This window comes from Micromonospora sp. NPDC126480 (assembly GCF_040302465.1).
GTDB lineage: Bacteria > Actinomycetota > Actinomycetes > Mycobacteriales > Micromonosporaceae > Micromonospora.
Genome location: NZ_JBEORU010000026.1, coordinates 1 through 57,671 on the forward strand (window position 1 = coordinate 1; position 57,671 = coordinate 57,671).

Below are 57,671 nucleotides of genomic sequence, written 5' to 3' on the forward strand. Positions count from 1 at the left end.
GCCGAAGCCCACGCGGTCCTACTCGATCGTCCACGTGATGTAACCACCCCGAGCCCCGCATCATTCCGCCGACCGGGTGCCCCCGACCACACCCCAAACCCGGCATACCTCGCTAACAACGCCCCGCCGCCGGGTGCGTTCGTTGAACGGATGATGGCGTGCTGGGCCGTGGCGACCCAGGGAACCGGCAGAGCATCAACTGATCACGACCCCGTTCGCCCGTGGTGCTCACCCGCCCCGGTGTCGGGAACGGGCCGGTTGGGTACCTGGGACGACTGTCGTCTGGGTCACGGGCGGAATCGTCCGGCGTCCCGGTCGGTTGCGCCGGTTGCGGCGGGTCGAGCGGGGCTTCCGGGCGTTGTCGGGGCGTACGGCTAGGCTCGCTGCGGCGCGCCGCTTCCCGGCCGATGCCCGCCGTCCGCGGCACCACACCGCCGAGACCTGGGAGTACGACCAGTTGACCGCAGAGCCTGAGACCCTGTACGGGGCCGACGACCTCACGCACCTCGAGGGGCTGGACGCTGTCCGCAAGCGTCCGGGCATGTACATCGGCTCGACCGACAGCCGTGGCGTGGGTCACCTCGTCAACGAGATCCTCGACAACTCCACCGACGAGGGAGTTGCCGGCCACGCGACGTCGGTAGAGGTCACGCTGCACGCCGACGGCTCGGTCCAGGTCGACGACGACGGCCGGGGCATCCCCACGGACGTGCACGCGAAGTCCGGCATCTCCGGCGTCGAGCTGGTGCTGACCCGGCTGCACGCCGGCGGCAAGTTCGGCGGCTCGGGCTACAAGACCTCCGGCGGCCTGCACGGCGTGGGCGCCTCGGCGGTCAACGCGCTCTCCCGCCGGTTCGACGTCACGGTCCGCCGCGGCGGCAAGGTCCACTCGATGTCGTTCCGGCACGGCGTGCCGGGCATCTTCGACGGCGACGGGCCGGACGCCCCCTTCACCCCCGGCCCCGGTCTCCAGGTGATCGGCGCGATGAAGCGCCGGGAGCGCACCGGCACCTCGATCCGTTACTGGCACGACCCGCGCTACTTCGAGACCGGCGCCGCGTTGGACGTCGAGGCGGTGCGGCTGAAGCTTCGCAACACCGCCTTCCTGGTGCCCGGCGTCCGCTACCTGCTGCGTGACCACACCGGCGCGGAGGCGGCGGAGGAGCGGTTCCACTTCCCCAACGGCCTGACCGACATGGTGGAGTTCCTGGCGCCGGCCGGCGACCGTCCGGTCTCCGGCATGCTGATGGTGACCGGCGAGGGGACGTACCGGGAGAACGCGGCCGACGCCAACGGCGTCATGCAGGCCAACGTGCAGCGTCGCGCCGAGGTGGAGGTGGCCTTCCGCTGGGGCACCGGCTATGAGCGCACGGTGGAGTGCTTCACCAACACGATCCGCAACGCGCACGGCGGCACCCACCGCAAGGGCTTCGAGCGGGCGCTGGCGCGTACGCTCGCCGACGCCGCCCGCAACGCCCGCGGCCTGCTGAAGGCCAAGGAGGACGCGCCCACCCTGGAGGACATCCTCGAGGGCATGACCGCCGTGGTGCACGTGCGGATCCCGGAGCCGCAGTTCACCTCGCAGACGAAGGACGAGCTGTCCACCGCCGGCATCACCAAGGTGCTCCAGGGCCTGGTCGAGCAGCATCTCAAGGCCTGGCTGGAGGACCGGAGGACAAAGGCCGAGGCGCGGACGGTCCTGCAGAAGATCGTCGACGCGGCGCGGGTCCGGCTCACGCAGAAGCAGCAGAAGGACGCGGCCCGGCGCAAGACCGCCCTGGAGGGCGCGTCGATGCCGGCGAAGCTTGTCGACTGCCGGTCGACCGGTGTGGAGCGCAGTGAGCTGTTCATCGTCGAGGGGGACAGCGCACTGGGGACGAGCCGGATGGCGCGCTCGTCGGAGTACCAGGCGCTGCTGCCGATCCGCGGCAAGATCCTCAACGTGCAGAAGGCGAATCTCCAGCAGGTGCTCGACAACGCCGAGTGCGCGGCGATCGTGCAGGTGCTGGGCGCCGGCTCGGGTCGCACGTTCGACCTGTCCGCCCTGCGGTACGGCCGCGTCCTCATCATGGCCGACGCCGACGTGGACGGCGCGCACATCCGCACCCTGCTGATCACGCTCTTCGCCCGCTACATGCGGCCGCTGATCGAGGCCGGCCGGCTGTACGCGGCGATGCCGCCCCTGCACAAGATCACCACCAAGGGGCGGAACCCGCAGACCATCTACACGTACACGCAGGCGGAGATGGAGACGACGGTCCGCAGGCTGGAGAAGGCCGGCAAGCAGGTCGTCACGCCGATCCCGCGGTTCAAGGGTCTCGGCGAGATGGACGCCGACGAGCTGTGGGAGACCACGATGAACCCGGCCACCCGGGCGGTCCGCCGGATCACCCTCGACGACGTCGAGGCGGCCGAGCAGATCCTGGAGCTGCTGATGGGGGAGAAGGTGGAGCCCCGCCGCAACTGGCTGATCGATTCCGCCGACCGGGTCGACCGCGAGGCGATCGACGCATGAGCCCACTGACCGCCCCGTACGGACAAGGACGCTGACGATGGCACGCCGCAAGGAAACGAAGGTCGACCTCTCCGTCTTCGACCAGGCCGGCGCGCGGGTCTTCGACAACCCGCTGGTCACCGAGGTCTCCGACTCCTACCTGGAGTACGCGTTCTCGGTCATCCACTCCCGCGCCCTGCCGGACGCGCGGGACGGGCTGAAGCCGGTGCACCGGCGCATCCTCTGGTCGATGTCCGAGTCCGGCCACCGCCCGGACCGGGGCCACGTGAAGTCGGCCCGTGTGGTCGGCGACGTGATGGGCAAGTACCATCCGCACGGCGACACGGCGATCTACGACACCCTGGTACGCCTCGCGCAGGACTTCTCGCTCAACGTTCCGCTCATCGACGGGCATGGGAACTTCGGAAGTCCGGACGACGGCCCGGCCGCGGCGCGCTACACCGAGTGCCGGCTGTCCCGCGAGGCGATGCTGCTCGTCGGTGAGCTGGGCGAGGACACCGTCGACCTGGAGCCGAACTACGACGGCTCGCTGACCCAGCCCACCGTGCTGCCGGCCGCCTTCCCCAACCTGCTGGTCAACGGCGCCTCCGGGATCGCGGTGGGCATGGCGACCAACATGATCCCGCACAACCTCGGCGAGGTGGTCTCCGCCGCCCGCTGGCTGATCAACCACCCGGACGCCACGCTGGACAAGCTGATGGAGTTCGTCCCGGGTCCCGACCTGCCGACCGGCGGGCTGCTGCTCGGGCTGGACGAGGTGCGGCGCGCGTACGAGACCGGCCGTGGCGTGGTCCGGATGCGCGCGAAGGTGGAGATCGGCCCGGTCGAGGGCAGCCGCGGCCGGCAGGCGATCACCGTCGTCGAGTTGCCGTACGGCGTCGGCGCGGAGAAGGTCATCGCCGCCGTCACCAACGAGGTCACGAAGACCAAGCGGCTCACCGGCATCGCTGATGTGAAGGACCTGACCGACCGGGAGAACGGCACCCGGCTGGTCATCGAGTGCAAGGTCGGGGTCAACCCGCAGGCGCTGCTGGCCGACCTCTACCGGCTCACCCCGCTGGAGCAGTCGTTCGGGGTCAACAACCTGGTGCTTGTCGACGGGCAGCCGCAGACGCTGGGGCTGAAGCCCCTGCTGGAGGTCTTCCTGTCCCACCGGTACGACGTGGTGACCCGGCGCAGCGCGTACCGCAGGCGCAAGCGCGAGGAGCGCCTGCACCTGGTCGACGGCCTGCTGATCGCGCTGCTCGACATCGACAAGGTCGTCAAGCTGATCCGGGCCAGCGAGGACGCGCAGGACGCCAAGGACGGCCTGATGCGGAGGTTCAAGCTCTCCGAGATCCAGGCGACGTACATCCTGGACACGCCCCTGCGCCGGCTGACGAAGTACGACCGGCTGGAGCTGGAGGCCGAGCAGGAGAAGCTGCGCGGCGAGATCGCCGAGCTGTCGAAGATCCTCGACGACCCGAAGGTGCTGCGGAAGGTCGTCTCCGACGAGCTGGCCGCCGTGGTGAAGCAGTTCGCCGCGCCGCGCCGCACCACGCTTGTCGACGGGGATCTCAAGGAGGTGCTGGCCGCGTCCGCGCCGGCCGGCCCGCTGGAGGTCGCCGACGACCCGTGCCAGGTGATCCTCTCGGCGACCGGCCTGGTCGCGCGCACCGCGGCCGAGTCGGAGGAGGCGGCCGAGGGGCGCCGGCGGCACGGTCGGGTCAAGCACGACGCGGTACGCGCCGTGGTCCATTCCACGGCCCGCGGCCGGGTCCTCCTGGTCACGAGCGCCGGCCGCGCCTTCAAGGTGGACGTGCTGCCGCTGCCGGTGCTGCCCGAGCAGTCCGGCACGGTCTCGCTGCGCGGCGGGATGTCCGCCGCCGAGCTGGTGCCGCTGGAGCCGGGGGAGACCGTGGTGGGTCTCGCGCCGCTCGGGCCGACCGCCGAGGGCTCACCCGGGCTGGCGTTGGGCACCCGGCAGGGCGTGGTCAAGGTCTGCGCTCCGGAGTGGCCGGTGCGATCCGACGAGTTCGAGGTGATCGGCCTGCGGGACGGCGACGAGGTGGTCGGGGCGACCTGGCTGACCGACGGCGCGGAGACCCTGGCGTTCGTCACGTCGGAGGCGTCGCTGCTGCGGTTCGCGGCGAAGCTGGTCCGTCCGCAAGGGCTGCGGGGCGGTGGCATGGCCGGTGTCAACCTGCCGGCCGGCGCGAGCGTGGTGTTCTTCGGCGCGGTCCGCACCGACGACCCGACCCACGGCGAGCCGATGGTGGTCACGTCGACCGGCGCCACGGTGAAGGTGACGCCGTTCGCGGCGTACCCGGCGAAGGGAAGGGCGACCGGCGGCGTGCGCGCCCAGCGCTTCCTGAAGGGTGAGACCGACGTGGTCGTCGCCTGGATCGGCCCGCGGCCGGTCGGGTCGACGGCGAACGGCGAGCCGGTGGAGCTGCCGGCGGCCGACCCGCGGCGCGACGGCAGCGGCTTCGCCGTGATGCTCGGCCCGACGGTGGTCGGCCACCAGGTGGAGCGCGACTGACGCAGCCACGGCGAAGGCGTGGTGGCGTCAGTCGGCCGTTCAGGTACGGGGTTCCGGGGTCGTGCCGCGGAGGCGGGCGATCAGGCGCATGCCGTGGTAGATCAGCAGGGCGGCGCCGGTGCCCAGGGCGATGCCGTTGAACGACAGGTCACCGGCCGTCAGGGTGTAGTTCGCGGCGCCGACGATGACGGCGACGGCGGCGGTCATCAGGTTGACCGGGTCGTGGAAGTCGACCCGGCTCTCGATCCAGATCCGGGCGCCCAGGACGGCGATCAGCCCGTACAGGGCGGTGGTGGCGCCGCCCAGCACACCCGCCGGGACGGTGAGGATCAGCGCACCGAACTTCGGGCTCAGGCCGAGCAGCACCGCCGCCGCACCGGCGATCCAGTACGCGGCCGTCGAGTAGACCCGGGTGGCCGCCATGACGCCGATGTTCTCCGCGTACGTGGTGGTGCCGGAGCCGCCGCCGGAGCCGGCGAGTACGGTGGCCAGGCCGTCACCCAGGAACGCCCGGCCCATGTCCTTGTCCAGGTTGCGGCCGGTCATCGCCGCCACCGCCTTGACGTGCCCGGCGTTCTCCGCGATCAGCACGAGGATCACCGGGATCACCAGCACCACGGCGCGCAGGCTGAAGCTCGGGGCGTGGAACTCCGGCAGGCCGACCCACGCCGCCTCGCGCAGCCCGTCGACGGCGTTCGGGTCGAGCTGACCGGTCGCGGCGGCCAGCGCCCAGCCGACGGCGACGCCGAGCAGGATGGACAGGCGGGCGAGGAAGCCCCGGAACGCGACGGTGGCGAGCAGGATCGCCACCAGGGTCACCACGGCGATCAGCGGCTGCGCCTTGACGCCGGTGCCGCTGCCGCCCCCGTCCCAGGCGACCGGGGCGAGGTTCAGGCCGATCAGGGCGACGATCGCGCCGGTGACGACGGGCGGCATCAGGGCGTCGATCCACCGGGCGCCGGCGACGTGCACGATCACGCCGACCAGGGCCAGCGCGGCGCCGGCCACGAGGATGCCGCCGAGGGCCGGCCCGATGTCCCCGCCGGCCTTCGCCGCCAGCACCGGCGCGATGAAGGCGAACGACGAGCCGAGGTACGACGGCAGCCGGTTGCCGGTGATCACCAGGAACAGCAGGGTGCCGAGCCCGGAGAAGAAGAGCGTGGTGGCCGGCGGGAAACCGGTGATCAGCGGCACCGTGAACGTGGCGCCGAACATGGCCACCACGTGCTGCACGCCGACGCCGAGGGTGCGCGGCCAGGACAACCGTTCGTCGGGGTGCACCACGTCGCCGGGGCGTACCGACCGGCCGTCGCCGTGGACCGACCAGGGCGACCAGCGCGGACGCGATTCGGTGGGGGACTGGGTCATGGTTTGCCCCTTCGCGATGGTGATGTGGGAGGGGCGGTGCGGACCCTGAGAGTTGTTTCTAACATGCGGGCGGAAGCTGCCGTCCGGCAGCCGAGGCTCTAGGATCGAATCCTCTGTCACCGTCGATGGCTCGCGTGCGCCGACAAGCACGTTCCAGCATGACTTTCTCTCCACTTCGCGGCGGAGTCGCCGGCGCGGCGTGAGCGCCGCCATCCGGGTCCGGCCGCCGCGCGAGCTGCGCGCCGCCCGTCGTTCCCGTCCGCACCGCTGCTGGGGTCACCTGCTCGCGGCGCCGCTCTGGCCGATGCACGGCGCGAACCTGGGTACGCTGCTGCGCACCTGCGACGCGGTCGGCGCCTGCCTGGCCGTGCCGCCGTTCCGGTGGGTGGACGACGCCGTGGCACGGGGGAACACGTTGCGCCGCCCCGGATGCGTGCACCGGGTCGGTGCGCCGCTGCGCTGGCTGGCGGCCGAACGGGCCGCCGGCACCAGGATCCTCGGCGTCGAACTCGCCGACGAGGCCGTCCGGCTCGGTGACCTGCCCGCCGCGCGGGGCCGGACGGTCGTCGTGCTCGGCCACGAGCGGACCGGCATCCCCCCGGAGGCGCTCGACCATCTCGACGCGGCGGTGGAGATTCCGATGGTCGGCAGCGGGCTGAGCCTCAACGTGGCCGTCGCCGGGTCCCTGGTCCTCTACAAGCTGGCCGGCCTGCTCTGAGCGGCTCAGGCCACGTTCGCCGGGCGGAACTGGACGCTGACCCGGGGACCGACTGGCCGGGCCGTCTTCGGGACGGCATGCTCCCAGGTGCGCTGGCAGGACCCGCCCATCACGACGAGGTCGCCGTGGCCCAGCGGGAAGCGGAGGCCGGTGCCGCCCCCGCGTGGACGCAGCAGCAGCGGTCGGGGCGAGCCGAAGGAGACGATGGCGACCATGGTGTCGACGTGGGCGCCCCGGCCGATGGTGTCGCCGTGCCAGGCGACGCTGTCCCGACCGTCGCGGTAGAGGCACATGCCGGCGGTGGCGAACGGCTCGCCCAACTCCGCCGCGTAGTGCCGCGTCAGCGCCTCGCGGGCGGCGGTCAGCACCGGGTGCGGCAGCGGCCGGTCCGCCGCGTACCAGCACAGCAGGCGGGGCACGTCGACCTCGGCGTCGTACATCGTGCGGCGCTCGGCGCGCCACGGCACCTCGTGCAGCAGCGTGTCGAGCACCTGGTCGGAGCCGCGCACCCAGCCGGGCAGGTGGTCGACCCAGGCGCCCCGGGTGAGCCGGTGCCGCGTGACCCGGCCGCGCAGCGGCCCGAGCGTCGGCCCGGCGTCGGCGACATCCAGCATCGACGGCTGGTAGGAGACGTCCGGCACGGCCCGAGCCTACCGCAGCGGTCGAACATGCGTACGACACGGTGGTCGGGCGCGGGTGGCGGTCACCGTCCCGGCGGGTAATGTCGCGGGGCGTGCCGAGCGGGCCGGCGAGGGCCGGCCACGACCCCTCAGGAGGAGACGCGCGTGCTGGTGCCCCCCACCGACCGCCCGGTCCGCGCGGCGGACTCCACCGTCATCGTTCCGGGCAACCGGCTGCCGTCGCTGACCGGGCTACGGTGGATCGCGGCGCTGCTGGTCTTCGGCTTCCACGCCGGCACGATGGGCATCGTCGCCGAGCCCGCCTACAAGGCGGTCGTGGACCGGGCGTTCACCCTCGGCCTCTCCGGCGTGCAGTTCTTCTTCATCCTCAGTGGATTCGTGCTGGTCTGGTCGTACCGGCCGGGTGAGGCGAAGCGCACCTTCCTGCGCCGGCGGATCGCCAAGATCTACCCGAACCACGTGGTGATGTTCGTGGCGGCGCTGCTTGTCGCGTACGCGTTCGCCGACCCGGTCAACCCGCGCGCCGCGCTGGAGAACCTGCTGCTGGTGCAGGCCTGGGACCCGACTCCCGGCGTGTTCTACAGCATCAACACGGTGAGCTGGTCGCTCTCCTGTGAGCTGTTCTTCTACGCCTGCCTGCCGTTCGCGCTGCCGCTGATCCGGCGGCTGCCGGCCGGCGCGCTGTGGGGCGTGGTCGTCGCGGTGCCGCTGCTCATCCTCGCGCTCTGGCCGGCGCAGGCCCTCGTGCCCGAGGAGAGCCGCTGGTGGTTCACCCAGATCTTCCCGCCGGTGCGCTCGCTGGAGTTCTGGATGGGCGTGGCCGCCGCCGAGCTGCTGCGCCGCGGCCGGTGGCGTGGCCCACGGCTGGGCCTGGCCACGGTGTTCTTCGTGGTGACCTGGGTGGTGGCCGGCGGCTGGATCCGGGCCGAACTGTGGGCGGCGCTGCTGTCGGCCGCGTACGTCCTGGTCATCGCCGCCGCCGCCGACGCGGACGTCGCCGGCCGGCGGACCCCGTGGCGCTCCCGGCCGATGGTCTGGCTCGGTGAGGTCTCGTTCGCGTTCTACCTGGTGCACGTCCTGGTCATGGTCAGCGTGCTGCGGCTGACCGGTCACTACGGGGTGGGCCTGGACGGTTGGTGGGGGCCGACGGCCGTGGTGGGCTTCCTCCTGGTCAACCTGCTGCTGGCGGCGCTGCTGCACCGCTGGGTGGAGACACCGATGATGCGCCGGCTCGGGCCGCGCCGCAGGCGGCCGGCGGCCGTGCCGGCGCCGCGCGCGGCCGAGCCCGACAACCCCAGGGTGTACGCGGGCGAGCGCGGCTGACCCTCCACGCTGACCGGTCCGGCGCGACACTCAGTGCGACACGCCCGTCACCGGTGCGGCGGGCCGGTGCCCGGCGGTAGCGTGGGACCGTGCTCCCCGTCGCCCTCACCTGTCCGTTGTGGTGGGTGGCGCGCTGGGCCTCCCGGCTGCTCGCCGGTCTCGCGCTGACCGCCGGTCTCACCGTCGGCGTCGCCGGTCCGGCTCACTCGGCGGAGGCCGCCGGCGCGACCGGAGCGATGATCGCCGTGGCCCCGGGGAACGCCCCCGCGTGGTTGAGCACCGACGGCGCGACCGGTGCCGGCGGAGCGGAGAACGCGTACGCGCGGTCCACCGTCGACGACGGGCCCTCCTGCCGTTCGGCGGCCCTCGTCCCGGTGACCGGCGTGCCGCACGGTGCCGCCCGGCCGGTCCCGGCGACCGGCACCGAGGCGGTGCCCCGACCGGCCCGGTCCGCCACCACCGCCGGCCCCCGAGCCCCACCCTTCGGGTAAGGAAGGGCCCCCTCTTAACGCCTGCGGTAGAGCAGGGGCCCCCTGTTAACACTCGCCGGGCCGGCCGAGATGCCCCGACCCCGGTCCGGCCGCGGCTGCACCCGTCGTTTCCCCGCCGTGCCGCCGGCCAGTCGCCGAGCGGTACGACTCCCGCCGTTTCCTCATGAGGTGTGCCGACATGACCACCGTCCTTCACGAGTTCCTCGTCGACGTACCCCGGGCGACCGCCATCTGGTCGGCGCTGCTTCTTCTCGCCCTGACCACGCTCACCGTCCTCGCGGCCCGGCCGGAGCCGGACCGGCCCGTCCCGGAGCCGCCACCGGCGGACGAGACCACCGACCTGCGCCGGTACGCCGAGGAGGTGGCGGTGGCGGCGGCCGGGGCGGCTCAGACGGCGCGACGGCGACGGGACGCCTGGCTGGCCGCCCAGGAGGAGGCCGACCGGGCCTGGCAGGCGTACGACGAGGCGGAAGGTGACGCCCGCCGGCTCGCCGCGGCGGCACCGCTGCCGCGACCGCGCACTCCCCGGACGCCCGCCGAGTACGCGTACCGCGAGCGCTGGCTGCACCACGCGGCGGTGGCCGCCCACTGGCGCGGTGACCTCACCGCCGAGCAGCTCCGGGACGTGTTCGGGCACCGGGGCGGGTGGGACCCCCGCCTGCACCCGGTCGACCAGGAGATCGCCTTGACGCGGGCCGTCCGGGACGGCAAGCTGGCCGCCTACCGCGCGGCCGCGGCCCGGGAGCGGGCCTCGTGGCGGGACGCCGAGGTGGCCGCCGAGGCGGCCCGGGCGCTCTCGGCCGAGGCGTACGCGGCGGCGGAACGGCTGCGGCCGGCGGTGTCGACGCGGTCCCGGCCGGTGACCGTCGGGCGCCGGGCCGTCGAGGTCCGGTGGCGGCCGGCGCGGGCGAGCTGACCGGCCGGTTATTTCCGTGACTCCGGTCACACGAATGTCGAACCGGTCAAGTTTCTCAGGTCGGCCGATTCTCGCGCGAGTGGCGGAAGAAAGTCGACGGCCTGTCCCGTTACCGACCGCACGCGCCGTCTTCGCCAGCCGTCCCCATTGAGTAGCGTCAGTGCGAAAGTGTCCGCAAAATTGCTTCCATGATCGATGTTTAGGCAGGTCACGACGGCTTGGCAGGCCCGTGAACCGGCCAGTAATGTCGGCGCGTCCGGTGCGGTACCCGATCGCAAGAGGCGACGCCGCATCGACCCGCTCAATCGCCGGAAGGCGAGCCGGGGACCCATTGCACCTGGGGTGAATCCGCGAGTCTCGCGGTAGGGCGCACTTCCCGCCCGAACCCGTCAGCTAACCCGGTAGGCGGTGTCGGAAGGAGTTCCAACTTCGTGCAGCACGAATCCGCCCCCCGGGCGTTCCGCCGCCTCCACGGCGTAGCGGTGCCCGCGCCCGTCCGGACTTCCGCCGGGCGCTGACCCACCGCCCACCGCCCGGTCCGACCGGGCGCGACCCCCTCGTGGCCACCCGCCGGCGGATTCTCTCCGCGCGGCCCCGCCCTGCGCCGCTTTCGGCCGGCACGGTGCGCCACCAGCCCCGACCGCCCGTGGAGGAAACCCGTGAAGCACCACCTCAAGCGACAGCTCCGCCGTCTCGTCTCCGAGCGCCCGTACCAGGTGGCCGCCGCGTCGGCCGCGGCGCTCGTGCTGGCGACCGGTGCGGGGGCCCTGGCCGCCGGCACCGAGGAGACCCCCGCCCCCGCCTCGGCCCAGACCGGCGTCGCGCTGGCTGAGCGGGGCGGCGACAGCCCCGCCTCGCGTGGCGAGGCCCGCGCCGTTGCGGTGGCCCCCAGCAGCGCCGCGCCGTCGAGCGCCGCGCCGTCCAGCGCCCCGGCCACCACGGCCGCCGCCGACCCGGACCTGACCAAGAAGCCGGCGGCACCGAAGCCACCGAAGTCCAAGACCCTGAAGTACGCCTACCAGGCGCAAATCAACTTCTACTACTGCGGTCCGGCCGCCGTCCGCAACGCGCTAAGCGCCGCCGGTATCGAGCGCTCGCAGGACCAGCTCGCCGGCCCGCTCGGCACCGACCAGTTCGGCACCGACTCGGCCGAGGACACCACCCGGGTGCTCAACGACACGGTCAAGGGGTCCCCGTACCGGACCCGCATGATCAAGGGCGGCGCCGCCACCCCGGCCCAGATGGACCAGCTCCAGGCCGACGTCGTCAAGGCCATCACCGACGGCCGCGGCGTGGTGGTCAACGTCGCCGGTAGCGCCACCGACACCGCCGGCGGCTGGCACTCGTTCCCCGGCGGCCACTACATCGCGGTGGTCGGCTACGACGACGAGGGCCGGCTGGTGCGGATCGCCGACTCGGCGAACCCCGCCGCCGGGTCGTACTGGATGACCACGATCGCGTTGGCGAACTGGGCCGCGACCCGCGGCTACTCCGCCTGACCCACCGCTCCACCACGACGGGCGCCGGTCCCCCTTTTCGGGGCCGGCGTCCGTTGTCGCTCCGGTGGCCGGACCCCGGACGCCGCGCGGCTTCGCGGCGGTGGCTCGTGTCACCGATCGGCTCGCTGTGGAACTGCCCGCACCGACGGGGCAGAGCGCTCGCGCCGGCCGCACGCCACTTCCCGTACGAGGACCAGGTAGATCTTGGACAGTTACCGTTCGCGACGAACGGTAACCGTCCAAGATCTCTATGAGTGGTCGGCTCCGCTTGAGGATGACGCTGGCGGGGCGGGAACGGGTGTTGGGCGTGGAACATCCGAGCACGCAGTTGTCGCGGTACAACCTTGACGCCGCGCTCCGGCTCCGGGACGAGAGCCAGTAGGGCGGTCGAGTGACCGGTCAGCCGAGCCCGGAGACCTTCGTGACGAAGGCCCGCCAGGCGGCGGGGGAGAAGGTCAGCGCGGGCCCGGTCGGGTCCGTGGAGTCGCGGACACCCACGACACCGGGCAGGTTGTCGGCGACCTCGACGCAGGCGCCGCCGTTTGTGGACGAGCGGGACGACTTCCGCCAGCGAGCGCCCGTCAGGTTGTCCATGTCTTCGCCGCTTCCTTGAGTACGTCGAGTGTCTGCCCGAGCGGGAGAGCTTCACCCCGGACTGAGTCCCAAGACAGTCCCAGGCTAGCAACCGGGTCGGGCTGCCCGGTGATCTGCGCTGCCAGTTGGTTGTCGACGTAACCGGCGCGTGAGCCATCCGGCAGGTCAGCCAGGATGAACGCCCCGGCGAGTCCTGAGTAGATGCCAGCGGACAACGGCACCACATGCAACTGAATATGGGGCTGTTCGGCGCAGGTCAGCAGGTGTTCCACCTGCTCGGCCATCACGTCGCCGCCTCCGCACGCCCGCCGGACGACCATCTCGTCCAGCACCACGAAGAGTTGTGGGGCCGGGTCCCGACCGAGGACGGACTGCCGCTCCAGCCGCGCGGCCACGCGCCGGTCGAGGTCCGCAGCCGGCACGCGGGCCGCGCGGAACGTCGCGCGAGCGTACGCCTCGGTCTGTAGCAGTCCCGGCACGAAGGAGTGCTCGTACCAGCGCAGCGCGGTCGCCTCCCGCTCGATTTGAATCCATTCACGTAGCCAGACCGGAGCGGCGTCCCCCTTGACCAACTCGTCCCAGAGCGTCGCGAAGTAGCCGCCGGTGTTCAACGCCTTGTCGACAGCGGTCAGGTAGGGCAGCGTCGGCGGTTTGGTCCCGGTCTCGATCGCGCTGACCTGCGAATCCGAGCAGAAGACCGACTCGCCGAGTTGAGCCTGGGTCAGCCCGGCGGCCGTGCGGCGTCGCCGCAGCTCACGAAGGAGGAACTCGGACGGCGAGATTCCCACGACTTCCACACCCTTCCACGGCTCTCCACACCACTCCGCGCCGGCCCGCATCAGGCCATCGCGCTCCGCGATCGAGTGGTGACTGTTCCGAGCCTAGGGGGCTCGCGTCCAGGGTGGAAGGACGAGCGGCGTGCGCCGGTAGCGGGACCCGAACCCGCCGGTCGCGCTGCCGGGGCCGCCCCTGTGACGTGTCGGGGCGGCCCCGTCCAACCCGCGAAGGGAGGTACCGCCGGTGACCATCGCCGTCGGCCGCACGATCCGGGTCCGGGAGGACGCCTACCGGTTCGGCACCGGGACCCTGACCCTGGCCATCACCGAGGTCCTCGGCACCCAGACCGTCGACGGCGTGGTCTGGGTGCAGCTCAAGGGCCGCGAGATCCGCCCGGATCGGTCGGTCGCTCCCCGGGAGCGGTACGCGGCGGTCCGGGTCGACGCCGTGACGGAGATAGAGCCGGTGCGGGTCCGGTGACCCGACGCCGCGCCGAACATGTCCCGTCCCGGCCGACCTGGCGGTGCCGGGCGTGCGGGATCGCGTGGCCGTGCTCACCGGCGAAGCTCCGGCTGCTGGGCGAGTACCGCCACGACCGGGCCGCCCTGCTGGTCTACCTGGCGACGCTCCAGGTCGAGGCCGCCGAGCAGCTCGCCGAGTTGGACGGGGGCACGCCACCGGACCGCCTGTTCGAGCGCTTCACCGCCTGGGCCCGCGCCCGGTAGGCGTCCCGGTCGGGCGCATCAGCCGGGTCGCCCGGATCCGGCGACCCGGCCGGGGCGTACTCAGGAAACCTGGTCCTTGACCTCGTCGTAGCCGACGGCGGCGGGCGCCTCGGTCGGCGCGTAGATCACGCGGATCACGCCGGTCGGGAACGTCTCCGTCGCCGTCACCGTCAGGTGGTACGCGGTGTCGCCCTCGTCGAACAACTTGCGGCCCCTACGTGCCGCCACCGGGTGCACCAGCAGGCGCAGCTCGTCGACCAGCCCCGCGGCGAGCAGCTGCTGCACCACGGAGATGGACCCGGGGATGAGGATGCCCCTGCTGCCGGCGTCGGCCTTGAGCGCGGCGACGGCATCGACCAGCTCGCCGCTGACCAGCTCCGAGTTGCGCCAGGAGAACTCCAGCGGCTGGCGCGAGACGACCACCTTGCGCATGTCGCCGAGCTGCTTGGCGAACGGGGCGTCCTCCCCGCCGGCCGCCTCGCGGTCGGGCCAGGCCCCGGCGAAGCTGTCGTAGGTCACACGGCCGATGAGCAGCACGTCAGCGGCGTCGTAGTCCTCGGTGACGGCACGGCCCATGTTCTCGTCGAAGTACGGGAAGTGCCAGTCGGGGTCGATCTCGGCGACGCCGTCGGCCGAGATGAACAGCGTGGAGATGACCTTCGCCATCGAGGTGGTCCTTTCCGGTCGGGTGGTGTAGTCGGCAGATGGACCGCGCCAGCATCCCAAACTCATCGGCCGGCTACGCCCCGGTTTCGATCAGGAATCGAGAAGTGCCCGGCATCCCGTCCGGCCTAGCCTTTCTTCCAGGTGGTCGGCAGCGCGCCGAGCCAGGGAACGTCGAAAGGCGGCGGGGAATGTCCGCGAAGAGTGCCAGGACCGAATCCGACGGCTTCAGCGCCGAGGAGCGCGCCGCGATGAAGGAGCGCGCCGCCGAGCTGCGCGCCGAGGGCAGGAAGGGCGCCAAGAAGGCCGACGGGCTTCAGGCGGTCCTCGACCGCATCGCGCAGATGACGCCGGAGGATCGTGCGCTCGCCGAGCGGGTGCATGTGGCGGTGACCGCCGCCGCCCCGCAGCTGGCGCCGAAGACGTGGTACGGGATGCCCGCGTACGCGAACGAGGACGGCAAGATCGTCGTCTTCTTCCAGGACGCGGGCAAGTTCAACTACCGGTACTCGACCCTGGGCTTCCAGGACACGGCCAACATCGACGACGGGGACATGTGGCCGGTGTCGTACGCACTCAAGACGTGGAGCCCGGAGGTGGAGAAGCGGGTGGTTGAGCTGGTCAAGGCCGCGGTCTTGTGACCGCTGCCCGCCGGCGCACGAGCGCCGGAGCGCCCGGAAGGCTTCGCGGATGTCGCCGGTGCGGGGAATGATGGCTGCATGCCCGACGTTGCCCAGCCGTCCCGGCCGGATCCGCGACCGGGGCGGATCCGGGTTCTGACGGTCAACCTGCTGTCGCCCGAGCACGCGGGCTGGGACCAGCGCCGGCGGGTCCTGCGGGCCGGGATCGCCGACCTCCGCCCGGACGTGGTGGCGCTGCAGGAGACGGTCTGGGGCAACGGGTACGACCAGGCTGCCGACCTGCTCGGGCCGGATTACCAGGTGGCACGACACTCCGCCAGGTCGGCCGACGGCGTCGGCGCCGCGCTGGCGAGCCGCTGGCCGCTCGGCGGCGTACACGAGGTCGACCTCCACGTCACGGCACGCACCGCCGGCCTGCCGTGGGCCGCGGCCGTCGTCGCCGAGGTGGTCGCCCCTGACCCGGTGGGCCCGTTCCTCTTCGTGCACCACAAGCCCAGCTGGGAGATCGGCTACGGGTTCGAGCGCGAGTCGCAGGCGGTGACGTGCGCCCGGTTCGTCGAGCGGCTGGTCGGCCAGCGCGACATCCACGTGGTGCTGGCCGGGGACTTCGACGACACCCCGGACTCGGCCAGCATCCGGTTCTGGACCGGCCGCCAGTCCCTGCAGGACATGAGCGTCGCCTACCGCGACGCCTGGAGCACGGTCCACCCGAGCGAACCGGGGCACACCTTCTCGCCGGATAATCCCCTGGTCCGCGCCGGCGAGATGGCCCTCGAACTCGGGCGCCGCATCGACTACATCATGGTCCGGTGCGGCGTCCACGGCCCGACCCTCGACGTGGTCGACTGCTTCCGTGCCTTCGACGAGCCGGTCGACGGGGTCTGGGGAAGCGACCACTTCGCGCTGGTCGCCGATCTCCAGGTACCGGCCAGGCCGCCCGGTTCGTGGGCCTGACCCGGGAGGCAGCGCGAGCCATGGCCACCTTCGTCGACGTCCGTCGCGCCCTCGCCGCCCTCGCCGACCCGCGCCGCGCCGAGGGCGTCAGCCGGTACCTGCAGATGTTCCCCGGCGGGTACGGCGAGGGCGACCGCGCCATCGGCGTACCCGTGCCGGAGCAGCGCCGGGTGGCCGGCCGCTACTGGCGTGACCTCCCGCTCGCCGACACGGCGACGCTGCTGGACAGCGACGTGCACGAGGAGCGGCTGACCGCGCTGTTCATCCTGGTGCGGAAGTTCGACCGGGGCGACGAGGACGAGCGGGGCCGGATCTTCCGCCTGGTCCTGGCCAACACCGGCCGCATCGACAACTGGGACCTGGTGGACTCGTGCGCGCCCTACATCGTCGGGCCCTGGCTGTCGGACAAGGACCGCGGCGTCCTGGACCGGCTGGCCGGGTCGAGCCTGGTGTGGGACCGGCGGATCGCCGTCATGGCGACGTTCGCGTTCATCAGGGCCGGTGACCACGACTGGACCTTCCGGCTCGCCGAACGGCTCCTGCACGACCCGCACGACCTCGTCCACAAGGCGGTGGGCTGGATGCTGCGCGAGGTGGGCAACCGGGACCGGGCCGCGGAGGAGGAGTTCCTGGCCCGGCACTACCGGGCCATGCCACGGGTCATGCTGCGGTACGCGATCGAGAAGTTCGAACCGCGACGCCGGAAGGAGTACCTGACGGGAGCGGTCTGAAACGGCCGGTGCTCGCCGGAGTCACGGCACGGTGGCACACTGCGCCCATGGTCGATGAATCGCGGGGTCCGGTCCTGTTGCTGCTGCACGGCATGGGTGCGACCGGCGAGGTGTGGCTGCCCTGGGCGCCGCTGCTGGAACGCCGGTGGGCCGGGCGCTGGCTGGCTCCGGACCTGGCCGGGCACGGCTGGTCGCCGCCGCTGCCGGCGTACTCCTTCGCCGCGCTGGCCGAGCGGCTCACCGCCACGCTGGGCCGCGACGACCGGCTCGTCGTGCTCGGGCACTCGCTCGGCGGTGTGGTCGGGATCGCGCTGGCCGCCCGGTCGGCCGGCCTGCCGGTCGACGCCGTCGTCGGGCTCGGCATCAAGGCCGTGTGGTCGCCGGCCGAGCTGGCGAAGGCGGCGGAGCTGGCCGCCCGCCCGGTGACCTGGTTCGCCACCCGGGACGAGGCGGCCCGGCGGTACCTGCGGGTGTCCGGTCTCGCCGGCCTCCTCGCCCCGGACCACCCCGTCGTGGACGGCGGGTTGCGGCAGGTCGACGGCCGTTGGCGGCTGGCCATGGACCCGGCCGCCTTCGCCGTCGGGGAGCCGGACCTGCCGGCCCTGCTGGCCGCGACCGACGCGCCGGTCCTGCTGGCCCGGGGCGAGCACGATCCGATGGTCTCCGACGCTCAGCTCAAGGAGCTGGCGGTACCGGTGGCGACCCTGCCGGGCCTCGGCCACAACGCGCACGTGGAGGACCCGGCAGCCGTCCTGGCGCTTGTCGACGAGTTCCGCTGAGCCTCCCCTGCCCCGGTAGGGCGGGGGGGTCAGGCGGTGGGGATCACCGGGGTGGCCTCGGCGGTACGCGGGGCCGGCACTGTGGCGTTCGCGTCCAGTTCCCGGCGGGCGGCGGCCAGGAAACCCTCGGCGTACGACTCGGCGGGGAAGTCGCCGAGGTAGCGCGTCCGCATGGCCCACCTGGTGTCGGCCAGCGGGTCCGCGCCGAGCAGCCGGTCCAGCACGTCGGCCACGTTGGACATGTCCCGCCGCAGCACGTAGCCGGACGCGGCGAGGGGGAAGTCCGCCGGGAACCGGTCCCCCGCGTCCACCATGTCGGTCACCGCGTACGGCTTGCTGGAGTAGAGGTAGTCGGAGATCACCCCGGACACGTCGGAGACCAGGGCGTCGGAGCGGTTCGCGCACTCGGTCAGGGTCAGCTCCCGGCTGGCGGCTGCGCCGAAGACGTGCGCGCGCCCGGTCCGGGCCCGGTCGGCGGCGAGCAGCTCGTGCAGTCGGGCCAGCTGCCGGGCCGAGGCCGGGTTCTGCGCGGTGTACGGGTGGGCGCGCAGGATCACCGTCACGCCCCGCTCCAGCAGGCCCCGCAGCAGCGTCTCGGCCACCGGCAGCGAGCAGTAGTTGGCGTCGGCGTTGTGGCCGGTCCAGGTCGGCGTGTAGAGGACGGTCGGCGCAGTGGCGGTCACCGGCCCCCGGCGTACCTCGATCCCCTCGACCTGCGGCCGGCCGACGATGACGAACTTCTCGGCGGGGATGTGGACGCCGGCGCGGGCGTACCGGTCGATCGCCGCCTGGCCGGCGACGAAGATCCGGTCGAAGATGCCGGACATCGGGTTCGCGCTGGGGGCCTTGTCGCTGTCGCCGTGGTGCAGCTGCACGTGGGTGAGCTGCGGGTAGCGGATGCAGTGGCTGTTCTTCGCGCCGTGGTTGACGTAGAAGGCGACGCGCAGGCCGGGCACCAGCGCCTCGTCCATCGCCTGCAGGGTGGGGCAGTAGACGACCGGGGCGGTGGTCGCCGCGGCGACGGTCGGCAACAGCTCCGGCTCGCGCACCATGACCAGGAACGGCCGGCCGAGCCGTTCGAGGTACGGCAGCCACATGGTGACCTGGTACTCGGAGCCGGGCGGCGCGGAGAAGTGGAGCAGAAACTCGGGGCGGTGCCGGCGCAGCGCCCGGGCCACCGGCCCGCCTCCGGCGGCCGGCCGGAACCGACGGCGGGCCAGGTCGAGCCCCACAGCACCCGCGGCGCCGCCGACCAGCAGGGTGGCGACCAGCGCCGTCCAGGCCGGCAGGGTCGCCGCGGCCGCCCCGGCGAGCAGGGCGAGCAGCACGAGCAGGGCGCCCGGCAGCTCGGCGGCGACCAGCGGGGTCCACCCGCGCACCGGCAGGTTGGCCGCGCGGATCTGGAGATTGCCCGCCTGGCGCAGCGGACCGACGAGCAGGGTCAGCCCCAGCAGCACCAGCGCGGTGGCCGCCAGGACGGGATCGAAGCCGGCGTCGAGGCGGCGCGCGTACGCGGTCAGGATGCCGGCCGCGAGCAGGACGGTCTCGGCGACGCCGTCGGCCTGCGGGCGGACCCGGCGCTCCCAGCCGGCCGCCGCGAGGGCGGCCACCGCGAGCCCGAGGCCCCAGCCGGTCGCCCCGGTCAGCGCGAGGACGACGAACGCCAGCACCGCCAGCCCGGTGGCGAGCCCTCGTGCGATCAGCTTCCGGACGAGGTCACCACGCATCGCGGCCCGCCCCCACCTGGTCGGCCCGGCGCCCGTCGTGCCGCGGTTCGGCCGGTGCCGGCACCACCGCCGGCTCCGCACCCTCGTCGCCGGAGCGGCGAACGTCGATCACCTGGCCGGTGAGCCCGGACAACAGCACATCCAGCGACGCCCGGGCCACCGTGTCCGCCGACAGCAGCGTGTGGGCCGGCTCCGCGCCGAAGGCACGGGTGCGCATCGGGGTGGCGGTCCGCTCGGGGTTGACGCAGTTGACCCGTACGCCGTCCTCCGCCCACTCGTCGGCGAGTGCCTGGGTGAGGTTGACCAGGGCCGCCTTGGTGGCCGAGTAGAGCGCGTACCGGGCCCGGCCGCGGGTGTACGAGCTGGAGGTGTAGAGCAGCAGTTGCCCGCGGGTCTGCCGCAGGTACGGCAGGGCCGCGCGGGCGACCGTCACCGGGCCGACGAAGTTGACCTGGAGCAGCCGGTCCATCGTCTCCGGGGCCATCTCGGCGAGCGCGCCCTTCTCCAGCAGCCCGGCGGTCACCACCACGTGGTCGACCCGGCCGGTGGCGTCGAAGGCCGTCTTGAGCGCCGCCTCGACGTGGTCGGCGCGCTCCACGTGGGTGCCGGTGGTCGAGCGGCTGAACGGGAAGACCCGCGCCCCGAAGCGCCGGGCCAGCTCGGTCAGCTCCTGCCCGATGCCGTAGCTGCCGCCGAACACGACGATCGTGCGGCCGGTCAGCTCCTCGGTGTAGCCCCGGTGGTCGGCCAGCCGGTGCGCCTTGGCGGCGGCGAGCTGGAACAGCTTGTCCGCGAGGTGCACGTCGACCGGATGGGTGACCTTGATGTTCTCGTCCGCGCCGTCGATCACCTTGATCGGCGTACCGGGCAGGTAGCGCAGGACCACGCCGCAGTCGTCGGTCGCGGCGAAGTCCGGGTCGCCCGCGGCCCGCCGGTACGCCTCCCGGATGGTGCCGGACCGGAACGCCTGCGGGGTCTGGCCCCGGCGTAGCCGGGAGCGCACCGGGATGTCGGTGATGCAGTCGTCCTCGTCGACCTGGATGATCGTGTCCGCCGAGGGGATCGCGACGTCGACCGCCGAGTAGGTCCAGAGGGCGTTCACGCACTCGCGGATGATCCGGCCGCTGAGCAGCGGTCGGACCGCGTCGTGGAAGAGGATGTTGCAGTCGCCGGGGCCGATCACGTCCAGTGCCAGGCGGGTGGTGGCGTTGCGGGTGTCGCCGCCCTCGACGATGGTGGTGACCTTGCGGAAGCCGGCCTGCTTGACGATCCGCTCGGCGTCGGGGACGTGCCCGGCCGCCATCATCACGATGATCTCGTCGATCTCCGCAGCGGCCTCGAACACCGCCAGGGTGTGCTCGATGATCGGCTTGCCGGCGACCTTGAGCAGTTGCTTGGGGATGCCGAGACCGAGCCGGGTGCCGGTGCCGCCGGCCAGGATCACCGCCACGGTACGGTTCGGCCGCCACGGCTGCGGACCGGCCGGTCCGGCGGCGGTCTGCTCGTGCGTCATCGCCGATCCTCACTGCTCTCTACGAGGTGTCGTCTGTCGTGCCGGTCGGCCGGGGCCGCCGGCCCCTGGTCCGGGCCGTCACCGGCTGGCCATGTACTCCTCGTAGGCCCTTGTCACCTCGTCGGTCCGGCCGTCCATCCGGATCTCGCCGGACTCCAGCCAGATGGAGCGCTCACAGGTGTCCCGGATCGAGCCGATCGAGTGGCTGACCAGGAAGACCGTACCCGCGTTGGAGCGCAACTGGCGGATCTTCTGCTCGCTGCGGCGGCGGAACCGGGTGTCACCGGTGGCCAGCGCCTCGTCGATCAGCAGAACGTCGTGCTCCTTCGCGGCGGAGATGGAGAACCGCAGCCGGGCCTGCATGCCGGAGGAGTACGTCCGCATCGGCAGGGAGGAGAAGTCACCTCGTTCGTTGATCCCGGAGAAGGACAGGATCTCCGGAACGGCCTTACGGGTCTGCTCGGGGCTCATGCCCATGGCGAGGCAGCCGAGTTGCGCGTTGCGCTCGCCCGACAGGTCGCCCAGCAACGCGGCGTTGACGCCCAGCAGTGAGGGCTGACCCTGGGTGTAGATCGCCCCCTGGTTGGGCGGCATGAGCCCGGCGATCGCCCGCAGCAGGGTGGACTTGCCGGAGCCGTTGCTGCCGATGAGGCCGATCGCCTCCCCCCGGTAGGCGGTGAAGCTCACGCCCTTGACCGCGTGCACCTTGCGCAGGGTCGGGCGCTGCTTCTGGCGTGTGACGATCCGCTTCAGGGCGGCGACCGGCGAGGAGGCGGGGCCGGTGCCGGCGCCGTACACCCGGTAGACCAGGTGGACGTCGTCCACGATGACGGTCGGGATCCGTTCGCCGTGGGCGCCGGTGGTGGCGTTCGCCGGGAGGGTGTTGGGGTCAGCCACGTCCGTACTCCTGCTCGCCTCGCCAAAAGTAGACAAACCCGACGGTGCCGACGACCGCCGCCCAGCCGATCGCCAGCAGCCAGAGTCGCGGTGCCGACGACGTGAGGGGGGCGTTCTCCAGCAGCGCGTGCCGGACCAACTCGATGTAGACCAGCAGCGGGTTCAGTTCGACCAGATTCGCCAGGGTCTTGGGGAGGTTCTGGGCGAAGAGCGCGACGCTGTACAGCACGCCGGATCCGTACATCCAGGTGCGCATGACGAACGGCATGACCTGCTTCAGGTCGGTCACCTTCGAGCCGAGCCGGCCCAGCAGCAGGGCCAACCCGATGTTGAAGATCGTCTGCAGGAACAGCGCCGGCGGCACCAGCAGCCACTCCGCGGTGATCGGCTCGCCGGTCACCAGGACGATGCCGATCAGCACCACCATGGCCGCCAGGAGGTGCCGGAACTGCGTCATCGTGATCGCGATGAGCAGGGCCGCCCGGGGGAAGTGCAGCGCCCGGATCAACCCCAGGTTGCCGACGATCGCCGACGTGCCGGCCGTCGCCACGCTCGAGGTGAAGACGAAGACGAAGAGCCCGACGCAGAGGTAGGCGATGAAGTTCGGGATGCCCCGGCTCGTGTTCAGGATCACGCCGAAGATCAGGTAGTACACCGCGGCGTTGGTCAGCGGTGTCAGCACCTGCCACAGCTGCCCCAGCCGGGCCTGGCCGAACGACGCGGTCACCTTCGCGTTGGCGTACGCCCGCATGAAGTGGCGGTAGGCCCACAGCCGCCGCAGGTAGGCGCCCAGGGTGGGCCGGGCGCCGGCGACGGTCAGGCCGTACCGGGCCGCGAGTTGTGCCCTGGTGAGGTCCGAGTCGGGGTCGGCCACCGCCGTGTTGGCCATGGTTTGGGCGCTCCGATCTTTGATGGGGATGGTGCTCGACGGGAGAGCGCGGGCACCGCTCGCAGGCGCCGGGGTCCGTCGCTGGCGTGGAAAGTAGTCGAAAACACGTCGGGACGCAACCGTACCGTCCCTGCGGTACATTGTCCCACGTGACGACCGAGAAGAGGCGTGCTCCGGCAGGCGCGGCGGTGCTCCGTGGCGAGATCACCACGGCCATCCGCCGTGCCGTCATGCAGGAACTCGCCGCGGTCGGGTACGGGCGGCTCTCCATCGAGGCGGTCGCCCGGCGGGCCGGGGTCGGCAAGACCGCGATCTACCGTCGGTGGAGCTCCAAGCTCGACCTCGTGCTGGAGGTGGTCTCGGCGGCGGCCGGGCGGCGGTTCCCGCTTCCCGACACCGGCGGCCTCCGGGGCGACCTGGAGATGGTGTTCCTGATCATGACGCGGGCGCTGGGGCATCCACTCGCCGCCCAGATCGTTCCCGACCTGCTGGCCGAGGCCGCCCGGAACCCGCAGATCGGGCAGACCCTGCAGCGGGTGCTGCGGGCCAACCAGCGGGACATCGGCGGCCAGGTGATCGGCCGGGCGATCGCCCGCGGCGAGTTGCCCCCGGACACCGACCTCGACCTCGCCGTCGACCTGATCGTCGGTCCGCTCTACTGGCGGCTCGCGGTCTCCCGGGCGCCGCTCGCGGCGGAGGATCTGCCGCGCCTGGCAACCGTGGTGGCCGCCGCGCTGGGGGTAGCATCCCAACCGGTCGTCCCGGACGAACCGGACGTCCAGGTGCCCGACGTGATCGTCAGCACCGACTCCGGTGGGCCGTGACCACCGGTTTCCGACCGGCCGTCCCGGTCACATCCCAACCCGTTAGCATCGCGTTCCGAACGGACTCCCTGTCGACAGGAGGAAGCCCATGTCTGGGCTGAACGGAGATTTCATCCCACCAGCGAAGCCGGTGATCGGCGAGGCCGAGATCGAAGCGGCCGTGCGGGTGCTGCGCAGCGGCCTCGTCGTGCAGGGTCCGGAGGTCAAGGCGTTTGAGGAGGAGTTCGGCGAGCTGGTCGCCGGCCGGCACTGCGTCGCGGTCAACTCCGGCACCTCCGCGCTTCAGCTCACGCTGATGGCGCTCGGCTTCGGCCCGGGCGACGAGATCATCGTCCCGTCGTTCTCCTTCGCCGCCAGCGCCAACGCCGTCCGGCTCGTCGGGGCCGAGCCGGTCTTCGTCGACATCGAGCCCGGCAGCTTCTGCCTGGATCCGGCGGCCGTGGCCGCCGCGGTCGGCCCGCGCACGGTCGCGATCATGCCGGTGCACCTGTACGGGCACCCCGCCGCCATGGACACGATCATGGCGATCGCCGAGAAGCACGGTCTCGCCGTGGTCGAGGACGCGGCGCAGGCGCACGGCGCCAGCCTGAACGGCAAGCCCGTGGGCGCCTTCGGCACGGCCGGCTGCTTCAGCTTCTACCCGACCAAGAACATGCACTCGCTCGAGGGCGGAATGGTCACGACCGGCGACGCCGGGCTCGCCCGTACCCTGCGGCTGCTGCGCAACCAGGGCATGGAGCAGCGGTACGCCAACGAGATCGTCGGTGCGAACATGCGGATGACCGACGTGGCGGCGGCGATCGGCCGCGTGCAGCTGCGCCAGCTTCCCGAGTGGACGGCGCAGCGCCAGGCGAACGCCAAGTTCCTCGACTCCAAGATCATCGGCATGGTGACGCCGCCGGTCGCCGACGGCGCGGTGCACGTCTACCACCAGTACACGGTCCGGGTCCGCGGCGACCGCGACGCCGCCCAGAAGCGGCTGACCGAGCTGGGCATCGGCAACGCGGTCTACTACCCGACGCCGATCCACCGGCTCAAGCCGTACCTGACCGAGGACGGCAAGCCCGGCCCGTGGGAGCTGCCGGAGACCGAGCGGGCCGCCGCCGAGGTGGTCTCGCTGCCGGTGCACCCGTCGCTGAGCCAGGCCGACCTGGAGCGCATCGCCGACGGCGCGAACCTGGCCGGAGGTGCCCGATGAGCAAGCTCCGTGCCGGCCTGATCGGCCTCGGCGCCATGGGCCGCAACCACGCCCGCGTCCTCTCCGGCCTCGACGGCGTCGAGCTGGTCGGCATCGTCGACCCGGCCGGTGACACCACCGGGACGCTGCGCGCCCCCGTCCTGCCCGACCTGGGCGAGCTGCTCAAGCTCGGCCTCGACTACGCCGTGGTCGCCTGCCCGACGGCCCTGCACGAGAAGATCGGTCTGGAGCTGGCGGCCAACGGCGTGTCCGCGCTGATCGAGAAGCCGCTGGCCCAGTCGGTCGAGGCGGCGACCCGACTCGTCGAGGCGTTCGAGGCCGCCGGCCTGGTGGCCGGTGTCGGCCACATCGAGCGGTACAACCCCGCCCTGCAGAACCTGCGCCTCCGCCTGGAGGCCGGTGAGCTCGGCGAGGTGTACCAGGTGGTCACCCGACGCCAGGGCCCGTTCCCGCACCGGATCGCCGACGTCGGCGTCGTCATGGACCTCGCCACCCACGACATCGACCTGACCAGCTGGGTCACCGGTCAGGAGTACACCTCGGTGGCGGCCCGCACGGTCTCCCGCAGCGGCCGGCTGCACGAGGACATGGTCGCCGTGGTCGGCCAGCTCGCCGACGGCACGATGGTCAACCACCTGGTCAACTGGCTGAGCCCGCTCAAGGAGCGGTCCACGGTCATCACCGGCGACAAGGGCTGCTTCGTCGCCGACACGCTCACCGCCGACCTGACCTTCTACGCCAACGCCGCCATCGACACGGAGTGGGAGGCGCTGCGCGCGTTCCGCGGCGTGGCGGAGGGTGACATGGTCCGGTACGCCATCCCGAAGCGCGAGCCGCTGCTGGTCGAGCACGAGCGGTTCCGGGACGCGGTGGAGGGCAAGGAGAGCGACATCGTCACGCTCCGGCAGGGCCTGCGGACCGTGCAGGTGGCCTCCGCGCTGCTCCAGTCGTCGGGCGACGGCAGCACGGTCGACGTGACGACGCGCTCCGGCTCGGACCGGGAGCAGGCGCGAGCCTGACCGGTCGCTGTCCTGTGGATCGCACGGCAGCGGCGGCCCCGGCGCTGCCGCTGCCCGCGACACCCCCTACCCCCGGAGGACCTAGCAGAATGCCACCCCGCGCTGTTCAACCCAGGCTCGCGGTGATCGTCGCCAACGGCATCACCGGCGACTCCCGGGTGCAGAAGATCGCCATCGCCGCGGCGCGTGACGGGTGGGACGTCACCCTGATCGGGGTCGGTGGGGATCGGATCAAGCGGACGAAGATGGGCCCGATCGAGGTGGTCCGGGTTCCCGTCCGCACCCACATGCGGCAACAGCTCACGCCGCACCCGCTCCGCCGCAAGGTCACCCAGTTCGGGATCGCCGACAAGCAGGCGCTGGCGCGGCGGCGCGCCGCGCACCAGGCGTGGGTGCGGCAGGTCACCGCGCGGATCGGATGGTTGCGCGGCGAGCAGGACGGGTCCAGCCTCCGGCGGATGCTGGCGCTGCCACCGAGCCGGGCGCTGGGAGCGGTGGTACGGGTCGGCCGTGCCGGCCATCGCCTGCGGGAGCGCGCGTTCGGTTGGGAGCAGGCTCAGCGGGACAAGGCCAAGCCGACCGGTGACTGGCGCCGGGACTGGCCGCACCTGCTGGACCTCGACCTCGCCGTCGGGCCGGTACTCGAGGCGTTGAAGCCGGACCTGATCCACGCCAACGACGTCACGATGATCAACACGGCGGCGCTCAGCGTCGCCCGGATGCGGGCTCGCGGCGACCGGGTGTCCTGGCTCTACGACGCCCACGAGTACGTGCCCGGCGTCGACTGGCCCAAGCCGGCCATGGACAGCGCGTTTCCCGCCGTGGAGCGGGCGTTCATCCGCCGGGCCGACGCGGTGGTGACGGTCTCGCCGGAGATCGCGGAGCGGCTGCGCCAGGACTACCAGCTGCCGGAGCCGCCGCTTGTCGTCCGCAACACGCCGATTCGCGAGTCGGTCGGCGCCGCCGCGGCCCCGCCGTCGGTCCGCGCGGCCTGCGGGCTCGGTCCGGAGATTCCGCTGCTCGTCTACTCGGGGTGGCTGTCGGCCGAGCGGGGCCTCGGTACGGCGGTCGACGCGCTGCCGCAGCTTCCCGACCATCACCTCGCGATCGTCTCCGGCCGCACCAGCACGGAACTCGAGCTTCTGCTGGCCCGCGCCGTGGAACTCGGGGTGCGGGAGCGGATCCACGTGGTGCCGTACGTCCCACAGCACGCGGTGCCGGACTACCTGTCCACGGCCGACCTCGGGCTGATCTGTTCGAAGCGCACCCTCAACTACGAACTCTCCCTGCCGACCAAGCTCGCCGAGTACCTCCACGCCGGCCTGCCGATCGTGGCCAGCGACGTCAAGACGCTCGGGGAGTACGTGTCACGGCACGGTGTGGGGGAGCTGTTCCGCGCCGACGAGGTGGCGACGTTCGTCGCGGCCGTCCAGCGGGCGACCGCGCGGCGCGCCGAGCTGGCGGCCAGCATCACCGAACCGATCCTGCGCGAGCTGTCCTGGGAGGAGCAGAGCGCCGGCCTGATGGCCCTGTACCGCCAGTTGACGGGGCTGGCGCCCGCGGCGCCGTCCGTCGAGGTCCCCTGGACGGTCGAGGAGTACGCCGCACCGGCGCCGGCGGAGACGGCCGACATCCCGGCCCTGGAGAAGTGGCGGCCGCTGGGGCAGACCCGGGTTCGGCTGGGTCTCGGGCCGGCCAACTACGCCGGGCAGGCCGCCGCGTTCGCGCAGGCGATCTGCCGGGACAACCCGGACGTCTCGGCGGAGGTGGTGATGCGCCGCGGCCCCGCCACCTTCCAGTACCCCGCCGACGTGTACGTGAACGTCGACCGGCTCGGGGAGGTCGCCGTTCAGGTCGAGCAGGTCGAGCGCGTGATCGGGCGGTACAGCCACCTCGTCGTCGACGCCTTCCTGCCGGTGTTCGGATTCCTCAACGGCGACAACATCCAGGGTGATCTGCCCGCCCTGCGGCGTGCCGGCATCAAGGTGGCCGTCCTGGCGCACGGCAGCGAGGTCCGGCACCCGCTCCGGCACCTGGAGCGGCATGAGTTCTCGCTGTTCCGCGACGCACCGGAGGGGACCGTCGAGCGTCTGACGGCCCGGGTGGAGCGCAACCACCGGATCGCGGCGGAGGCCGAGCTGCCGCTCTTCGTGACCACCCCGGACCTGCTGGAGGACCTTCCCGGCGCCACCTGGGTGCCGCAGGTGGTCGACGTGCGCGCATGGGCGAGCGACGAGCCGGTGATGCAGCGTCGCCGGCCGGTCGTGGTGCACGCCCCGTCCACCCGGTGGACCAAGGGCACCGACCGGATCCTGCCGGTCCTCTCGGAGCTGGATCAGCAGGGCGCCATCGAGCTGCGGCTGATCGAGAACACGCCGTGGGCCGAGGTCCGGGAACTCGTGCGGACCGCGGACATCGTCCTCGATCAGTTCGCCACCGGCGCCTACGGCACGTTCGCGGTGGAGGCGATGGCGGCCGGTCGACCGGTGCTGGCGTACCTCAACGAGAGCCTGCACCTGCGTTTCGGTGCGAATCCGCCGATCGTCAACGCCACCCCCGGCACCCTGCGGGAAGTGATCGAATCCCTGCTCGACGACCGCGAGCGAGCGGCCAAGATCGGTGCGGAGTCGGTCGCCTACGCCCGTGAGGTGCACGACGGACGCCGGACGGCTGCCGCCTTCGCCGACTTCCTGAAGTAGGCGCGGAGCCGCCATGGTGGGGCCTCCCCACCATGGCGGCTCCGTCAGCCGAGCGGCCCGTCGAGGTCGTAGGTGAGCCGTTTCGCGATCGACCGCCGCCGGGCCAGACGGGCGGCAACGGGTATCGACTGCGGATCGCAGATCACCACCACGTCGAAGGGCGTCTTCGCGAGCACGAGACGCCGCAGCAGCCGGTGTCGGTTGTCGCCCCGCAGCCGCTGGTAGGTGGGCAGAAAGAGGCGGGCGTGGAGCACGTCCGCGATCCGCCTCTCGTACGTCTCGCCGACCGCGCTGGACCATGACATCAGCGGAAGCCGACCGACCTTCCGGCAGAGCCGGCGGGGCAGGCCGTACAGCGTCTTTCTCGCGACCACCGCGGGCAGCGCCGCCGCTTCGAGGGTGGGAAGTTCGAGCACCTTCACCCGGCGGGAGAACCGCCTCGGGGTGGGCCAGACGGTGGGATCGCCGATGACGACGACGGCGCGACCGCCGTCGGAAGCGACCCGGGCCGCGTCCTGGATGACGATGCGCTGCCGGTCGCCGCCGAGCGCGAGGAAGAGTACGGTTTTCCCGGTCATGCGACTGGCTGCTCCATGCCCCGTTCGGTGACCGCGGTGGTCGCCGCCGTCTCCGGGCCGGCGAACCAGGCGCGGTGGTGGGCCGCGGCCACCGCCTCGTAGCCGTAGCGGCCGGACAGCACGCGTCGGGCCGCGTCCAGGTCGAGCCCGGCGGTGAACCGTCCCCGGAGCCGGCGGAACCCCTCGGCGAGTGAGGTGGGATCGTCCTCGACCGCGACGAACTCCGCGGTGGCGTCCCCGATGCCGACGAGGGTCTCCTCCGGACCATGGCACCGGGTCACCAGCACCGGCATGCCGGCGGCCACCGCCTCGACGACGGTCATCCCGAACGTCTCGAACTGGCTGGGGTGCACCAGCAGGTCGTGCTCGCGCATCAGCCGCAGCGCCTCGTCCGGACCGACGGCGCCGGTGTAGCGCACCGCCTCCGCCACCCCCAACTGCGCCCCGCGCGCCCGCAGCTCCTTCAGCAGCGGGCCCTCACCGACCAGGGTGAGGGTCAGGGTGGGGTCCTCCCGACGACACTGCGCGAACGCCTCCAACAGCCGGAGGACACCCTTGCGGGCGATGAGCCCGCCGACGAAGAGCCACCGCCGCAGGTCGGTCACCGGAGCGGGTCGTACGGCGGCGAAGGAGACCGGATTCGGGATGATCGCGATCCGGTGGGCGTGGTGCGGAAACGCCTCGACCAGTGGGTCGCGTACCGCGCGGCCGACGGCGAAGAAGCCGGTGCACCGGTGCAGCAGCTCGTCGTACATCCGGCGGGCCTCGGGCTGGGCGAGCACCGCGTCGAGGAAGGTGGCGTGTTCGGTCACGAAGAGTCGCGCGTCGGGCCGGGCGTTACGCAGGGCGGCCCAGCCACCCGGCAACCCCACGTGGGCGTGCACGACGGGTGCGTCGATCGGGCCGCGTCCGAGCGCGGCCCCGACCGTGTCGGCATGCCGCTTCGCGATCTCGGCGTAGGTGAGACCGAGGGCCAGCGGGACCGGCAGGCGCAGCAGCCCGGCGATGCCGTCGACGGGCTGTGGACGCAGGATCCGGGGGAGCAGCGCGTGATGGGCCCGGATCAGCTCGGCCTCGACCGCGGGCGGGTAGGGACCGACCCACTCGTCGCAGTGGTAGACGAGCGTGCGGTGCGGCCCGGACGAGGTCGCCTGCACCATCGCCCGGACGAAGGCGCCGAGGAACGGGCGGTGGCGGCTTGGGTACCAGGGCGTGACGATGGCGACGTCGCTGGAGGGAGCTGGATCCACGTCTGTCTTGTCCCCTTGGAGCCGTTGGGCGGACAGACGCTACCACGCGACCGAGCCGTTGTCGGTACCCCCGGACAGTGCCGTGCCCGCAGCTGGGGGCCGGGCCCGCGAAGCGGATCCGGCCCCCGACGTCGGCTCTGTGCGGGACGTGCCGCGTGGCTGAGCGGCCGGCCTCAGCCAAGGCGCTCGGCGAGGATCCGGACGACCCGCTCGGCCGCGTGACCATCCCCGTAGGGCGTGCCCCGGTCGGCCTCCGGCGCGGTACGGGTGGCCGTGGCGACCCATCCGGCCGAGCCGAGCGCCGCCGGATCCGGTACCAGGTGGTTCCAACCGTTCTGCAGGGTCTCCACCCACTCCGTCTCCGACCGCAGCGTGGTGCAGGGCCGGCCCAGCAGGTAGGCCTCCTTCTGCAGACCGCCGGAGTCGGTCACCACGCCGGTCGACCCGAGCACGGCCGCGATCAGGCCCGCGTAGCCCAGCGGCTGCCCGACGTGCACCGCACCCTGGCCGACCTTCAGGCCGTACTGGTCGGCGCGGGCCAGCAGGCGCGGGTGCGCCAGCAGGGCGACCGGCACGGGAAGCTCCGCGAGCGCCGCCAGCAGGGCGGCCAGCCGCGCCGGGTCGTCCGTGTTCTCCGCCCGGTGCAGGGTGGCGAGCAGGTACGGGGCGTCCGGGTCGATGCCCTCGGGAAGGGCGGGCCGGGGGTGTTGCTGGTTCAGCACGTCGTCGCGGATGCGCAGACACACGTCGACCATGACGTCACCGGCGAGGACCGTGCGCGCGGCCAGCCCTTCGGCGCTGAGGTGGCGCACCGCCTCCTCGGTGGGGGCCAGCAGCAGGTCGGCGCAGTGGTCGGTCAGCACCCGGTTGTGCTCCTCGGGCATCCGCCGGTTGAACGACCGCAGCCCCGCCTCCAGGTGGGCCACCCTGATGTGCTGCTTCACCGCGGACAGGGCGCCGGCGAGGGTGGAGTTGGTGTCGCCGTACACCAGCACCCAGTCGGGGGCGTGCTCGGCGAGGACGGGGTCGATGGCGGCGAGCACCCCGCCGGTCTGTACGCCGTGCGACCCCGAGCCGATGCCCAGGTGGACGTCCGGGTCGGGGATCCCCAGGCCGGAGAAGAACACGTCGGAGAGGTTGGCGTCGTAGTGCTGGCCGGTGTGCACGATGACGTGCTCGTGCTCGGTCCGGGCGAAGGCCGCCGCGATCGGCGCCAGTTTGACCAACTGCGGACGTGCTCCGACGACGCTGACTACCTTCACAGCTCTGACTCCTGCACTTTCGAACGCTCAACGAGTGGCAAACGCTTGTCTGGGCGGTTGGCGAAGGCCGGCGGCGAGGGATCATCGGGGCTGTCCCGAGGCTCGGCGGAACACACGATACGTCACCTTGCCCGTTCTCCGGTGGTGACTCCCGGCCGACCGCGGCGGGTATCCGGAGGGCTGACGGGCCGATTCCGTGGGGGCGGGCTAGATTTGCTCATCCGGTGCGGCTGACGCCCGCCCGCACACGCGCCACCGGTTCACGGCCCGACGCGTGTTTCCGGCCATTCACCTACATTGCCGTACACTCGCCGGGGTTTCCGGCAAGAGTGCCTGAACGAGAGGAAGTACGACCAACATGAGCTTGGGCGACGCTGTCGGTTCACACGGCGGACGGGGCCGGGTGGTGATGCTGGTGGACAACGCGGTCAGGGGCGACTCTCGGGTACAGAAGGCGGCGTTCTCGGCGGCGGAGGCGGGCTGGGAGGTCGTCCTGCTCGGCCGTGGCCGTGCCGGGCAGCCAGAGACCTGGCAGCTCGGGCAGGCCGAGGTGCGGCTGGTGCCGATGGTGGCGCCCATGGCGAAGCACCGGCGGGAGCTGCGGCGGGTGTGGCAGCGGGGCCTGCTGGCCTACCCACCGAACGGCGTCGCGCCCTACCGGCAGCAGCAGATGACGGCGTGGCGGGCGGATCTGCGCGTCCGCGAGGACCAGCTCCGCCTGGCCGCCGCGACGGGCCGGGATGACCAGCGCCTGCGCCTGCAGCGGCAGGTGCTGCGCGCGGAGCGTGCCGCGGCCGGCGTCGCGCAGAAGTGGGTCTCCTTCCGGCACTGGCAGCTGACGCAGGGGCAGAAGGCCCGGCGCAACAGCACCGGCCCGGTGTCCCGCCTGTCGACGTGGTTCTGGGAGGCCGTCAAGGGTGACGGTGCGTGGCGGCGGCTGGAGCCGGGGCTGTGGGACTACGAGCTGGCCTACGGTCCGGTCATCGACGAGCTGCGCCCCGACCTGATCCACGCGAACGACTACAAGATGCTCGGGGTGGGCGCCCGCGCCACGATCCGGGCACGAGCCGCCGGCCGCGACGTCAAGCTGGTGTGGGACGCCCACGAGTTCCTGCCCGGCCTCAACCCCGCGCTGGCCAAGGGGTCGTGGCTGCGGGCGCAGTGCGCCCACGAGCGGGAGTACGCGCCGGTCGCGGACGCCGTGGTCACCGTCTCCGAGGCGCTTGCCGACCTGCTCGTGCGGGAGCACGGGTTGACCGAGCGTCCCGCCGTCGTGATGAACGCTCCCAGCGTCCGCGGCGCCGACGCGGCCGACCCGAGCGGTGCGGCTCTCGACCTGCGGGCCCGGTGCGGTGTCGACGCCGACACCCCGTTGCTCGCCTACTCGGGCGGTATCGCGCCGGTCCGGGGCGTGGACGTCATGGTTGACGGGCTGCCCCAGCTTCCGGATGTGCACATCGCCCTGGTGTCGGTGCCGCCGGGTCGCCCCACCACGCCGTACATCGACAAGCTGTTGGCCCGGGCCGCTGAGCTGGGCGTCGCCGACCGGGTGCACGTCCTGCCGTACGTCGGGCACAACCAGGTCGCGCAGTTCCTGTCGGCCGCCGACGCCGCGGTGAGCCCGCTGCACCACCTGCCCAACCACGAGATCGCGCTCAGCAACAAGTTCTTCGAGTACTCGCACGCCCGGCTGCCGATCGTGGTCAGTGACGTGAAGACGATGGCCGAGATGGTGCGCACCACGGGTCAGGGCGAGGTGTTCCGGGCCAAGGACGTCGACGACTACGTCCGGGCGGTGCGGGCGGTGCTCGCCGATCCGGCGCGCTACCGTGCGGCCTACGATCGGCCCGGTCTGCTCGAGGAGTGGACCTGGGAGGCGCAGGCGAAGGTTCTCGACGGGGTCTACCGCCGGCTGGTTCCGGGCAAGGCGCCCGCGCTGCCGAGCGACGACGAGGCCCGGGTGCTGGAGGTCAGCGCCTGATCGTCCTGCTCGACGTGCGACGGCCAGGTCGCGGAGTGCGTAGTTCCCCGCCGGTGCAGAATCGGCGGTGTGGTTGCCCGAGGTTCGCTGGTTCTCGTCCCAGCGGGCCGGCGCAGCGGAGGGGCGGAGAATGAAGGGCGACGGTGCGCTCGGTCGCCGGGTCGTCATGCTTGTCGACAACGGTGTGCACGGCGACTCCCGGGTCCAGAAGGCGGCCCGGTCCGCGGCGGAGGCCGGCTGGGAGGTCATCCTGCTGGGCCGGTCGCCGGGCGGGCCGCCGCAGACCTGGCGGCTCGGCGGAGCCGAGGTCCGACTGCTGGCCGTACCCGACCCGCTGGCCCGGCGCCGGCACGAGTTCCGGCGGGCCTGGCTGCGCTGGCCGCTGGCGTACCCGCCGAACGGCATCGCCGCACACCGGCAGCAGACCGTCCGGGCCTGGCGGGCCGATCTCGCGGTGCGCGCGGCAAAGCTCGCCGCCGCCGACCCGGCCACGCCCCGGCTCGGTCTGCGCCGGCGCGTCCTGCGCGCCGAGGAGGTTGCCGCCCGGGTGGCGGCGAAATGGGTCTCGGGCCGGTACTGGATGCTCACCCAGGCCCGCCGCCGGCGCCGCCTCCGCAACCCGTGGGACCGGGCGTACACGATGTTCTGGCAGGCGGTGAAGGGCGACGGCGCGTGGCGGCGGCTGGACCCGAGCCTGTGGGACTACGAGCTGGCGTACGGGCCGGTCGTCGACGCGCTGCGCCCCGACCTGATCCACGCCAACGACTTCCGCATGCTCGGGGTGGCGGCCCGCGCCAAGATCCGTGCGGCCTCCGCGGGCCGCGAGATCAAGGTGGTCTGGGACGCGCACGAGTTCCTGCCCGGCGTGCGCCCCTGGCGGGACGACGCCCGCTGGCTGCCCGCCAACCGTGCCCACGAGCGGGAGTACGCGCCGTACGCCGACGCGGTGGTGACCGTCTCCCCGGCCCTCGCCGAGCTGCTGCGTGACGAGCACGGGCTCGCCGAGTCCCCGGAGGTCGTGCTCAACGCGCCGGCCGTCGGGACGGCGCCGCCGGACGGCGAGCCGGCACCGGATCTGCGGGCGCGTTGCGGGGTCGACGCGGACACGCCGCTGCTCGTCTACAGCGGGCTCGCCTCCCCGCAGCGGGGGCTGGACATCATGGTCGAGGCGCTGCCGCGGCTGCCCGGCCTGCACGCCGCGCTGGTGGTCAACAAGCCGGACGGCCCGTACGCCGCCGAGCTGCGGGCGCGGGCCGGCCGGCTGGGCGTCGCGGACCGGTTGCACATCCTGCCGTACGTGGCGCACTGGCAGGTGGTGCCGTTCCTGGCCGGCGCCGACGCGGGGGTCATCCCGATCCACCACTGGCCCAACCACGAGATCGCGCTGATCACCAAGTTCTTCGAGTATTCGCACGCCCGGCTGCCGCTTGTCGTCAGCGACGTGAAGACGATGGCCGGCACCGTCCGCTCGACCGGCCAGGGCGAGGTATTCCGGGCCCAGGACGTCGCCGACTACGTCCGAGCCGTGCGGGCGGTGCTCGGTGACCCGGCGCGGTACCGGGCCGCGTACGACCGCCCGGGCCTGCTGCAGAGCTGGACGTGGGAGGCGCAGGCCGAGGTCCTCGACGCGGTCTACCGCCGGCTGCTGCCGGGGGCCCCGTCCGCGCCCGGCCGGGACGGCGAGCCCAACGCGGGCGAGCCGCGGCCCGCGCTCGGGGTCGGCACGTGACCGCGCCCGACGTCACGGTGGTCACCGCCGTCTACAACACGATGCCCTACCTGACCCGGTGCCTGACCTCCGTGGTCGAGCAGACCATCGGGCGGGACCGGCTGGAGGTCATCGCGGTGGACGACGGGTCCACCGACGGCAGCGGCCGGGAGCTGGACCGGTTCGCCCGGCTCCACCCCGGCACCGTGAAGGTGGTGCACCAGGCCAACTCGGGCGGCCCGGCGGCCCCGAGCAACCGCGGGCTGGAGCTGGCCACCGGCCGCTACGTCTTCTTCATCGGCTCCGACGACTATCTGGGGCCGGAGGCGCTGGAGCGGTTGGTCGCCGCCGCCGACCGGTGGAACTCCGACGTGGTGCTGGGCCGCCTGGTCGGGGTGAACAGCCGCTACATCCACCAGGCCGTCTACGCCGAGACCACGGCCGACATCGACCTGTTCGACTCGGCCCTGCCCTGGTCGCTGTCGAACACGAAGCTGTTCCGGCGCGAACTGATCGAGCGGTACGGGCTGCGCTACCCGGAGGACATGCCGGTCGGCAGCGACCAGCCGTTCACGATCGAGGCGTGCGTCCGCGCCCGCCGGGTCTCGGTGCTCGCCGACTACGACTACTACTACGCGGTGCGCCGCCTCAACGCCCGCAACATCACCTACAAGAGCCGGCACCTGGAGCGGCTGCGCTGCGCCGAGGAGCTGGTCACGTTCGTGGCCGGGCTGATCGAGGCCGGCCCGAACCGGGACGCGGTGCTGCTGCGCCACTTCACCTGGGAGGTCGCCAAGCTGCTGGAGAACGACTTCCTGCAGCTGGAGCGCGACGTGCAGGACCGGGTGGTGGCCGGGGTGCGAGCCCTCGCCGAGGCGTACCTGACCGACCGTATCCGGGAGCGGCTGCCGATCGAGGCGCGGGTGCGGCTCGCCGCCGCCCGGTACGGCGACACCGACCACCTGCTCGCGGTGATCCGGCAGGACGCCGAGCTGGGCATCCCGCCGGCGGTGGTCGAGGGTTCCCGCTGGTACGCCGGCTATCCGGGCTTCCGGGACCCGCAGCTGCGCATCCCGGACACCTGGTACGAGATCACCGACACCGCCGCCGACTGGGCGGCCCGGCTGGACACCGTCTCGGCGGCCTTCGAGGGGACCCGGGCGCTGCTGGTGACCGCCCGCAGCCCCCGCCCGGACCTGCCGGAGCTGGCCTCGGACGTCCGGCTCGCCGTCGGTGACGTCACCGGCGACACCGTCTCGGTGGTTCCGGACGCCACGGGCACGACCGTACGGGCCCGGATACCGTTGGACCGGTTGCTGGAGGGCGCCGGCCCGGGCGGTGAGCTGCGCACCATCCAGGCGCACGTGGACGCGTTCGGTACGGTCGGCGTGGCCGCGCTGCGGGGCGCACGGCGGCCGGTGCCCCAGCGGGCGGTGCTTCGCCGGGGCGCCCGGCTGCACGTCCTGACCACCACCACCAACCACAAGGGCCAGCTCGTCATCGCCGTAGCACCTGTCACGCCGCGCCGGTTGATGGCCCGCCTGCGGCGCAGGCTTCCACTAGGAGGAAAGTAGTAGTCATGAACATCTGCGTCGTAGCCCTCGGGAAGATCGGGCTGCCGCTGGCCGTCCAGTTCGCGACGAAGGGGCACCGGGTGATCGGTGCCGACGTGTCCGAGCGGGTCGTCAACCTCGTCAACGACGGCGCGGTGCCGTTCCCCGGCGAGGCCGACCTGGACGTCAAGCTCAAGGAGGTCGTCGCCGCCGGTCTGCTGTCGGCCACCACCGACACCGCCGCCGCGGTCGCCGAGTCCGAGGCCGTCGTGGTCGTCGTACCGCTCTTCGTCGACGCCGAGGGCGTGCCGGACTTCGGGTGGATGGACGACGCGACCCGGGCGATCGCCCGCGGTCTCAAGCCGGGCACCCTGGTCAGCTACGAGACCACGCTGCCGGTGGGCACCACCCGCAACCGCTGGGCGCCGATGCTCGCGGAGGGCAGCGGCCTGACCGCCGGCAAGGACTTCCACCTGGTCTTCAGCCCGGAGCGGGTGCTCACCGGCCGGGTCTTCGCCGACCTGCGCCGCTACCCGAAGCTCGTCGGCGGCATCGACGAGGCCTCGGCCGCGCACGGCGTCGAGTTCTACCAGGCGGTGCTCGACTTCGACGAGCGGTCCGACCTGCCCCGGCCGAACGGCGTGTGGGACCTGGGCTCCGCCGAGGCGTCGGAGATGGCGAAGCTGGCCGAGACCACCTATCGGGACGTGAACATCGGCCTGGCGAACCAGTTCGCCCGGTTCGCCGACAGCGTCGGCGTGGACGTCCTCAAGGTCATCGAGGCGTGCAACAGCCAGCCGTACAGCCACATCCACAACCCGGGCATCGCCGTCGGCGGGCACTGCATCCCGATCTACCCGCGGATGTACCTGTGGAACGACCCGGCCGCCACGGTCGTCCGTTCCGCCCGCGAGGCGAACGCGGCGATGCCGCAGTACGCCGTCGACCTGCTCGCCGCCGCGTACGGCGACCTGGCCGGCGTCGAGGTGCTGGTGCTGGGCGCCAGCTACCGGGGCGGGGTCAAGGAGACCGCGTTCTCCGGTGTCTTCCCGACCGTCGAGGCGCTGCGCGCCCGGGGCGCCGAGCCGTACGTGTCGGACCCCATGTACACCTCCGAGGAACTGGCCGCGCACGGCCTGCCGCCGTACGAGGGCCAGGAGGTCACCGCCGCGGTGATCCAGGCGGACCACGCCGAGTACCGCAGCCTCGGCGCGAGCGACCTGCCGTCGGTGCGCGTGCTCGTCGACGGCCGGCGCGTCACCGACCCGGCCCGCTGGGCGGACGTGCGTCGGGTCGTCATCGGCGGCTGACCGGTCCCGCTGACGCGCGACGGGCCCCGACCGCAACGGTCGGGGCCCGTCGTCGTGGTGTCGCCGTCAGCCCTGGCCGAGCCCCGGCGGCGGGTTGTCCACGTCGCGGGAGACGACCTCGCCCTTGGCGTCGACCCAGCCCCGGGGACGGGCCGGGTTCCCGACCACCAGCTGGTACGGCTTGACGTCCTTGGTGACCACCGACCCCGCGGCGATCATCGCGTACTCGCCGACCTCGATCCCGCAGACCAGGGTCGCGTTCGCGCCGATGGACGCGCCCCGGCGCACAAGCGTCGGGGTGATCGTCCAGTCCGGGTTCTGGGCGCGCGGCCGGAAGTCGTTCGTGAAGACCGCGCAGGGGCCCACGAAGACCTCGTCCTCGAGCGTCACGCCCTGGTACACCGACACGTTGTTCTGGATCTTCACCAGGTCACCGACGGTCACCCCGGCGTCGACGTACACGTTTCGGCCGATGACGCAGCCCGCACCCACCTTCGCGGTGGACCGCACGTGGGCCAGGTGCCAGACCTTCGTGCCGTCGCCGATCTGGGCGCCGGACTCGACGTCGGCGGTGGGGTGGACGAAGACCGGCGGCCGGTCGGTGTGGTCAGTCATGTCAACTCGCATCGGGTGAGGATCGCGGCGTACGTCGGACGGCCCAGCATATCGATCCGCTCAGGCGAGGATCGCCGCGACCGCGTCGGCGACCGGCACGTCCACCGGCAGGGCCGTCGCGGTCACCACGGCGCTGACCGGCAGCGGCCCGTACAGGTGCGGGAAGAGCCGGCCGCCGCGGGACGGCTCCCAGCGCAGCCGCCCGCCGAGCCGCTCCGGGTCGACGGTCAGCAGGGTCAGGCCGGTCGCACCGGCGAAGTGCCGCCGGGCGGTCTCGACCACCTGGTCCGGCCCGGAGAGGTGGAGGTACCCGTCCTGGTGGTCCAGGGCCGTGCCGGTGAAGTGGCCGGCGGCGAGCGCGTCGTCCCACTCGGTGGTGGCGAGCAGCTTGTAGATCACTCCCGCAGCCTACGACCTGGTAGTCGGCCGACCGGCCCTCCCGTCGTTCGCGAGCGTCTGTCACCATTCGTGGTCGGCGACGGAGAGGATTGGGGGCCCCGGGTGCGCATCCTGCTGGTCGAGGACGACCGCCGGGTGGCTGCTGCGCTCTCCGCCGCTCTCACCCGGCGCGGGTACGAGGTCGAGCACGCGGCCACCGTCGCCGCCGCTCTCTCCGCCGCGCCCTGCGACCTGGTGCTGCTGGACCTCACCCTGCCCGACGGGGACGGCACCGACCTGTGCCGGGAGCTGCGGCGGCGCAGCAGCCAGCTGGGGATCATCGCGGTGACCGCCCGGGGCGAGGAGCGGGATCGGGTGCAGGGCCTTCGGCTCGGCGCCGACGACTACGTGGTCAAGCCGTTCTCGATGGTCGAGCTGCAGGCCCGGATCGAGGCCGTGCTGCGCCGCGCCGCCCAGGCCGCCCCGGAGCGCAGCGTGATCGAGGTGGGTGTGGTCCGGGTCGACGTGGCGGCCCGGACCGTGCACGTCGACGGCCGGGAGGTGACGCTGACCCGCAAGGAGTTCGACGTGCTGCTCTCCCTGGCCCGGCAGCCGGGCGTGGCGGTGCCCCGCGACCGGATTCTGCTCGACGCCTGGGGCACCACCTGGGCCGACCGGCACACCGTCGAGGTGCACGTGGGCTCCCTACGCGGCAAGCTGGGCGATCCCCGCCTGGTGGAGACCGTGCGCGGGGTCGGCTACCGGCTGCGCGGCGGGTGAGGCGGGGATGCGACGCCGCCTCGTGATCAGTTACCTGCTGCTGATGGTGCTGGTCCTGTTCGCCCTGGAGACTCCGCTGGCGGCGACGCTGGCCAGCCGGGAGACCGAGCGGGTCCGGGCCGACCGGCTCGCCGACGCCACCCGCTTCGCGTCGCTGGCCGGCCCGGCCCTGCGCGGCGGCACCCCCGGCCCGATCAACAGCGAACTGGAGAGCTACGACGAGCTGTTCGGCATCGGCGCGGCCGTTGTCGACCGGGACCGGCGGACCGTCGTGTCGTCGGCGAGCTGGCGCGCCGCCCCGGGCACCCGGACCGCCGTCGACGTGGCCCTGTCCGGCCAGCAGGCCAGCGGCCCCGAGTCGGTCCTGCCGTGGGTGGACGGGCCGATCGTGGTCGCGGTGCCGATCAACGACGGCGGCGAGGTGCTCGGCGCGGTGGTCACCACCACCCCCGCCGACCGGGTCCGGCGTACCGTCACCACCTGGTGGCTGGTGCTCGCCGGTACCGGCCTGCTCGCGGTGCTGGCCTGCGTGCTCACCGCGTTCGGGTTGGCCGGATGGGTCCTGCGCCCGGTCACCGAGCTGGACGCGGTCACCCACGAGATCGCCGAGGGGGACCGGGGCGCCCGGGTGCAGCACCGGCTCGGCCCGCCCGAGCTGCGCCGGCTCGCGGAGAGCTTCAACCACATGGCCGACGCCGTCTCGGACGTGATGGACCGGCAGCGCGCGTTCGTCGCGCACGCCAGTCACCAGCTCCGCAACCCGCTGACCGCGCTGCGGCTGCGGGTGGAGGAGCTGGGGCCGAGCCTCGGCGACCCGCAGGGCCGCGCCGAGCACCAGCTCGCCCTGGAGGAGACCGACCGGTTGGCGCTCGTCCTGGACGCCCTGCTCACCCTGGCGAGGGCCGAGCGCACGGACAACCTGCGGGTCACGGTGGACGCGGCGGCGATCGCCGCCAACCGGGTCGCGGCGTGGACGCCGCTCGCCCGCCGCCGCTCGGTCACGCTGCGCCTCGACACCTGCCGGCGACCGGCGTACGCGCGGACCGTGCCCACCGCCGTCGACCAGGCGCTCGACGCGCTCATCGACAACGCGGTGAAGTTCAGCGGCGCCGGCGGCGAGGTCACCGTGCAGGTCCGGCGGGCCGACGACGGGACCACCCTGGAGGTACGCGACACCGGGCCCGGCATGACCGCCAGCCAGCTCGACCAGGCGACCGAGCGGTTCTGGCGGGCACCGGAGGTGCAGAACGTCGACGGCGCGGGGCTCGGCCTGACCATCGTCGCCGTTTTGGTGGACGCCTCCGACGGGCGGCTCACCATGCGTCCGAACCCGCCGCGCGGCCTCACCGCCCAGCTGTGGTTCCCCGCGCCCACCGAGCCCCCGCCCGGGCGTTAACAGGGGACCCTTCACCTACCGCAGGCGTTAAGAAGGGGCCCTTCCTTACGGTTTCGTCTCCCGGTACCAGGCGGCGGCACCGGGGTGCAGCGGCAGGGGAGTGGTGGTGATCGCCGAGCGGGGGCTCATCCGGCCGGCCGCCGGGTGCGCCGAGGCCAACTCCTCGCGGCGCTCCATGAGCAGCCGGGTCACCTCGCGTACCAGCCGCTGCGGCAGGTCGGCGCGGACGATCAGGAAGTTCGGGTTGGCGACGGTGGTCACCGGATCCACCCCGTACACCGAACGGGGGATGTCCCGGGACACGTAGAACCCGGGGTGGCGCGCGCGCAGCGGCTCGGTCCAGGCGCCCAGGTCGACCATCCGGACGTGCCGGTCCGAGGCCAGCGCCGCGACCGCACCGACCGGCAGCCCGCCGGAGAAGAAGAACGCGTCGACCCGGCCCTCGCGCAACGCGGCGACCGAGTCGTCCAGACCCAGCCGCTCCCGGCGTACGCCGTCGCCGCCGAGCCGGGCGACGTCGAGCAGGCGGGACACGGTGATCTCGGTGCCCGATCCGGGGGCGCCCACCGACACCCGCCGGCCCCGCAGGTCGGCGAGCGTCCGCACACCGCTGGCGGCGGTGGTGACGAGGTGCAGCAGATCGTCGTACACGCGGGCGACGGCGGCCACCGCCGGGTCGGCACCCGGGCCGGCGGGCAGCACGTCGGCCTGCGTGAAGCCGAGCTCGGCCGCGCCGGAGCCGACGAGCCGCACGTTCTCCGCCGACGCGGGCGTGACCACCACGCTGGCGCGGACGTTCGGCAGTTCCCGGTTGAGGATCGTGGCCAGGGACTGGCCGAAGGCGTGGTACACGGCCGTCGGACTGCCGGTCGCGATCCGGATCTGCACCGGCGGGCCGGCGTCCTTCCGGCACCCGGCCAGGCCCGGCAGCACGGCCGTCAGGAGCAGCGCCAGCAGCGCCGCGGCAGGTCGGCGGCCTCGGGTTCGGTTCACGGGCTGCACTCTGCGCCGTGCGGGTGGCCCACCGCAAGCCCGGCCGGCCTCCGGAGCCGGTGCTCAGCCCCGCGTCACTCCGCGTCGCGGGGCGGGTCCAGCTCGGCGGCCTCCAGGATCCGGTCCCGGTCCGGCCCGTGCGCCACGCTCACCAGGAAGCATCCGGTGCCGGGACGCAGCGCCGCCGGCACGCCCAGCAGGGCGGCGCCCCGGACCAGGACCGCCGCCAGTTCCCGGTCGGTGAGGCGTACCCCCAGGATGTGCCGGCGCACGTGCCGGCCACCGGCCAGCAGCGCGGCCCGCCAGGCGCCGGCGGCCAGCCGGGGCCGCCACACCCGGCGCGGGGTCGACGAGCCCGGCGCCGGAGCGCCGAGCAGTTCGCGGCGGCCCTGCCGCCAGCCGGTCTCCAGCATGGTGGCGTACGCCGGGCGCCGCGCCGCGGGCACGGTCACCCGGTGCAGCTCGTAGCGGCGGCGCAGGCCGCCGACGGCCCGCTCGTGCGTGACCGGTACGTCGAGCCGCTCGAGCAGCTGGCGCATCCGCCGCGCCGCGTCCTCCCGGTTGAACTCCACGATCCCGGGCCGGTACGCGGGCGCGGCGCGGCGTTGACCGGCCGCCGCCGGCGGGGTCACGCAGCGCAGGAGACACGCGGCCTCGAACGTGTCGGCCAGGGTCAGCCAGTCCAGCGGTGGCGGGGCCGACGGCTGCCGGGGCCGGTCGAGCAGGATCGGTTCCACCTGGAGGGCTCCTTCACGGCGTCGGGTTCCCCTACCGTGGCGGCTGACCCCCGCTCGCGGAACCGATCCGGCCGAGCCTTGAGGAAATCTTGCGGGTGCCCACCGTCACAGCTCGGTGACCACGACGTCGAGCTGCCGGGGCCGGCCGGCCGGGGCGGGCTGCTCCTCGACGGTGTACTTGAGGTCCCGCAGCGCCGTGACGATCCCGTCGGCGGTGCGCGGCCGGGCGCCGGCGGTCAGCAGGTCGCGGACCAGCCGCCCCTTGGTCGCCTTGTTGAAGTGGCTCACCACCGACCGGACGGGCGCCCCGTCGACCTCCCGTTCGTGCAGCACCCGGACGGTGACCGTCCGCGCCGCCGCCGCGCCCCGCGGGGCCCACGTCGCCGCGTACGCGCCGGAGCGCAGGTCCAGCACCGGCCCGTCGCCCGCCGCCCCGGCCATCGCTGGTGCCAGCGCCCGCCGCCAGAACGCCGACAGCGCCCCCGGGCCGGGCAGCCGGGCCCCGATCGGGCAGCGGTACGGCGGGATCCGGTCGGTGAGCCGGACCGCGCCCCACAGACCGGAGCTGATCAGCACCGACCGCCGGGCGGCCCGCAGCGCGGCGGGCGGCAGGGTGGCGACGTCCAGGGCCTCGTACAGCACGCCGGTGTAGAGCCGCTCGGCCGGTGCCGTCGCCGCCACCCGCAGGCGGGCGTTGCGGCGCAGCTCGCCGCGCTGCCCCGGGCTCAGGCCGAGCCCGGCGAGTGCCGCCTCCTCGTCGCCGGCGCCGGAGAGCGCGACAAGCGCCGCCAGCACCTCCTCGCGGGCCGCCGTCAGCTCCGGCAGCGACAGCCGGGCCAGGTCCAGCCGCCGGCCGGTGCCGGCGTCGGCCTTGCCCTCGGAGGGCGGCAGCAGGATGAGCATCGGTGCACCTCTCGATCGGCCCGGCGACCGTCAGCGTACGACCCGGCCCTACCGCCAGGGCCGCACCGGTGTCTCCGGGTGGTACACGCGATACCCGCCGGCGTCGACGACGAGCGCCGCGTCGGCCCGGTCCCCCAGCATGCGGCGCAGCCGCCGCTCCAGCGTCGAGCCCGCCTCCACCACGTAGCCCGGGCGCGCGGCCGCCTCCACCCGGTCCCAGTACGCCGGGTAGCGGTTCTGCCCGGGGGTGAACCAGTCGTCGAGCACCCCGCACACCACCTCCTCCGCCGTGTTGAAGACCAGGCGGTTGCAGGTCCAGTAGTCCCCGTACACCGCGTAGGGGCCGGCCGACCGCAGCGCGTCGGCGAGTTCCCGCGCGGCCCGCTCCTCGGTCCGCGAGGCCGCGCTGCCGGCGGTCGCGAACAGCACCGTCACGACCAGCATGGTCGCGGCGAGGGCGGCGAGCACCGCCGTGGCGACCGCGCCGGCCAGCCGGGCGGGCAGCCCGGCCGCCCCCCGCCAGGCGGCCGCCGCCGACCGCCACAGCGGCCACAGCACCGCCGGCAGGGACAGCTGCAGCACCGCGAGGTAGCGGGCGTTGCCCAGCGGGTCGGTGGCGGCGAGCGGGCTGCGCGCGTACGACAGCAGGGTCAACGCCGCGCCGGCGACCAGCGCCAGGTGCACGACCGGGGTGACCCGCGCGGCGCGGCCGGCAGCCCGGCGGTACGCGACCACCGCGACCACGGCGGCGACCACCAGCAGCACGGGGTAGAGCAGCCCGAGCCACTCCTGCCAGCGGGCGCACCCGTCGACCGGGCAGAGCCCGGTGGCCAGCGGTACGCCCTCCAGCACCGCGCCGGAGACCCGCTGCGCCAGCGGGGGCGGTGGCCCCGCCTTGGTGCTGATCTCGCGGAGCACCGACAGCGAGTCCTCGCCGGCCGGGGCGACCAGGTTGTCCTGGATCATCGGGGCCACGCCGAGCGTGAATCCGGCCGCCAGCAGGGCGCCCGCCCAGCCGAGCAGCTCCCGCCGCGCCGCCCAGATCAGCGCGAGGGCGGCGACCCCCAGGTACGGCAGGATCAGCCAGTCGGACCAGACGGCGATCCCGGCGAGCAGGCCGAACAGGCCCACGGCGAGCCGGCGGTGCCGGATCGTGTCGCGGGCCAGGCCCACGACCACCAGCAGCATCACCAGCACCGCGACCTTGACCTCGGGGCGCCCGCCCACCACGGTCAGCTGGTCGCGCACCACCCGCTCGGAGCCGAGCGCCAGCAGGCCGACGACCAGGGTGGCGAACCAGGGCGAGCCGATCCGGCGGGTCAGCCGGTGGATCAGCCAGAGGAAGAGCGCGTACAGGGCCAGCAGCGGCAGCCGCAGCACCGGCCAGCTCGGCCCGGCGAGCGCGACCAGGGGCGCGGCGAGGTACGACTCGAGCATGCCCATGTAGCGCTGCCCGTACAGGAAGACCGGCCATTCCCGGCCGGCGGCGATGTGCAGGGCGGCGAGTCCGAACGTCGCCTCGTCGCTGTTGGAGACCGGGATCGTCCGCAGCGTGAGGACCAGCCGGTACCCGACGCCGGCCAGCCCGAGGACCAGCGCGACGAGCGCCGGCCGGTCCAGCTGCGGGCGCCACCACGCGCGGTGCGGCACAGGTTGCGACACGACCAACGCCCCCGTCGTCGTCCCGTCCGGAGTCTGTCACGCGACGCCGCCGCGCCGGGCCGGTTCGGCGGAGACGGGGTGGCTGCTCGCGTGGCCGGAGTCGACGGGCTGTGGCAGGGTTGCAGCGTGCCACCGACTCCCGCCGGCCAGCTGGCCGTACCCCAACTGCACCGGGCCGCGCGGATCGAGGACGCCGTCCACAACCTGGTCGAACGCCGGCTGCGGCGGACCGGCTGGCGGACGAACATCGTCGCCTACGCCGGTTACGGCCGGCCCGGTTGGGTACGCGTGATGTGCCGGGTGCTGCTGGGGCGGCCGGACACCCGGCAGCGGGGCCGGCTGGAGAAGGTCCGGGGCTGGCGCAGCTTCACCACCCTTCCGGCGAAGTACGTGACCGTGACCATCGAGTCGGGCGGAGTGCGGCAGGAGGTGCAGACCGACCGCAGCGGCTTCATCGACACGGTGGTGGCGGCCGACCTGCCGCCGGGCTGGGGCTCGGTGCGGATCAGCCTGCCGGAGGCGGAGCCGGTCGAGGCGCCGGTGCGGATCCTCGACCCGCAGGTGCGCTTCGGGATCCTCTCCGACATCGACGACACCGTGATGGTCACCGCGCTGCCCCGGCCCCTGCTCGCGGCCTGGAACACGTTCGTCCTCGACGAGCACGCCCGCGCGGCGGTGCCCGGGATGGCGGTGCTCTACGAGCGGCTGGTGACCGCGCACCCCGGCGCGCCGGTCTTCTACCTGTCCACCGGCGCCTGGAACGTCGCGCCGACGCTCACCCGTTTCCTGTCCCGGCATCTCTATCCGGCCGGGCCGCTGCTGCTCACCGACTGGGGCCCGACGGCCGACCGCTGGTTCCGCAGCGGCCGGGAGCACAAGCGCGCCACCCTGGCCCGGCTGGCGAAGGAGTTTCCCGAGGTCAAGTGGCTGCTGGTCGGTGACGACGGCCAGCACGACCAGGAGATCTACCGCGAGTTCGCCGCCGCGCACCCGGAGAACGTCGCCGGGGTGGCGATCCGGCGGCTGTCGCCCACGCAGTCGGTGCTCGCCGGCAGTCTGCCGCATCCGGCGGGCGCGTCGTCGAGCGGCCCGGTGGGGCAGAAGTGGCTCTCCGCGCCGGACGGCGCCGGCCTGTGGACGCTGCTGCGCGAGGCCGGGCTGGTCTGACGCCGGTCGCGCCGGTCCGGGCGGCCCGGCCGGGCGGTTGGTGAAGGATACTTGCGCAATCGCTCGATAGCGATGAATATCTTCTTCATGGCCAGAGACTTTCGTCGATCCTTTTCGAGTCTGCTGCTGGTGAGCGTGCTGGCTCTCGGCGCGGGCGTCGCCACCTCCCGGCCGGTCGCACCGGACGCCGTGCCGGCCGCCGCGCAGGCGGCCTGCGCGACCGACCCGGCGACCCCGAAACGCCAGTTCCGTGCCATGTGGCTGGCCAGCGTCGCCAACATCGACTGGCCGAGCCGCACCGGGCTCACCCCGGCCGCCCAGCAGGCCGAGTACCGGTCCTGGCTCGACCTGGCCCGGCAACGCCGGATGAACGCCGTCGTCGTGCAGATCCGCCCCACCGCGGACGCGTTCTGGCCGTCGACCTACGAGCCGTGGTCACAGTGGCTCACCGGCACCCAGGGTCGCGATCCCGGGTACGACCCGCTGGCCTTCCTGGTGGCCGAGGCGCACGCACGGAACCTGGAGTTCCACGCCTGGTACAACCCGTACCGGGTGGCCAACCACACCGACCTCACGCGGCTGGCCGCCGGCCACCCGGCCCGGAAGAACCCGGGCTGGACCGTCGCCTACGGCGGCAAGCTGTACTACAACCCCGGCATTCCCGCGGTCCGCGCGTTCGTGCAGGACGCGATGATGGACGCCGTCCGGCGCTACGACATCGACGGCGTGCACTGGGACGACTACTTCTACCCGTACCCGGTCAGCGGGGTGCCCTTCCCCGACCAGGCCACCTTCGCCCAGTACGGCGCGGGATTCGGCGACATCGCCGACTGGCGGCGCAACAACGTCAACCTGCTGGTGCGGGAGATGGGCGACCGGATCCGGGCGGCGAAGCCCTGGGTGAAGTTCGGCATCAGCCCGTTCGGCATCTGGCGCAACGCCGGCACCGACCCGCTTGGCTCACGCACCACCGGCCTCCAGTCGTACGACGCCATCTACGCCGACACGCGCCGCTGGGTGAAGCAGGGATGGATCGACTACATCGCCCCCCAGATCTACTGGCACATCGGCTTCGCCACCGCCGACTACGGTGAGCTGGTCCGCTGGTGGTCCGAGACGGTCGCCGGCACAGACGTCCAACTCCTCGTCGGGCAGGCCACCTACCGGGCCGGCGCGTCCGGGCAGGACGCCGCCTGGCAGGACCCGGCCGAGCTGAGCGACCACCTGACCGTCAACCGGGGGCATCCGCGGGTCGTCGGCGACATCCACTTCAGCGCCAAGGACGTGCGCGCCGACCGGATCGGCGCGGTCAGCCGGCTCGCCGCCGACCACTACAGCCGCCCCGCGCTGGTGCCCGTCGCCGCCGGCCTGGGCGGCGCGGCTCCCGCCGCACCGAACCTCACCTCCGCCGTCCGGGGCAGCGGCGGCGTGACGCTGACCTGGCAGCGCGGCACCACCGGCAGCACCACGGCGTACGCCGTGCACCGGTTGCCCGGCGACGGTGGCGTCGACCCCTGCGACCTGGCCGACGCCCGGTACCTGCTCGGCACGGTCCGCGCCTCCGGCGCCACCGGAACATTCACCGACGCCACCGCCACGGCGAGCGGGACCTACCGTTACCTGGTGACCGCGCTGGACCGGCTGCACCACGAGAGTCCGGCCAGCAACGTGCGGGTGGTCACCGGCACCGGTACCCCGTTCAGCGTGATCGTGGACAACGCCTCCGGAGCGTTCACCGCCGGCAGCGCCTGGGGCACGTCGTCGTACTCCGCGCAGCGTCACGGCGCCGACTACCGGTACGCGAACCCGCAGGCGGTCAGCGACCCGGCCTGGTTCCGGGCCACCCTGCCGGCGACCGGCAGCTACCGGGTCGAGGTGTGGTACCCGGCCGACGCCGGCTACAACAGCGCCACGCCGTACCTGGTGGTGACCAGCGGGGGCACGGTCAGCGTGACGGTGGACCAGCGGACCGGCGGTGGCCAGTGGCGGGTGCTGGGCACCTATCAGCTCGCGGCGGGGGAGCGGCAGGTGGTCGGGGTGAGCCGGTGGACGAGCGCCACCGGGTACGTCATCGCCGACGCGGTACGCATCACCCGGCTCTGAGCCCGCCGGCGCCCCTTCGCGGGCGGGAAACGTGCCGCGGGGCGCGGGCGGGTCCGACGGAATGTCGAGCCCGGCCCGCGTCCCCCGCGGTTTCCCCGGTCGCTGCCGCTGTCCGGCCTACCTGGTCTGGCCGCTGTCCTCGGCCGACGGTCCGGTCAGGCAGCCCGCCGGGCTCGGATCGTCGACCATGACCGGTGCGGCCGCCCCGGCCTTGCCGCTGCCGTTCCCGGCCTTGCCGCTGCCGGCGGCGTCCCCGGCCGCGCCCGCCTCGTCACCAGCGCCCGTATCGTCGCCGGCCTCCGCACCGGCGCCTGCGTCATCGCCGGCTCCGGCCCCGTCGCCTGCCTCGTTGCCGGCTCCGGCTTCTTCACCGGCGCCCGCCTCGTCGGCGGCGCCCGCCTCATCGGCGGCCTCGCGGGCCTGCCGGATCTCCTGGACGAGCGCCCGGATCTCCTGGATCAGCGCCCGCACCTCGGCGAGCTGGGCCGCGACCTGGTCCGCCACCGCGTCCTGACCCGCCCCGGCGTCCTGGCCGGCCTCCTCGTTCTGGCCGGCCTCCTCGTCCTGGCCCGCGTTCCCGCCGGCGTCCTCGTCCTGACCTGCCCCGGCGTCCTGGCCGGCGTCCGCGTCCGCACCGGCTCCGGCATCTGTGTCCTGACCGGCCCCGGCGTCGGCGTCCTCGTCCTGACCGGCGTCGGCGTCCTGCCCGGCCTGGCCCGCGACCTCGACGAGTTGAGCGATCTGCTGGATCAGGTTGCCGATCTCGGCCACGATCGCCGCGGCCTTCGCCGCCCCACCACCGGGGGCCGCCGCGTTCCCCGGTACCTCCGCGTCCTCGCCTGCGGCCGTGCTGTCAGCCGCCCGCTGCTGGGCCCGCTCGCGTGCCTGGTCGACGATGCCGCCGATCGAATCGACCGTGCCGCCCACCTGCTGCACCCGGGCGGCGGTCACCCTCGGGTCGTCGATCCGGCCGGCGCGCTCGGCGCGCATCCGTTCGGTGGCCGCCCAGGCGTCGGTCAGCCGGGCCGCCACGGCGACGTCCCACGGCACCTCCGGGCAGACCGCACCGGCGACCTCCACCCGCGCGGTGCAACCGGCCGCCGCGCGGCGCTGCTGGAGCAGGTCGACGACCGCCTGCCGGTTCGTGATCCGTGCCGCCGAGTTGGCGTCGGGGTTCTGCCGCTGGCCGGCGATGAAGGTGAGGTTGTTGCGCAGGGCGGTGTCCAGGCCCTGGCAGTTCTCCGCCGCCTGGCCGACGCCGGTCGCCACCGCGAACGCGGCCCCGGTCGTCACCGCGATCGCGGCGATGCCGGCGATCTTCCGCTGCCGCGGTGTCACCGTCGTCCTGCTGCTCGTGCGTCTCGTGTACGCCATCGAAGCTCCCTCCGCCCGTGTCCGTCAGGGGTGGCCGGCATCCGGTCAGCGGTACGGGCACCCAACGCCCGCCGGTTCAGCTCGACTCAGCGGAACGACCAGAAGTTCGACGGAGAGTGATCGGGTGAGGCGGCCGACGACACTGAGGGTGATGTCCGGAAGCGGGGATTCGGGTATGAGCAGTATTCCTGAGAGGCATGAATATTCCTCTCAGGCATATCGCCTCTGCCGGATGTCGTCTCGCCGGCGCGGCACTCCGAGGGTCGGGTCAGGCTCCCGGGCGAAGCCAGAGGACGCCGAGTGGAGGCACCCGCAGCGCCGCTGACGCCGGCATCCCGTGCCAGGGGACGTCGTCGGCGCGTACCTGCCCGAGGTTGCCCACGCCCGACCCGCCGTAGTGTCCGGCGTCGGTGTTGAGCACCTCCGTCCACGTCCCACCGGCCGGCAGGCCGACCCGGTAGCCCTCCAGCGGCAGCGCGGAGAAGTTCGCCACGCAGACAAGCGTCCCGCCGTCCGGGGCGATCCGGATGAACGAGACGGTGTTGTTGGCGACGTCGTCCCCGGCGATCCAGCGGAAGCCGGCCGGGTCGGTGTCCTGCGCCCACAGCGCCGGGGTCTGCCGGTAGACCCGGTTGAGGTCGCCGACCAGCCGCTGCACCCCGGCGCGGGCCGGGTCGTGCAGCAGGTACCAGTCGAGGCCGCGCTCCTCGCTCCACTCCCGGTCGTCGGCCAGCTCGCAGCCCATGAAGAGCAGTTGCTTGCCCGGGTGCGCCCACATGTACGCCAGCAGCGCCCGGACGTTCGCGATCCGCTGCCAGGTGTCACCGGGCATCTTCCCGGTCAGCGAGCCCTTGCCGTGCACCACTTCGTCGTGGCTGATCGGCAGCACGTAGTTCTCGCTCCAGGCGTATGCCAGGGAGAACGTGAGCTGGTGGTGGTGATGCTGCCGGTAGATCGGGTCCTTCGAGGTGTAGAGCAGGGTGTCGTGCATCCAGCCCATGTTCCACTTGAAGCCGAAGCCGAGCCCGCCGCTGTCGGTCGACCGGGTGACGCCCGGCCAGGCGGTCGACTCCTCGGCGATCATCACCACGCCGGGGTGGTGCCGGTAGACCGTCGCGTTCGCCTCCTGCATGAACGCGATGGCCTCCAGGTTCTCCCGGCCGCCGTGCTGGTTGGGCACCCACTGGCCCTCGTCCCGCGAGTAGTCCAGGTAGAGCATCGAGGCCACCGCGTCGACCCGCAGGCCGTCGACGTGGAACTCCTCGCACCAGTACAGCGCGTTGGCCACCAGGAAGTTGCGTACCTCCCGACGGCCGAAGTCGAAGACGTACGTGCCCCAGTCGGGGTGCTCGCCGCGGCGCGGGTCGGGGTGCTCGTACAGCGGGGTGCCGTCGAAGCGGCCCAACGCCCACTCGTCCTTCGGGAAGTGCGCCGGCACCCAGTCGAGGATCACGCCGATCCCGGCCCGGTGCAGCGTGTCGACCAGGTACCGGAAGTCGTCCGGGTCGCCGAACCGGGACGTGGGCGCGAAGTAGCCGGTGACCTGATAGCCCCACGAGCCGCCGAACGGGTGCTCCATCACCGGCAGGAACTCCACGTGCGTGAAGCCCAGCTCCGTCACGTACGCGGTCAACTGCTCGGCCAGCTCCCGGTAGCCGAGGCCGGGCCGCCACGAGCCGAGGTGCACCTCGTACACGCTCATCGGTTCCTGGTGCGGCCGCCGCCTCGCCCGCGCGGACAGCCAGTCGGCGTCGCCCCACTCGTACCTCGAATGGTGGACCACCGACGCGGTGGCCGGCGGCATCTCCGCGTACGCGGCCAGCGGGTCGGCCTTGTCCCGCCAGTGCCCGTCCGGCCCGAGGATCCGGTACTTGTAGCGGGCGCCGACCCCGACTCCCGGGACGAAGACCTCCCACACGCCGCTGCCGCCGAGCGAGCGCATCGGCCAGCCGTCGTCCGGCGCCCAGCCGGTGAAGTCGCCGACCACCCGGACGCCGCGCGCGTTCGGCGCCCACACGGTGAACGCCACGCCCTCGTCGAACACCCGCGCCCCGAGCACCTCCCACAGCCGCTCGTGCCGGCCCTCACCGATCAGGTGCAGGTCCAGCTCGCCAAGCGTCGGCGGGTAGCGGTACGGGTCGTCGTGCGGCTGCCCGTCGACCTCGACCCGGTAGTCGAGCACCTCACCCGGGACGACCGCCTCGAAGACCCCGCCGTCGTGCACCCGCTTCATCGGGTGCCGCTCGCCGTCGACGAGCACCGCGACGTCGCCGGCGCCGCGGCGCAGCGCCCGGATCGTGGTGCGCCCGCCGGCCGGGTGGGCGCCGAGCACCGCGTGCGGGTCATGGGTCTGACCGGCGATCAGCTGGTCCATCGGGCGTCGTCCTTACGCGTGGGGGCGGTGCCGCCGGACAGGTCCTCGGGCACGCTCTCGACGGTCAGGTGGGCGGGCACGGTCGCCGGCGCCGCGTCCGGCGCGGGCGGCACCGGACGGCGCACGGTGAACACGTGCGCCGGTTGCAGGTACGGGTCGAGCCGCACCGCGTTGCGCTGCCCCCAGTCGTAGCTGGTGCCGGTCAGCTCGTCGTGCACGGTGAACCGTTCGTGCCAGTCGAAGCCCAGCGCCGGCATGTCGAGCGTGGTGTTGCCCCACTGCACGGTGCGGGAGTCGAAGGAGCAGACGACTATCACCGTGTTGCCGGTGTCCGCGTCGCGCTTGGACCAGCAGAGCAGCGCCGGGTTGTCGATGTCGTGGAAGACCAGGTTGCGCAACTGGTGCAGGGCCGGGTTGTCCCGCCGGACCCGGTTGAGCGTGCCGAGGAACGGGGCCAGCGAGCGGCCCTGCGCCTGGGCGTCGGCCCAGTCCCGGGGGCGCAACTCGTACTTCTCGTTGTCCAGGTACTCCTCCGCGCCGGGGCGGGCGACGTGCTCGAACAGCTCGTAGCCGGCGTAGACACCCCAGGAGGGGGAGAGCAACGCGGCCAGCACCGCCCGGATCTTGAACATCGGCGGGCCGCCGTGCTGGAGCGACTCGTGCAGGATGTCGGGCGTGTTCGGCCAGAAGTTCGGCCGCATGTAGTCGGCCGCCGCGACCAGCTCCGCGCAGTACTCCCGCATCTCGGCGGCCGAGGTCCGCCACGTGAAGTACGTGTACGACTGGGTGAAGCCGATCTTGCCGAGCCCGTGCATCATCGCCGGCCGGGTGAACGCCTCGGCGAGGAAGAGCACGTCCGGGTCGACCTTCTTGACCTCGGCGATCAGCCAGTGCCAGAAGTCCACCGGCTTGGTGTGCGGGTTGTCCACCCGGAAGATCCGCACACCCTCGCCGACCCAGTGCAGCACCACCCGCAGCACCTCGGCCCGGATGCCCTCCGGGTCGTTGTCGAAGTTCAACGGGTAGATGTCCTGGTACTTCTTCGGCGGGTTCTCCGCGTAGGCGATCGAGCCGTCGGCCCGGGTGGTGAACCACTCCGGGTGCTCGGTGACCCACGGGTGGTCCGGCGCGCACTGCAACGCGAGGTCCATCGCCACTTCGAGGCCCGCCCCGGCAGCGGCGGCGACGAAGTCGCGGAAGTCCGCCGGCGTACCCAGATCGGGGTGGATGGCGTCGTGGCCGCCCTCGGCGGCGCCGATGGCCCACGGCGAACCCACGTCGTCGGGCCCGGCGACCAGCGTGTTGTTGCGGCCCTTGCGGTTGACCCGGCCGATCGGGTGGATGGGCGGCAAATAGAGCACGTCGAAGCCCATCGCGGCGACGCCCGGCAGCCGTTCGGCGGCGGTGGCGAACGTGCCGGAGCGGGCCGGCGCGTCGGCCGTGGCGGGGATCGCCCCCTCCGAGCGGGGGAAGAACTCGTACCAGGCGGAGAACAGCGCCCGCTTGCGATCCACCCACAGCCGGTACCCGTCGCCGGTGGTGACCAGCTCGCGGACCGGGTGCTCCCACAACAGGTCGGCCAGCTCCAGCGCGGGGCCGACCCGGTGGGTCAGCTCCCGGGACCCGTCGCGCAGGGCGGCCGTCGCGGTCGCCACCCGCTCGCCGTCCGCGGCGGGCACCAGCTCAGCGGCGGCGGTCAGCACGCGTACGCCCTCGGCCAGGTCGTTGGCGAGGTCCTCCGGGCCCTGACCGGCGGCGATCTTCTTCGTCACCGCGTTCCGCCAGGTCAGGTACGGGTCGGAGAACGCCTCGACGGTGAAGGTCCACTCGCCGATCGCATCCGGCCGGATCGTGGCGTGCCAGCGGTCCTGGCCGGGCTCACCCGGGTGCATCCGGGTGAACGGACGGGCGCGCCCGTCCGGCCCGAGCCAGACCACGTTGCAGCCCAGCGCGTCGTGCCCCTCGCGATAGGCGCGGGCCGACACCGGGACCAGCTCACCGACGACCGCCTTGGCCGGGTAGCGACCGCACGAGACGACGGGGGAGACGTCTTCGATGGGGAAGCGACCAGTCACCGCTTCAACCTACTGCGGAAGATCGCCTCGCGCGCGGCCAAGCGCGACCCGGTCCAGGCCCACGCTTGCCGCAAGATCGTGCTGTATGTGCGATCGAGTGGCATCCGAGCCGTACGAGGCCACTACCTCGCACGTACAGCATGATCTTCGTCTCGCATGGCCCGTACGTTCACCTCACCACGGTCAGCCGCCAGCCCTGTGCCCGTTCCCGTTCCCGCCAGAAGTCCCGGTACCGGCCCGGTTGGTCGATCAGGTCGGCGTGCCTGCCGCGTTGAACGATCCGGCCGCCGTCGAGGACCAGGATCTGATCGGCCGAGGCCACGGTGTGCAGCCGGTGCGCGACCACGAGCAGCGTCCGCTGTTCGGCCAGTCCACGGATAGCGGCGGTGACCGCGGCTTCGTTGTGCGGATCGAGTGCCGCGGTGGCCTCGTCGAGCAGCACGATCGGCGCCCGCTTGACCAGTGCCCGCGCGATCGAGACCCGTTGGCGCTCACCACCGGAGAGGCTGACACCGCCCTCCCCGACACGCGTGTGCCAGCCGTCAGGTAGACGGTCGACGATCTCGTCGACGTGCGCGAGGCGGGCCGCCTCGCGGATCTCCGCCGCGGTGGCGTCGGGCCTGCCGAGCCGGATGTTGGCCTCGATGGTGTCGTCGAACAGGTACACGTCCTGGAACACCATGGCCAACTGGTCCGCCAGCGCCTCGGTGGTCAGCTCCCGTACGTCTGTGCCGCCGACCCGGACCGTGCCCGTGTCGACGTCCCAGAAGCGCGCCACCAGGCGCAGGATCGTCGTCTTTCCCGAGCCCGACGGCCCGACGATCGCGGTCAAGGTGCCCGGCCGTGCCGCGAAGCTGACGTCCCGCAGCACCGGAGCATCGCCGTAGCCGAAGGTGACGCCGTCGAAGCACACCTCACCCGGCCGGTCGGCGCGGGTGGTGTGGCCCTCGGGCAGGGGCCGTACGGCGAGCACCTCGTCGATGCGGTCGACGTCCTCGGACGCCATCCGCAGCGCAGCCGCGTGATCGACGACTTCGATGAGCGGACCGACGAACCGCGTCACCAGTACGAGCAGCACGATCAGCTCGGCCGGATCGAGCGAACCGCCCAGCGCCAGCGTCACGCCGATGGCGATCAGCGCGACGAACGCGGCCTGCACCGCGGTGGAGAAGGCGATCAGGGCGGTCACCGCGTTGCGGCTCATCTCGCCGTACGCGCGGCGCTGCCCGACGAGGGCGTCGTCGAGCAGGCGGTTGTCCTCGCCGATCCGGCCGAACGCCCGCAACACGGGCTGGCGCTGCGCGAACTCCACCACCCGGCTGGCCGACTCGACCGCGGCGCTGTCGATCGCGGCGAAACTGCGGGCGATGGCTGCCTGGGACCAGTTGTGCGTGGCGAGCAGCAGCAGCCCGACGATGATCAGCGCAGTCGCGAGCCGCCAGTCGAACACGACCATGCCCACGGCGACCACGGCGGGGGTCACCGCCGCACTGACCACCGGCTGCATGAGGTGGGCCGGTACGCCGATGATGTTCGCCGTGCCCTGGGACATGGAGTGCGTCAGCCGACCGTGCCGGCCGGTGCCGAACCAGCCCAGCGGCAGCCGCGCAAGATGATCGCCGACGCGGTGATGCAGCCCGAGCAGCAGGTCATCGGCGATCTGCTGACCGTGCAGGGCCTGCGCGTAGAATGCCGCACAGGTCGCGGCCGTGACCGCGGCGAGTACGACCAGCCACGGCACGGCGGCTTCGCGGTCACCGTTCAGCAGCGGTCGCAACACGGGGACCACGAGCAGGACGCAGGTGCCCTGCAACACCGAGAAGGCGACAAGCAACCCGACCCACCGGATGAACCGGGGCCGGTCGGCACGGTCGACCATTCCGAACAATTTGCGGATCATGCCGGTTCCTCCGATGCGACCGTCTGGGCTGCCCACATCCGGGCGTAGGCGCCGCCGGCCGCGACCAGCTCGTCGTGCCGGCCGCACTCGACGATCCGGCCGCCGGAGAGGACCACGATGCGGTCCGCGCCGCGGATCGTGTGCAGCCGGTGGGCGATCACCAGCAGCGTCCGGCCGGAGATCAGGCGGGACAGCGAGTCCTGCACCGCCGCCTCGGACTCCGGATCGGCGAAGGCCGTCGCCTCGTCGAGCACCAGAACAGGGGTGTCGGCCAGGATCGCCCGGGCGATCGAGACCCGTTGTGCCTCGCCGCCGGACAGGTGCGCGTCCTCGCCCACCACGCTGTCGTAGCCACGCGGCAGCGCCGTGATGCGATCGTGGATCTGCGCCGCCCGCGCTGCCGCCTCGACCTGTGCGAAGGTAGCGTCAGGACGGCCCAGGGCGATGTTGTCGCGGACGCTGGTGCGCAACAGCGACGTCTCCTGGAAGACGAATCCGATGTGCCGGTACAGCTCCCGCTCGGGCAGCTCCCGTACGTCGACGCCGCCGATGCGAACGGCGCCCTCGTCGACGTCCCAGAACCGTGGCAACAGGCGGGCCAGCGTCGACTTGCCCGACCCGGACGGACCGACAAGCGCGGTCACCGTGCCGGGCTCCAGCGCGAGGTCGATGCCGTCCAGCACGGTGGCGCGACCGTCGTAGCAGAAACGTACGCCGTCGAGTTCGACGCGCGCACCGACCGGGTGCCGCGGCTCCGCGGCGACCGGCAGCTCGGGGGTCGCCAGCAGCTCGGCCACCCGGCCCGCGGCGTCGGTCGCCACCTGCATCGCCTGGGCGCCGAAGCCGAGCGCCAGCACCGGCGCCCCCAGCCCGACCGCCAACATGACGAACGCGACCACCTCGGCAGGGTCGGCGTCCAGCCACACACCGCCGCCGAGCGCCGCGAGCAG

At 73.0% G+C, this 57,671-nt stretch carries 48 protein-coding genes and 1 riboswitch (1 of these 49 running past the window's edge); of the genes, 25 read left to right on the forward strand and 23 right to left on the reverse strand.

Annotated elements, in window-relative coordinates; genetic code table 11:
- Positions 1–457: 457 nt before the first annotated feature.
- Complete coding sequence (locus ABTW87_RS22175) at positions 458–2,515, forward strand: DNA gyrase/topoisomerase IV subunit B (protein WP_350652852.1); 2,058 nt, start codon at positions 458–460, stop codon at positions 2,513–2,515.
- Between the two features lie 37 nt (positions 2,516–2,552).
- Complete coding sequence (locus ABTW87_RS22180) at positions 2,553–5,036, forward strand: DNA gyrase/topoisomerase IV subunit A (RefSeq protein WP_350652853.1); 2,484 nt, start codon at positions 2,553–2,555, stop codon at positions 5,034–5,036.
- Positions 5,037–5,075: 39 nt separating this feature from the next.
- Here ABTW87_RS22180 and ABTW87_RS22185 read toward each other — a convergent pair whose 3' ends face one another.
- Complete coding sequence (locus ABTW87_RS22185; RefSeq protein WP_350652854.1) at positions 5,076–6,404, reverse strand: uracil-xanthine permease family protein; 1,329 nt, start codon at positions 6,402–6,404, stop codon at positions 5,076–5,078.
- Positions 6,405–6,603: 199 nt separating this feature from the next.
- Between ABTW87_RS22185 and ABTW87_RS22190 the strand changes: the two genes are divergently transcribed.
- Complete coding sequence (locus ABTW87_RS22190) at positions 6,604–7,122, forward strand: TrmH family RNA methyltransferase (RefSeq protein WP_350652855.1); 519 nt, start codon at positions 6,604–6,606, stop codon at positions 7,120–7,122.
- Positions 7,123–7,127: 5 nt separating this feature from the next.
- Here ABTW87_RS22190 and ABTW87_RS22195 read toward each other — a convergent pair whose 3' ends face one another.
- The gene (locus tag ABTW87_RS22195) at positions 7,128–7,736 is read right to left on the reverse strand and encodes an alpha-ketoglutarate-dependent dioxygenase AlkB (protein ID WP_350652925.1); all 609 of its coding nucleotides are present in this window, start codon (positions 7,734–7,736) and stop codon (positions 7,128–7,130) included.
- A 171-nt stretch (positions 7,737–7,907) separates the two neighbouring features.
- On the opposite strand from ABTW87_RS22195, the gene ABTW87_RS22200 reads away from it, so the two are divergent.
- The 4 genes from ABTW87_RS22200 (at position 7,908) to ABTW87_RS22215 (ending at position 11,992) form a co-directional block, all read left to right on the forward strand.
- Positions 7,908–9,086, forward strand: coding sequence for an acyltransferase family protein (locus ABTW87_RS22200; protein WP_350652856.1), 1,179 nt, complete (start codon positions 7,908–7,910; stop codon positions 9,084–9,086).
- Positions 9,087–9,175: 89 nt separating this feature from the next.
- Entirely contained in the window at positions 9,176–9,577 is a 402-nt protein-coding gene (locus tag ABTW87_RS22205) for a hypothetical protein (RefSeq protein WP_350652857.1), read from the forward strand.
- 178 nt (positions 9,578–9,755) lie between these two features.
- Positions 9,756–10,493, forward strand: a complete 738-nt coding sequence (locus ABTW87_RS22210; protein WP_350652858.1) for a hypothetical protein — start codon at positions 9,756–9,758, stop codon at positions 10,491–10,493.
- A 288-nt stretch (positions 10,494–10,781) separates the two neighbouring features.
- Positions 10,782–10,916, forward strand: a riboswitch (cyclic di-AMP (ydaO/yuaA leader).
- A gap of 236 nt (positions 10,917–11,152) precedes the next feature.
- On the forward strand, positions 11,153–11,992 hold the full coding sequence (locus ABTW87_RS22215; RefSeq protein WP_350652859.1) for a C39 family peptidase: 840 nt from the start codon (positions 11,153–11,155) through the stop codon (positions 11,990–11,992).
- 399 nt (positions 11,993–12,391) lie between these two features.
- Here ABTW87_RS22215 and ABTW87_RS22220 read toward each other — a convergent pair whose 3' ends face one another.
- Together ABTW87_RS22220 and ABTW87_RS22225 are read right to left on the reverse strand one after the other, a co-directional pair.
- Positions 12,392–12,586 (reverse strand): DUF397 domain-containing protein, encoded by a 195-nt coding sequence (locus ABTW87_RS22220; protein ID WP_350652860.1) that lies wholly within the window; start codon positions 12,584–12,586, stop codon positions 12,392–12,394.
- On the reverse strand, positions 12,574–13,425 hold the full coding sequence (locus ABTW87_RS22225) for a helix-turn-helix domain-containing protein (protein WP_502891629.1): 852 nt from the start codon (positions 13,423–13,425) through the stop codon (positions 12,574–12,576). Before ABTW87_RS22225 ends, ABTW87_RS22220 begins: the two co-directional genes overlap by 13 nt.
- Positions 13,426–13,606: 181 nt before the next feature.
- On the opposite strand from ABTW87_RS22225, the gene ABTW87_RS22230 reads away from it, so the two are divergent.
- Positions 13,607–13,843 carry a hypothetical protein gene (locus ABTW87_RS22230; protein ID WP_350652862.1) on the forward strand — a complete coding sequence of 79 codons (237 nt, stop codon included), beginning with the start codon at positions 13,607–13,609 and terminating at the stop codon, positions 13,841–13,843.
- Entirely contained in the window at positions 13,840–14,088 is a 249-nt protein-coding gene (locus ABTW87_RS22235; protein ID WP_350652863.1) for a flavin reductase, read from the forward strand. The genes ABTW87_RS22230 and ABTW87_RS22235 overlap by 4 nt, the downstream gene beginning before the upstream one ends.
- 60 nt (positions 14,089–14,148) lie before the next feature.
- Here ABTW87_RS22235 and ABTW87_RS22240 read toward each other — a convergent pair whose 3' ends face one another.
- Entirely contained in the window at positions 14,149–14,754 is a 606-nt protein-coding gene (locus ABTW87_RS22240) for a dihydrofolate reductase family protein (protein WP_350652864.1), read from the reverse strand.
- Positions 14,755–14,942: 188 nt separating this feature from the next.
- Between ABTW87_RS22240 and ABTW87_RS22245 the strand changes: the two genes are divergently transcribed.
- The 4 genes from ABTW87_RS22245 to ABTW87_RS22260 all read left to right on the forward strand — a co-directional run bounded on the left by ABTW87_RS22245 (position 14,943) and on the right by ABTW87_RS22260 (position 17,856).
- The gene (locus tag ABTW87_RS22245) at positions 14,943–15,392 is read left to right on the forward strand and encodes an iron chaperone (RefSeq protein ID WP_350652865.1); all 450 of its coding nucleotides are present in this window, start codon (positions 14,943–14,945) and stop codon (positions 15,390–15,392) included.
- A gap of 78 nt (positions 15,393–15,470) precedes the next feature.
- On the forward strand, positions 15,471–16,346 hold the full coding sequence (locus ABTW87_RS22250; RefSeq protein WP_350652866.1) for an endonuclease/exonuclease/phosphatase family protein: 876 nt from the start codon (positions 15,471–15,473) through the stop codon (positions 16,344–16,346).
- A gap of 20 nt (positions 16,347–16,366) precedes the next feature.
- A complete protein-coding gene (locus tag ABTW87_RS22255; RefSeq protein WP_350652867.1) occupies positions 16,367–17,077 on the forward strand; it encodes a DNA alkylation repair protein in 711 nt (236 codons plus the stop codon).
- A gap of 47 nt (positions 17,078–17,124) precedes the next feature.
- Entirely contained in the window at positions 17,125–17,856 is a 732-nt protein-coding gene (locus ABTW87_RS22260) for an alpha/beta fold hydrolase (RefSeq protein WP_350652868.1), read from the forward strand.
- Between the two features lie 29 nt (positions 17,857–17,885).
- Here ABTW87_RS22260 and ABTW87_RS22265 read toward each other — a convergent pair whose 3' ends face one another.
- The 4 genes from ABTW87_RS22265 to ABTW87_RS22280 form a co-directional block, all read right to left on the reverse strand.
- Positions 17,886–19,583 carry a CDP-glycerol glycerophosphotransferase family protein gene (locus tag ABTW87_RS22265; protein WP_350652869.1) on the reverse strand — a complete coding sequence of 566 codons (1,698 nt, stop codon included), beginning with the start codon at positions 19,581–19,583 and terminating at the stop codon, positions 17,886–17,888.
- Complete coding sequence (locus tag ABTW87_RS22270; protein WP_350652870.1) at positions 19,573–21,096, reverse strand: D-ribitol-5-phosphate cytidylyltransferase; 1,524 nt, start codon at positions 21,094–21,096, stop codon at positions 19,573–19,575. Before ABTW87_RS22270 ends, ABTW87_RS22265 begins: the two co-directional genes overlap by 11 nt.
- Before the next feature lie 78 nt (positions 21,097–21,174).
- A complete protein-coding gene (locus ABTW87_RS22275; RefSeq protein WP_350652871.1) occupies positions 21,175–21,993 on the reverse strand; it encodes an ABC transporter ATP-binding protein in 819 nt (272 codons plus the stop codon).
- Positions 21,986–22,882 carry an ABC transporter permease gene (locus ABTW87_RS22280; protein ID WP_350652872.1) on the reverse strand — a complete coding sequence of 299 codons (897 nt, stop codon included), beginning with the start codon at positions 22,880–22,882 and terminating at the stop codon, positions 21,986–21,988. The genes ABTW87_RS22275 and ABTW87_RS22280 overlap by 8 nt, the downstream gene beginning before the upstream one ends.
- 188 nt (positions 22,883–23,070) lie before the next feature.
- Here ABTW87_RS22280 and ABTW87_RS22285 point away from each other — a divergent pair, with 188 nt between their 5' ends.
- The 4 genes from ABTW87_RS22285 to ABTW87_RS22300 all read left to right on the forward strand — a co-directional run bounded on the left by ABTW87_RS22285 (position 23,071) and on the right by ABTW87_RS22300 (position 28,622).
- Positions 23,071–23,706, forward strand: a complete 636-nt coding sequence (locus ABTW87_RS22285; protein WP_350652926.1) for a TetR/AcrR family transcriptional regulator — start codon at positions 23,071–23,073, stop codon at positions 23,704–23,706.
- A gap of 88 nt (positions 23,707–23,794) precedes the next feature.
- Positions 23,795–24,904: a DegT/DnrJ/EryC1/StrS family aminotransferase gene (locus tag ABTW87_RS22290; RefSeq protein WP_350652873.1), complete on the forward strand. Its 1,110-nt coding sequence runs from the start codon at positions 23,795–23,797 to the stop codon at positions 24,902–24,904.
- On the forward strand, positions 24,901–25,923 hold the full coding sequence (locus tag ABTW87_RS22295) for a Gfo/Idh/MocA family protein (protein ID WP_350652874.1): 1,023 nt from the start codon (positions 24,901–24,903) through the stop codon (positions 25,921–25,923). The genes ABTW87_RS22290 and ABTW87_RS22295 overlap by 4 nt, the downstream gene beginning before the upstream one ends.
- Positions 25,924–26,012: 89 nt before the next feature.
- Positions 26,013–28,622 carry a glycosyltransferase gene (locus ABTW87_RS22300; protein ID WP_350652875.1) on the forward strand — a complete coding sequence of 870 codons (2,610 nt, stop codon included), beginning with the start codon at positions 26,013–26,015 and terminating at the stop codon, positions 28,620–28,622.
- A gap of 44 nt (positions 28,623–28,666) precedes the next feature.
- Here the strand turns inward: ABTW87_RS22300 and ABTW87_RS22305 are convergent, their stop codons facing one another.
- The 3 genes from ABTW87_RS22305 to wecB all read right to left on the reverse strand — a co-directional run bounded on the left by ABTW87_RS22305 (position 28,667) and on the right by wecB (position 31,712).
- Entirely contained in the window at positions 28,667–29,200 is a 534-nt protein-coding gene (locus ABTW87_RS22305) for a hypothetical protein (RefSeq protein WP_350652876.1), read from the reverse strand.
- On the reverse strand, positions 29,197–30,450 hold the full coding sequence (locus ABTW87_RS22310; protein WP_350652877.1) for a glycosyltransferase family 4 protein: 1,254 nt from the start codon (positions 30,448–30,450) through the stop codon (positions 29,197–29,199). Before ABTW87_RS22310 ends, ABTW87_RS22305 begins: the two co-directional genes overlap by 4 nt.
- A 173-nt stretch (positions 30,451–30,623) precedes the next feature.
- Positions 30,624–31,712, reverse strand: coding sequence for a non-hydrolyzing UDP-N-acetylglucosamine 2-epimerase (gene wecB / locus ABTW87_RS22315; RefSeq protein WP_350652878.1), 1,089 nt, complete (start codon positions 31,710–31,712; stop codon positions 30,624–30,626).
- A 409-nt stretch (positions 31,713–32,121) separates the two neighbouring features.
- On the opposite strand from wecB, the gene ABTW87_RS22320 reads away from it, so the two are divergent.
- The 4 genes from ABTW87_RS22320 (at position 32,122) to ABTW87_RS22335 (ending at position 38,264) form a co-directional block, all read left to right on the forward strand.
- Positions 32,122–33,693, forward strand: coding sequence for a glycosyltransferase family 4 protein (locus ABTW87_RS22320; protein ID WP_350652927.1), 1,572 nt, complete (start codon positions 32,122–32,124; stop codon positions 33,691–33,693).
- A 166-nt stretch (positions 33,694–33,859) separates the two neighbouring features.
- On the forward strand, positions 33,860–35,422 hold the full coding sequence (locus ABTW87_RS22325; RefSeq protein WP_350652928.1) for a glycosyltransferase family 4 protein: 1,563 nt from the start codon (positions 33,860–33,862) through the stop codon (positions 35,420–35,422).
- Complete coding sequence (locus ABTW87_RS22330) at positions 35,419–36,975, forward strand: glycosyltransferase family 2 protein (protein ID WP_350652879.1); 1,557 nt, start codon at positions 35,419–35,421, stop codon at positions 36,973–36,975. Before ABTW87_RS22325 ends, ABTW87_RS22330 begins: the two co-directional genes overlap by 4 nt.
- A gap of 5 nt (positions 36,976–36,980) precedes the next feature.
- Positions 36,981–38,264, forward strand: a complete 1,284-nt coding sequence (locus ABTW87_RS22335; protein WP_350652880.1) for a nucleotide sugar dehydrogenase — start codon at positions 36,981–36,983, stop codon at positions 38,262–38,264.
- A gap of 66 nt (positions 38,265–38,330) precedes the next feature.
- On the opposite strand, the gene ABTW87_RS22340 is transcribed toward ABTW87_RS22335, so the two are convergent.
- Entirely contained in the window at positions 38,331–38,879 is a 549-nt protein-coding gene (locus ABTW87_RS22340; protein ID WP_350652881.1) for an acyltransferase, read from the reverse strand.
- A 60-nt stretch (positions 38,880–38,939) separates the two neighbouring features.
- Positions 38,940–39,278 (reverse strand): DUF952 domain-containing protein, encoded by a 339-nt coding sequence (locus ABTW87_RS22345; RefSeq protein ID WP_350652882.1) that lies wholly within the window; start codon positions 39,276–39,278, stop codon positions 38,940–38,942.
- 102 nt (positions 39,279–39,380) lie between these two features.
- On the opposite strand from ABTW87_RS22345, the gene ABTW87_RS22350 reads away from it, so the two are divergent.
- Entirely contained in the window at positions 39,381–40,037 is a 657-nt protein-coding gene (locus ABTW87_RS22350; protein ID WP_350652883.1) for a response regulator transcription factor, read from the forward strand.
- A 7-nt stretch (positions 40,038–40,044) separates the two neighbouring features.
- Positions 40,045–41,433 carry a sensor histidine kinase gene (locus ABTW87_RS22355; RefSeq protein ID WP_350652884.1) on the forward strand — a complete coding sequence of 463 codons (1,389 nt, stop codon included), beginning with the start codon at positions 40,045–40,047 and terminating at the stop codon, positions 41,431–41,433.
- A gap of 45 nt (positions 41,434–41,478) precedes the next feature.
- On the opposite strand, the gene ABTW87_RS22360 is transcribed toward ABTW87_RS22355, so the two are convergent.
- The 4 genes from ABTW87_RS22360 to ABTW87_RS22375 form a co-directional block, all read right to left on the reverse strand.
- Entirely contained in the window at positions 41,479–42,435 is a 957-nt protein-coding gene (locus tag ABTW87_RS22360; protein ID WP_350652885.1) for a TAXI family TRAP transporter solute-binding subunit, read from the reverse strand.
- A gap of 65 nt (positions 42,436–42,500) precedes the next feature.
- Positions 42,501–43,163: a hypothetical protein gene (locus ABTW87_RS22365; protein WP_350652886.1), complete on the reverse strand. Its 663-nt coding sequence runs from the start codon at positions 43,161–43,163 to the stop codon at positions 42,501–42,503.
- A 105-nt stretch (positions 43,164–43,268) separates the two neighbouring features.
- Positions 43,269–44,066, reverse strand: coding sequence for a peroxide stress protein YaaA (gene yaaA, locus ABTW87_RS22370; RefSeq protein ID WP_350652887.1), 798 nt, complete (start codon positions 44,064–44,066; stop codon positions 43,269–43,271).
- A gap of 48 nt (positions 44,067–44,114) precedes the next feature.
- Positions 44,115–45,728 (reverse strand): glycosyltransferase family protein, encoded by a 1,614-nt coding sequence (locus ABTW87_RS22375; RefSeq protein WP_350652888.1) that lies wholly within the window; start codon positions 45,726–45,728, stop codon positions 44,115–44,117.
- Between the two features lie 126 nt (positions 45,729–45,854).
- Here ABTW87_RS22375 and ABTW87_RS22380 point away from each other — a divergent pair, with 126 nt between their 5' ends.
- Positions 45,855–46,895, forward strand: coding sequence for an App1 family protein phosphatidate phosphatase (locus ABTW87_RS22380; RefSeq protein ID WP_350652929.1), 1,041 nt, complete (start codon positions 45,855–45,857; stop codon positions 46,893–46,895).
- A gap of 129 nt (positions 46,896–47,024) precedes the next feature.
- Entirely contained in the window at positions 47,025–48,998 is a 1,974-nt protein-coding gene (locus ABTW87_RS22385) for a family 10 glycosylhydrolase (RefSeq protein WP_502891630.1), read from the forward strand.
- 117 nt (positions 48,999–49,115) lie between these two features.
- Here the strand turns inward: ABTW87_RS22385 and ABTW87_RS22390 are convergent, their stop codons facing one another.
- The 5 genes from ABTW87_RS22390 to ABTW87_RS22410 form a co-directional block, all read right to left on the reverse strand.
- Positions 49,116–50,372, reverse strand: a complete 1,257-nt coding sequence (locus tag ABTW87_RS22390; protein WP_350652889.1) for a hypothetical protein — start codon at positions 50,370–50,372, stop codon at positions 49,116–49,118.
- A gap of 268 nt (positions 50,373–50,640) precedes the next feature.
- Entirely contained in the window at positions 50,641–52,746 is a 2,106-nt protein-coding gene (glgB, locus tag ABTW87_RS22395; RefSeq protein WP_350652890.1) for a 1,4-alpha-glucan branching protein GlgB, read from the reverse strand.
- The gene (locus ABTW87_RS22400) at positions 52,734–54,821 is read right to left on the reverse strand and encodes an alpha-1,4-glucan--maltose-1-phosphate maltosyltransferase (RefSeq protein WP_350652891.1); all 2,088 of its coding nucleotides are present in this window, start codon (positions 54,819–54,821) and stop codon (positions 52,734–52,736) included. The genes glgB and ABTW87_RS22400 overlap by 13 nt, the downstream gene beginning before the upstream one ends.
- A gap of 169 nt (positions 54,822–54,990) precedes the next feature.
- A complete protein-coding gene (locus ABTW87_RS22405) occupies positions 54,991–56,721 on the reverse strand; it encodes an ABC transporter ATP-binding protein (RefSeq protein WP_350652892.1) in 1,731 nt (576 codons plus the stop codon).
- Positions 56,718–57,671 carry the 3' portion of an ABC transporter ATP-binding protein gene (locus ABTW87_RS22410; RefSeq protein WP_350652893.1) on the reverse strand. The gene runs 798 nt beyond the window's last position, so the window shows 954 of its 1,752 coding nt (coding positions 799–1,752); its start codon lies off the right edge, out of view; the stop codon is at positions 56,718–56,720. The genes ABTW87_RS22405 and ABTW87_RS22410 overlap by 4 nt, the downstream gene beginning before the upstream one ends.

What these genes read in the sequence shown, in the direction of transcription:
- ABTW87_RS22185 (WP_350652854.1), bottom strand. Translation starts at nt 6,404, where the DNA reads ATGACCCAGTCCCCCACCGAATCGCGTCCGCGCTGGTCGCCCTGGTCG.
- ABTW87_RS22300 (WP_350652875.1), top strand. Translation starts at nt 26,013, where the DNA reads ATGCCACCCCGCGCTGTTCAACCCAGGCTCGCGGTGATCGTCGCCAAC.
- ABTW87_RS22295 (WP_350652874.1), top strand. Translation starts at nt 24,901, where the DNA reads ATGAGCAAGCTCCGTGCCGGCCTGATCGGCCTCGGCGCCATGGGCCGC.
- ABTW87_RS22325 (WP_350652928.1), top strand. Translation starts at nt 33,860, where the DNA reads ATGCTTGTCGACAACGGTGTGCACGGCGACTCCCGGGTCCAGAAGGCG.
- yaaA (WP_350652887.1), bottom strand. Translation starts at nt 44,066, where the DNA reads ATGCTCATCCTGCTGCCGCCCTCCGAGGGCAAGGCCGACGCCGGCACC.
- ABTW87_RS22250 (WP_350652866.1), top strand. Translation starts at nt 15,471, where the DNA reads ATGCCCGACGTTGCCCAGCCGTCCCGGCCGGATCCGCGACCGGGGCGG.
- ABTW87_RS22280 (WP_350652872.1), bottom strand. Translation starts at nt 22,882, where the DNA reads ATGGCCAACACGGCGGTGGCCGACCCCGACTCGGACCTCACCAGGGCA.
- ABTW87_RS22340 (WP_350652881.1), bottom strand. Translation starts at nt 38,879, where the DNA reads ATGACTGACCACACCGACCGGCCGCCGGTCTTCGTCCACCCCACCGCC.
- ABTW87_RS22305 (WP_350652876.1), bottom strand. Translation starts at nt 29,200, where the DNA reads ATGACCGGGAAAACCGTACTCTTCCTCGCGCTCGGCGGCGACCGGCAG.
- ABTW87_RS22290 (WP_350652873.1), top strand. Translation starts at nt 23,795, where the DNA reads ATGTCTGGGCTGAACGGAGATTTCATCCCACCAGCGAAGCCGGTGATC.
- ABTW87_RS22260 (WP_350652868.1), top strand. Translation starts at nt 17,125, where the DNA reads ATGGTCGATGAATCGCGGGGTCCGGTCCTGTTGCTGCTGCACGGCATG.
- ABTW87_RS22320 (WP_350652927.1), top strand. Translation starts at nt 32,122, where the DNA reads ATGCTGGTGGACAACGCGGTCAGGGGCGACTCTCGGGTACAGAAGGCG.
- ABTW87_RS22355 (WP_350652884.1), top strand. Translation starts at nt 40,045, where the DNA reads ATGCGACGCCGCCTCGTGATCAGTTACCTGCTGCTGATGGTGCTGGTC.
- ABTW87_RS22225 (WP_502891629.1), bottom strand. Translation starts at nt 13,425, where the DNA reads ATGCGGGCCGGCGCGGAGTGGTGTGGAGAGCCGTGGAAGGGTGTGGAA.
- ABTW87_RS22180 (WP_350652853.1), top strand. Translation starts at nt 2,553, where the DNA reads ATGGCACGCCGCAAGGAAACGAAGGTCGACCTCTCCGTCTTCGACCAG.
- ABTW87_RS22405 (WP_350652892.1), bottom strand. Translation starts at nt 56,721, where the DNA reads ATGATCCGCAAATTGTTCGGAATGGTCGACCGTGCCGACCGGCCCCGG.
- ABTW87_RS22245 (WP_350652865.1), top strand. Translation starts at nt 14,943, where the DNA reads ATGTCCGCGAAGAGTGCCAGGACCGAATCCGACGGCTTCAGCGCCGAG.
- ABTW87_RS22220 (WP_350652860.1), bottom strand. Translation starts at nt 12,586, where the DNA reads ATGGACAACCTGACGGGCGCTCGCTGGCGGAAGTCGTCCCGCTCGTCC.
- glgB (WP_350652890.1), bottom strand. Translation starts at nt 52,746, where the DNA reads ATGGACCAGCTGATCGCCGGTCAGACCCATGACCCGCACGCGGTGCTC.
- ABTW87_RS22240 (WP_350652864.1), bottom strand. Translation starts at nt 14,754, where the DNA reads ATGGCGAAGGTCATCTCCACGCTGTTCATCTCGGCCGACGGCGTCGCC.
- ABTW87_RS22255 (WP_350652867.1), top strand. Translation starts at nt 16,367, where the DNA reads ATGGCCACCTTCGTCGACGTCCGTCGCGCCCTCGCCGCCCTCGCCGAC.
- ABTW87_RS22390 (WP_350652889.1), bottom strand. Translation starts at nt 50,372, where the DNA reads ATGGCGTACACGAGACGCACGAGCAGCAGGACGACGGTGACACCGCGG.
- ABTW87_RS22195 (WP_350652925.1), bottom strand. Translation starts at nt 7,736, where the DNA reads ATGCTGGATGTCGCCGACGCCGGGCCGACGCTCGGGCCGCTGCGCGGC.
- ABTW87_RS22265 (WP_350652869.1), bottom strand. Translation starts at nt 19,583, where the DNA reads ATGCGTGGTGACCTCGTCCGGAAGCTGATCGCACGAGGGCTCGCCACC.
- ABTW87_RS22335 (WP_350652880.1), top strand. Translation starts at nt 36,981, where the DNA reads ATGAACATCTGCGTCGTAGCCCTCGGGAAGATCGGGCTGCCGCTGGCC.
- ABTW87_RS22270 (WP_350652870.1), bottom strand. Translation starts at nt 21,096, where the DNA reads ATGACGCACGAGCAGACCGCCGCCGGACCGGCCGGTCCGCAGCCGTGG.
- ABTW87_RS22210 (WP_350652858.1), top strand. Translation starts at nt 9,756, where the DNA reads ATGACCACCGTCCTTCACGAGTTCCTCGTCGACGTACCCCGGGCGACC.